Source organism: Myxococcus sp. RHSTA-1-4 (assembly GCF_020037125.1).
GTDB lineage: Bacteria > Myxococcota > Myxococcia > Myxococcales > Myxococcaceae > Myxococcus.
Genome location: NZ_JAIQDG010000032.1, coordinates 57,672 through 115,342, shown reverse-complemented (window position 1 = coordinate 115,342; position 57,671 = coordinate 57,672). Strand labels below are relative to the sequence as shown.

Here is a 57,671-nt window from a genome sequence, read left to right as displayed (position 1 = left end):
CACGCGTGGTGAGCACCCCGTGCCCCTCCGCGCGCAGGAGGGCCGCCAGCCGCTCCACCTGTGTGGTGGTGCCGGCACCGTCGAGTCCCTCCAGGACGATGAACCGCCCCTTCCGGGCGGCCTTGCGCGCGGCGCTCACCGGGGCAGCAGCGCGGCGGGGTCGTCCAGCCGGAGCTGGCGGCGCAGCTCCAGCATCGACTCGTAGCCCTTCAGTTCCTCCGTCAGCACCTTGCGGCCCGAGCGGTATCGGCTGAACGCGTACACCAGCAGCCCCAGCGACAGCAGGGCCGCGCCCCACGCCAGCAGCGGCGTGCGGAGGGAGTCGTAGAAGAGCTTCCCCGCGGCCCCGCCAATCAGCAGGGCGGCGATGGTGGACACGCCCGCGTGGGCGAAGTGCGTCGTGCTCTGACGGACGGACAGGCTCTCCTGGAGCTGGTCGAGCTGGGTCCGCAAATCCTGGGTATCGGCGCTCATCACGGGGCGCGGACCCTACCTCAGCCCGCCCCCTCCGTCGAGTCGCCCCCCTGGCCTGCGGCCGACCGTCGGCGCTCCAACGACTCCCACCCGGCCGCCCGCTCTCCCACCGGGAAGCCACGCCCGCCTCATCCCCTCCATCACCGGGACGCAGGGCTCCCAACAGGTTGCCTTGCGAGCCCGGGCCGCGCACGCTACAGCGTCCCCGACATGCAGCCCTCCCGGCGAACCGACACGTCCATGAGTCACGACTCCCAGCTCTCCTCCATCGAGGACGCCATCCGCGACATCCGCGACGGCAAGTTCGTCATCGTCGCCGACGACGAGGACCGCGAGAACGAGGGTGACCTCATCATGGCGGCGGAGATGGTGACGCCGGAGCACCTGGCCTTCATGGTCCGCCACACCAGCGGCATCGTCTGCCAGCCCATGCTGGCCGAGCGCCTGGACGCGCTCCGCCTGCCGCAGATGGTGGCGGACAACACCGAGTCCCACCGCACCGCCTTCACCGTCTCCGTGGACTACCGGCACGGCACCTCCACCGGCGTGTCCGCGGCGGACCGCGCGAAGACCATCCGCGCGCTGGTGGACCCGAACAGCAAGGCGGACGACTTCCTGCGCCCCGGCCACATCTTCCCGCTCCGCTACCGCGAGGGCGGCGTGCTGCGCCGGGCCGGCCACACCGAGGCCACGGTGGACCTGTCCCGCCTCGCGGGCCTGGAGCCCTCCGGCATCCTCTGCGAGTTGGTGAAGGACGACGGCACCATGATGCGGATGCCGGACCTGCTGGCCTTCTCCCGGCAGCACAACCTCAAGGTCATCACCATCGCCGACCTCATCGAGTACCGCCGCCGCAAGGACCGGCTGGTGCGCCGCGAGCCCGGCCAGCACACCGTCACCACCCGCTACGGCGAGTTCACCGCCCTCACCTACTCGTGGCTGCCGGACAACGCGAAGTCGCTGGTCCTCGTGAAGGGCGACCCCGCGTCCAAGCCCAGCGCGCTGGTGCGGCTGCATGCCGCGTGCGCCATGGGTGACGTGTTCGGCTCCCCGTCCTGCAACTGCAACGTGCTGCTGGACCAGGCGCTCGCGCGCATCGCCCGCGAGGGCACCGGCGTCCTCGTGTACCTGCCCGGCATGCACGGCGACGACTTCGGCATCCACCACAAGCGCCACAGCGATGGCAGCAGCGGCCCCTCGCGCGGTCCGCAGGAGTCGAGAGACCTGGGCATGGGCTGCCAGATCCTCAACGACCTGGGCGTGCGCTCGCTCCAGGTGATGACCAACACGGACATCACCTACCGCGGCCTCGCGGGCTTCGGCCTCACCATCGAGAAGCGCGTGCCGCTGCTCGCGGACTGAGGCACGGAGGGCCCCGGCTCCACGGGGCCCCCTCGGTGGACCTGCTCAGCCCAGGTCCGCCAGCGCGCCGCGCACCGCGTCCAGGTTCGCGGGCAGCTCCACCGGTGGATTCGCGTAGCGGCTCGTCACGTCCGCCAGCGTGCCGCGGTGGTAGCCCACCTTGAAGTCCGCGAACTTCAGCCCGTGCGCGGTGGAAATCACCGCCACGCGCGAGCCCCGCGCAATCACGCCCTGGGCCACCAGCTTCTCCAGCGCCGCCAGCGCCACGCCCGTCTGCGGACAGGTGAAGGTGCCCTCGCGGTCCGCTCGCGCCGCCGCGTTGGACAGCTCGGACTCGGTGGCTTCCTCCACCACGCCATCGAAGGCCTTGAGGATGCGCACCGCGCGCTTGAAGGACACCGGGTTGCCAATCTGGATGGCGGACGCCAGCGTCTTCTCCGCCTGCATCGGCAGCAGCTCGCGGAAGCCGCCCCGGAAGGCGCGGGCCAGCGGATTCGCGCGCTGGGCCTGCGCCACGGCGATGCGCGGCCGGCGGGTGATGAGTCCCAGCTCCAGCATCAGCTCGAAGCCCTTGCCCAGGGCGCTGGCGTTGCCGAGGTTGCCTCCCGGAATCACCACCCAGTCGGGAGGCTCCCAGCCCAGGTCCTGGCACAGCTCCACGGCCACCATCTTCTGGCCCTCGATGCGCAGCGAGTTCATCGAGTTGGCCAGGTACAGCCCCGTGTCCGCCGTCACCGCCTGCACCAGCTTCATGCAGCCGTCGAAGTCCGTGTCCAGCGACAGCACCCGCGCGCCGTTGGCGATGGGCTGCACGAGCTGCGCGAGCGACACCTTGTCGCGCGGCAGGAACACCACCGCGGGAATGCCCGCCGCCGCGCAGTAGGCGGAGAGCGCCGCGGACGTGTCCCCCGTGGACGCGCACGCCACCGCGCGCAGCGGCACACCCTTCGCGCGCATGTGCTTCACGGCGGAGACCAGGACCGTCATCCCCCAGTCCTTGAAGCTCCCCGTCGGCGAGACGCCGCACTCCTTCAAATCCAACGCCGCCAGCCCCAGCTCCGCGGCCATGCGCGGGAGCGGCTTGAGCGGCACGCGCCCCTCGCCCAGGGACACGATGTCCTCGGTGGGGAGCTGCGGGTACGCCCACTCGCGCTTCCCCCAGACGCCCGAGCCATCCGGCAGCCGCGCCGAGCCGAAGCGCGTCTCGAAGCGGCGCTTCCACTCCGCCGCGGGCACGGAGCGGAGGGCCGCCACGTCGTGCGACACCTCCAGCAACCCACCGCAACGCGGGCACCGGTATACGACCTCCAGCAGCGAGGCACGGAAGTCACAACCCTCGCTGCACGCGTACTCCGCACGAAAGTCCGGCATGGGTCCTCAAGCCTCCGCCTGGGAACGTGTCCCGCACTCCGCGCAGGCCTTCCCGGGCCGCACCGGCGTATGGCACGTGGGGCAGGCCGTCCACTGCTCATCGTCCCCGCCGGGGCGCTTCGCACCGGCCACCGCGTTCGCCGCCGGGCGCGCCCGGGGCAGCCGCATGCCACAGCGGTCGCAGAGCAACCCATCCGCCTGCACGTTGCGGCAGTACCGGCAGACGACGGCGCCCGTGGGGGCGGCGGTGCGCACGCCATCGTCCTGCGCGCGGCCGGTGTCCAGCTCCAGCAGGGGCGCCACCGGCACGGCACCGGTGTCCCCCGCGCGCGTCAGCTCCAGGTCGGGCACCACCTGGGCCGGAAGGTCCGGGCCCGCCTTCTGGCGTGTCTGGTCCAGCTCGGGCAGCGCGGCGACCTGCACCGGCGCGCGGCCGCCCGCGTGGGGCGTCAGCTCCAGCTCCGCCAGCGGCGCCACGGGAGCCGCGTCGGGCGCGGGCGCGGGGAAGACCCGGCCACAGACGTCGCACTCGGTCCCCTCGGGCTGAACGTGGTCACACAGCGGGCAGATGATCATGGTGCGCGAACGTTAGCGGGCCGCCGCTCTCGGGAGCAACGCGACTTCCGACCCTCCATGGGCGTGCGGGCAGGCTGGCGGCGGGTCAGCCCCCACCCAAGCCGCTCTCACCCGGTGGGATGGGCCTGCCCCGTCATGGGGACGAAGCGCACCGACAGCAGGCGCTCGACGGTGGGCAGCTCCCCCTCCTTCCGGGAGCGCTGGATTCGAAGCAATTCCTGGGCGCCCCCCAGGGGCCCCACGGGGAGGACCATGCGCCCGCCCCGCCGGAGCTGGGCCAGCAGCGCCAGGGGCACCTCGCTGGGGGCGGCGGCGGCGAGGATGTCATCGAAGGGCGCCTGCTCGGGCCAGCCCAGCGAGCCGTCCCCGCACCGGAAGTACACGTTCTCGAAGCCCAGCCGCCGCAGCAGCCTGCGTGCCGAGAGGGCGAGCTGCGGGACGATTTCCACCGTGTACACCTCGCGGCAGAGCAGCGCGAGCACCGCCGTCTGGTAGCCGGACCCCGTCCCTATCTCCAGCACGCGCTCATGTCCCTTGAGCTGGAGTGCCTCGGTCATCAGCGCCACGACGTAGGGCTGGCTGATGGTCTGCCCGTGGCCGATGGGCAGGGGCACGTCCGCGATGGCCTCGCCGCGCGCAGGCTCCGGGACGAAGTCGGAGCGCTCCAGCCGGGCAATCGCCTCCAGCACGCGCCGGTCGCGGATGCCCCGGTCGGCCAGGAATCGAGCACGTCCCCAATCGCCCATGGGATGACAGTAGTCATCCCACCCGGGCCAGGGCGAGGCGGCCTTCCCACCGCTCCTCCAGCGCCTTCACCAGTCCCTGGTGCTCCCGGGCCTCGAGGTCGGGGTCCTGCGCGAGGATGCGCCGGGCCTCCGACTGGGCCATGGACAGCAGGTCGCCGTCCCTCGCCAGGTTGGCCACGGCCAGCTCGGGCAGGCCGCTCTGGCGCGTGCCCAGGAACTCACCGGGCCCTCGAATCTCCAGGTCCTTCTCGGCGATGACGAAGCCGTCGCTGCTGCGCTCCATGACGCCCAGGCGCTCGGTGGACTCCCACGAGCGCGCGGCGCCGGCCACCAGGAAGCAGTAGCTCGCGGCCGCGCCACGGCCCACGCGGCCCCGGAGCTGGTGGAGCTGCGACAGGCCGAAGCGCTCGGCATGCTCCACCACCATCACCGAGGCATTGGGCACGTCCACGCCCACCTCCACCACGGTGGTGCAGACGAGGAGGTCCAGCCGCTTCTCGCGGAAGTCCTCCATGACGGCGTCCTTCTCCTCGCCCTTCATCCGGCCGTGCAGCAGCCCCACCCGGGCCTGGGGGAACACCTGCCGCAGCTTCTCCACGCCCTGCGTCGCGTCCTGCAGGTCGAGCTTCTCGGACTCCTCCACCAGCGGATACACGACGTAGGCCTGGTGGCCCCTGGCCAGCTCGGAGGCCACCGACTCGTACACGCGGGAGCGCTGCTTGTCGGTGAAGACCCGCGTGCTGATGGGCGTGCGCCCCGGCGGGAGCTGGTCGATGACGGACAGGTCCAGGTCCCCGTACAGCGTCATGGCCAGCGTGCGGGGAATGGGCGTGGCCGTCATCACCAGCACGTCAGGCTTCGGCCCCTTGCTCATCAGCGTGTGGCGCTGGATGACGCCGAAGCGGTGCTGCTCGTCGATGACCACGAGCCCCAGGCGCTTGAAGGCGACGTCGTCCTGGATGAGCGCATGGGTGCCCACGGCCAGGTGGATGTCCCCGCGGGCCACGGCGTCGCGGCGCTCGCGCTTGGACTTCGCCGTGCCCGCCGCGCTCACCAGTCCCACGCGGTAGCCCAGCGGCTCCAGCACCTTGCGGAAGTTGCGCTCGTGCTGCTCGGCGAGAATCTCCGTGGGTGCCATGACGGCGACCTGGTAGCCGTCCTGCAAGGCGACGAGCGCGGAGATCATCGCCACCGCCGTCTTGCCGCTGCCCACGTCGCCCTGCACCAGCCGGTTCATGGGCTCCGGGCGCGCCATGTCCCGGGCAATCTCCTGCACCACGCGCGCCTGGGCGTCCGTGAGCTGGAACGGAAGCGCGGCGCGGGCGGTGTCCAGCCGGGACGGGGACACGTCGAAGGAGATGCCCTCCTCCGCCTTCACGCCCTGGCGCTTGAGGGCCATGCCGAGCTGGAGGAAGAACAGCTCGTCGAACGCGAGGCGCCGGTGCGCGGGGCTCTGGTGCGTGTCGAGCGCGTCCAGGTCCGCGTCGCCGGGCGGGAAGTGGATGAAGCGCAGCGCGTCCGGCAGGCCCATCAGGTCCAGGCGGCGGCGCAGGTCCATGGGCAGCGGGTCCTCCAGCGCCTGCGCGTACTTCTCCCCCACGAGGGCGGCCAGGTCGCGGAAGGAGCGCTGCTCGGCGCGCTCGAAGCCCGGGTAGATGGGGACGATGCGGTTGAAGTGGACGGAGGAGGACTCCAGGTCCTCGGCGGGCTCTATCTCCGGGTGGGCCATCTCCCGGCCGCTCATGGTGGCGCGCACCTCGCCGGAGAGGACGATGCGCTTGCCCACCGTGAAGCGGCTCTTCAGCCACGGGCCCGCGTTGAAGTACGTGGCGGCGATGCTGCCCGAGCGGTCTCCCACGACGGCGCGGAACATGCGCCGGCCCTGGCGGCTCGGCACGAAGTCCGCGAGCTTCACGATGCCCACGGTGACGCCGCGCTGGCCGGGCTCCAGCTCGGCGATGGTGCTCAACCGCCGGCGGTCCTCGTAGCAGCGCGGAAGCAGGAAGAGGATGTCCCCGAGGCGGCGCAGCCCCTTCTTGTTGAGGGTGGACACCAGCCGGGGCCCGAGCCGCTTGTCCAGCGACTTCAGCGGCATGGACAGCGGCCCCGTGCGGGGGGCGATGGACAGCAGCTTCGCCTCGGAGCGGGACGCCTCGGCCGCCGCCTCGCGCTTCTTCTTCCGCTCCGCCTTCTCCTTCCGCGTCTTCGCGCCGGGCGTGGCCTCCACGCCGGTGTCGACGAGCGAGGCCTGCCTGGGCGCCCGGGCCGGGCCCTTCGCGGGAGCACCGGGCGTTGAAGGGGCGGCGCCAGGGCCGCGCGCGCTGGTAACGGGCGCGGACTTCCCCCGGGGCGCCGGAGGCAGGGGCTCGACGGACTTCCACGGAGGCACATAGCCCGGCGGCGTCGTGCCGGAGTCACCGTCTTGCACCAGCGGCCTGGGGATGCCCTGGGCCGGTGTGGCGCGCGGCCGGGGCTTCGCTTCCGGCTCCAGCACACCTTCCCGCAGGAGCGTCGGCGCGGCCGTTTCCGCCTCGGATGGGGCTCCGGCGCGAGCTCCACCCCCACCACCCGTCACGCCCTCCAGCTCCACGGGAAGCACCACGCCGCTGAGCTTCAGTCCGGCCACCACGCGCCGCAGCGCGGCCTTGCGGCGCTCGGGGGCGGGGTCGTCCACATAGGGCAGCGCGGCGCGCAGGTGTGCCAGGGCCTGGGCATCCACGCCACTTGCCCCGGCAAGGGCGCGCTCCAGCACCGGGCGCAGCCCTTTCACGGTGGCGAGCATCGCGAAGTCGCGCTGGCACGCATACCGGAGAGGTCCAACGAGGCTGGCGAGCGGATGGTTCACGCGCGGGTCTCGTCGCTCATCCTACGGAACAGGGGTGACGTCTCCCAGAAAACGAGACCGGGGGAGCGAGCCCGTGCCCGCTCCCCCGGCAGCTCCCCGAAGGGAAATCGGCTCAGCTCTCTCCGGCCGGCGTGCCGTCGTCCGGGTCCTCGAAGCGGATCTTCGTGACCTCCAGCTCGCGCGTGCCGCCCGGGCTCTGCACGGTGGCGATGTCGCCCACCTTCTTGCCAATCAGCGCGCGGGCCACCGGCGAGGTGACGGCGATCCACCGCTTCTTCAGGTCGGCCTCCAGCTCGCCCACGATGCGGTACGTCACGGGCTTGTCCGTCTCCGTGTCCACGAGGTCCACGGTCGCACCGAAGACGACCTTGTCGCCACCCAGTTTGGCGGGGTCAATGACCTCCGCGCGCGCAATCCAGTCATTGAGGTCCAGGATGCGGCCCTCGATGTGCGACTGCTTCTCCTTCGCCGCGTGGTACTCGGCGTTCTCGCGCAGGTCGCCATGGGCGCGGGCGACCTCGATCTCGCGCGAGATCTTCCCCCGCTCCACGGACTGGAGGTGCTTCAGCTCCTCCTTCAGCTTGCGCAGTCCGGACGGGGTCATCGGGATGTTGTCGCTCCCGCTTGCCATCGACAGCTCCTTGGTTCCACCACTCCCAGGTTCAATAAATCGAGGGCCGGCGCTCCTCCCGGAGCCCGGCCCCCACCACGAAAGCCCCAATGTAGGGAACGACTGACAAGTTGGTCAATGAAACCCGTACAGGGAATCGTCGGCCGCACTGTGCGCACGCCTCGCGACCCGGTAGGCTGCCCGCGTGCTGTCCGTCCAGGAACTGCGCGCGCTCGCCGCCACCCTGCCTACCTCCACCTTCAAGCAGCAACTCGGGCCCTTCGCGCTTATCCAGCGCCCACCGTCCGAGGCCGCCACGGCCGTGCTCGCTCCCACGCACATGGCCTCGCCCGAAGTCATCGAGCAGGGAATGCTGTCATTGCTGTTCGAATTCGAACACCTGCGGGTGGCCACGCTGCCTCCGCTGGCGGCCACGGACCGGCTGCGCATCGGCCGGCGCATGGACTGCGACCTGGTCATCGACGACCCGTCCGTCTCCAAGATGCACGCGGAGCTGCGCTGGAACGAAGCCCAGCAGCGCTGCACCGTGCAGGACCTGGGCTCCACCAACGGCACCTTCCTCAACGCGCGGACGCTGGGCGGACGCGAGGCGGTGCTGCGCGACGGCGACATCCTGAGCTTCGGCAACGTGCAGTTCTGGTACCTGCTGACGGAGACGCTGCACGAGCGGCTGCGCTCGGGCGAGGCCACCGGGCTGGGCTCCCGGAGCGGCTGACGTCCGGACACTCCATTGGACGCGGGACGTCCAGGAGACCCCACCCGCCCGGTTGTGCCCTTGACGCCCAACCCATTACACGGCATTCCGCCGGGGAGACCTTCACGGGCCAGGAGGGCGCCATGTCCACGCCACCGCGCGACGAGCGCGAGCTCTACGAGCGCATCTACACCGTCGCCGAGCAGGTGCCGCACGGCCAGGTGGCCACGTATGGCGACATCGCCACCATCGTCGGAGACGGCTGCGATGCCCGCATCGTGGGCCATGCGCTGGGCGCGCTCGGCGCACGCGCCCGGACGGTGCCGTGGCAGCGCATCATCAACCGCACTGGAGGCATCAGCACGTCGGGCCACGGCCAGCGTGAGTTGCTGGAAGCGGAGGGTGTCGCGTTCGACGAGCGCGGCCACGTGCGGATGGACGCGCACCACTGGGCGGGGCCCAGCGAGGAGTGGGCCCGCGCCCATGGCTTCCAGACGCTCCCGCGGCGTCCCGGGAGCGCGCCGGACGCGCAGCTCCGACTGTTCTGAAGGCAATCGCCCGCCTCCCCGCCTGCTTGCCTCCGGGAATGGACGAGAGAGAGTCATGTCCTGGCCAACCGGCCGGAATCCAACATGCCGCTCGCGTTTCTCCGCTGGGGTGTCCTCATCCTCGTGTGTCTGATCGCGCCCGCCGCCCTCGCCGGAGAAGCGAAGAAGCTTCGAAGGCCGAAGGCGAAGAGCACGAAGTTCGTCCGCCTCAAGGGCGGCGAGCTGCTCCATCATGCCGCCGCCGCCGCGTTCCAGCGCATGAGCGCGCGGGCGCGCGAGGAGGGCGTGTTCCTGCGTGTCACCAGCGGCTACCGCTCGCGGAGGGAGCAGCGCTGGCTGTACGAGCGCTATCGCAAGGGACTGGGGCCGAAGGCGGCGCGGCCCGGCCGCTCCAACCACCAGCGAGGCCTCGCGGTGGACCTCGTCGTGGGAGGCGTCACCTCGTTCACATATGAGTGGCTCACCTCCCACGCGTGCCGCTTCGGCTTCCGGCGCACCGTGGCCTCGGAGCCGTGGCACTGGGAGTACCGCCCGCACACCACGCGAGGCCCCGCCGAGGGCCAGGACTGCCTGGGCCGGGACATGGCACCGGAGCCCGCGCCCACGGCCACGCCCGTTGCCAGGCAGGACGCGAGCTGATCGGCGCGCCACCGGCGCCGGCTGGGTGGCCCTGGACGAAGAGTCCGGAGGGAATGATTTCCACCGCCCATCTCGACTAGGGTGTGCCCCTCTTCTTCGGGTGAGGGGGGCTCATGCTCGTCGTGCCGTCCATCCTGGATGCGGTCACCGTCCACGCGGAGGGTGCGCTCTGTACTCGCGTGGCCACCGTGCTGACGGAAGGTGGCCGCCTTCCCACGCAGGTGCGCATCAACGGCCTGCCGCTGTCGCTGCGCACCGGCTCGCTGCGAGCGTCCGTGCTGCAAGGCCCCCCGGGGCTCGTGGTGCGAGACCTCCGGCCCGCCTTCGACGTCCAGCTTCCACCCGAGGTGGACGTCCCCGCCGAGCAGCGCGCGCTGGAAGAGGCTCAGGCCCGGCTCGACGAGGTGTCGGCGGCCCTGCTCAGGGTGAATCGCGACCTGGGCGCGGTGACGAAGCTCTCGTTCGCGTTCCCACCGCGAAAGAAGGACGACTTCCAGCCGCGAGGCGCCCCGCTGGCCGCGATGCTGTCGCTCACGTCCCTGGTCGACTCGGAGACGGGACTCCTCAACGAGCGGAGGCTGGACCTGGAGCGCCAGAAGCGCGACGCCGAGGCCGAGGTGGAGCTTCGCCGGCAGCGCCTGAACGAGGCCTCCACGGCGCTGCGAGGCCAGCGTGCCCGCGTCTACCGCGCCGCCATCCTCACCCTGTCCGAGGCCATGCCCGTGGAGCAGGGCGCGAAGCTCGCGCTCGAGTACGCCGTGCCGGGCGCGCGGTGGGTCCCCACCTATGACCTGAAGCTGCCGCGCACGCTGGAGGAAGGCACGCTGCGGATGCGCGCCTCCGTCCTCCAGCGCACCGGCGAGGACTGGACGGGAGTGCGGCTGTCCGTCTCCACCGCGGACCTGGACCGGCGCGCGGAGGTGCCGGAGCTGAAGGCGCTGCGCATCGGCCGCCGCCAGCCACCTCCGGCCCGCTCCGGCTGGCGCGAGCCCCCGCCCGGACTGGACGAGCTGTTCTCCGGCTACGACGCCACCCGCCTCCCTCCGAAGCCCGAGCCGCCCGCGCCCGTTCCCGCGCCGCAGGCCGTCGCCGAGAAGCCGGCGGCGGAGCCGCTCATGGACACGTACGCCGAGCGTCGCCCCGTCGACCGGGACGAGCTGATGTCGCCCACCGGCTCGTTCCAGAACGTTCCCCCGCCGCCGTCCATGGCGCCGCCACCGCCCATGGCCCCGGCTTCCGCGGCCCGGCCTGCCCGGTCGGCCGGCGCCCTCCCGGCCCGTTCCCGTTCCGAGGCGCCCAAGATGAAGAAGCGGGGCGGGGCCCCTTCGAGGTCGATGGACCTGGGCGGAATGGACCTCATGGAAGCGCCCGAGGAGGAGGCGGAGGCCGCCGCTTTCGCCCCCGGTGGCGGAGGGGCGGGCGCCGACGGTGGGGCCCTCGAGGAGCGTCAGGCCGCGCGGCTGGAGCCCTCCGACGCGCTGCTGGACTATGACCGGCTGGAGCTGGCGCCCGCGGACGACCCTGGTGCCCGTGGCCGTCTGCGCCCCCGCCCCGCCTTCGTCACCCGCGAATTGCTGGCGCTGGCGGCGGTTCACGTCCACATCGACATCGCCGCGCTCGTCGCCGTGAGCGAGCAGGAGGTGTCCACCATCTGGCAGGCACCGCCGCCCGCCTGGTCCGTGCCCCCGCGCAAGTCCTCGCCGCACTTCGACGCGCGCTTCGACGTGGAGGCGCGCGCGGACGTTCCCTCGGACGGGGTGTGGCACACGATACCGGTGCTGTCGGTGCCGGTGGGCCTGTCCGCCGAGTACGTCTGCGTGCCGTCGGTGGAGGCCCGCGCCTTCCGGACGGTGCGCGTGGAGAACCGGACGCCCTACCCGCTGCTGGCCGGGCCGGTGGACGTCACGCTCGGCGACGAGTTCCTGATGACGTCCCCCCTGCCCACCATGGCGCCCGGGTCGACCCAGCGTCTGGGCCTGGGCGTGGAGGAGTCCATCAAGGTGGCGCGCAACACGCGCTTCGATGAGGCCACCGGCGGCATCTTCGGTGGCGCGACGATGCTGACGCACCACGTGTCGGTGGAGCTGGCCAACCGGCTGTCCAACCGCGTGCTGGTGGAGGTCTGCGAGCGCGTGCCCGCGGTGCCCTCCGGCTCGGAGAAGGACATCAAGGTGGAGGAGATGGAGGTGGCGCCGGTGTGGCAGAAGCGCACGCCGCTTCCCGGCGAGGACCCGGTGGAGGGAGAGCGTGCATGGCGCGTGGTGCTCCAGCCCGGTGAGGCCCAGACGCTGAAGGCGACGTGGACCGTGAAGATCCCCGCGAGCAAGATGCTCGGGGGCGGAAACCGGAGGACATGATGGGCGCCCCCCTTACCCTGCCCGTGGTCAAGGTCACCGTCCTCGAGGACCGGGCGCTCATCGAGCGGCGCGGCGAGGTGCCGCTCGCCACCGGAGCGCAGCGGCTGGTCATCGAGGGGCTGTCACCGCTGGCGGTGGACCGCTCCCTGCAGGCGAAGCTGGCCGGCGGCACCGTATCGCAGGCGCGCATCCGCCGCGCATTGAAGCCCTACCGCCCCGAGGCCCAGCGCGAGCACCGCACGGAGCTGGGCCGGCGCGTGGCGGAGCTGGAGCAGGAGCAGCGGCGCGCCGAGGCGGAGGAGGAGCGGCGGCGGCACCGGTACACCCTGCTCTCCCACGCCCATGACGACGTGCTGCGCGCCATTGCCGAGGATGCGGGGAGCGGCCAGGACCGCCCGGACGTATGGCGGGAGCAGCTGGCCACCATCCGGCGCGAGCTGGACGCGGCGGGCACGGCGCTCCGCGCGTCGAACCGCGAGGTCATCCGGGGCCGGGAGCGTCTCCAGGAAGCGCGGAGCGCGCTGGCGGCCACCGAGCAGGAGGAGCCGCGGCTCGACGTGCACGCCGAGCTGGAGGTGGGCCATCCCGCGGGCGGCTCGGCCACGCTGTCCCTCACCTACCTGGTGCCCTGCGCGGCCTGGCGCCCGGCCTACCGCGCCACGCTGGAGCGCGGGGAGCGGGGCGAGACGGTGACGCTGGAGTGCGAGGCCGTGGTGTGGCAGCGCACGGAGGAGGAGTGGAAGGACGCGGAGCTGGCCTTCTCCACGGCGCGGCCCACGCTGGGCGCCTCGCCGCCGCGGCTGGTGGAGGACTGGCTGTCGCTGCGCGACAAGACGGAGCGCGAGAAGCAGGTGGTGGAGGTGGCCATCCGCGAGGAGGTCATCCAGACCACGGGCGAGGGCGGCGCGGCCCGGCGCGAGGAGGCCCTGCCCGGCATGGACGACGGCGGCGAGGCACTGACGCTTGCGGCGCAGCACCGCGCCACCGTGCCGCCCGACGGTGAGCCGCACCGCGTGCCGCTGTTCCGCTTCACCGCGTCCGCGGCCTCCGAGCTGCTGGCCTGCCCGGAGCAGTCGCCGCTGGTGCACCGGGTGGCGCGCTTCGACAACACGGGCCCGTCCGTGCTGCTGGCGGGGCCGGTGGACCTGGTGCGCTCCGGCGGCTACGTGGGCCGCGCGCAGCTCCGCTTCACCGGCAGGAGCGAGCGGGTGAAGCTGGGCTTCGGCAGCGAGGACGCGCTGCGAGTGGCGCGCAGGGACGAAGAAGAGATGGAGACGAGCCGCCTCACTGGACGCCGCGTGCGCACGCAGCGGGTGCGGCTGTACCTCTCCAACATGGGCGCCCGTCCGGAGACGGTGGCCCTGGAGGAGCGGATGCCCGTCTCCGAGGTGGAGTCCGTGGAGGTGATGCTGTTGAGGGAGGGCACGAAGCCGGCCCCGGCCCGCGTCAGCGAGGACGGCATCATCCGCTTCGAGCTGACCGCGCCCCCCCGCTCGCAGCAGGAGCTTTCACTGGCCTACACAGTGACGAGCGCGTCGAAGGTGGCCGGCCTCTGAGGGAGCCCCATCCTTCCACCGCGCAACAGCCGTTTGGGCATGGCCCTTCCACCGTGATACGGGCCGTGAGCATTCCCTCGGGAGGAGGAACCCCATGAGACTCGTTCCCGCGCTGCGCGCCCTCGGACTGCTGGTGTCGCTCGGCCTGCCTTGGTCCGCCCTGGCCCTGGAGGCGCCGCTGGAGGATGAGGCCCCGCGCCGGTTGCCGCAGCTCGCGGTGGAGGTGGGCGGCTTCATGTCCCGGATGCAGCATCCGTCCACGCTCATCCCCACGTCGCGGCAGCAGACGCGCACGGTGGAGTCCCGGAACAACGCGGTGCGGCTGACGGGCGGGATTCACTTCAACATCCTCCGGGGCTCCGGCCGGGACGACGTCTGGTGGATCAACGGCATCGACTGGTACTTCGCCAATGCCGTCGACGTCCTCGCGTTCCGCCCGGGGTTGGAGAAGCGGCTCTCGCTGTCGCGGCGGCTGACGCTCGGGGTGGCGGCGTTCGGCGGCGCGGCCGAGGTCTCCGTGCCCACCGGGCAGATCAACCAGAACCAGCCGACCGACCCGGGCGGCGGGCTCTCGCCGGGGGACAACTTCTACGAGGGCCGCGCCCGGAAGTGGATCTTCGGCGCGGGCGGCATGGCCTCGCTCCAGTACTCCTTCGGGCGCATCGTCTACACGCGCGTCCAGGCGGGCTACACGCAGTACTTCCAGAAGGCGGACGACTTCCGGGTGGGCTCGGAGGGCTTCTCCGTCTCGCTCAGCGGGCCGTTCGCGGGGGCCCTGCTGGGGGCGAGCTTCTGACGCTCCGCGCTCCGCTCACGAGACGGAGCGCACCAGGTCCCGCACGCCACGGGCGGCGAGCGACTCGGGCATGAGCCGGAAGAGCGTGTCGCGCAGAAAGCGGCCGATGGGGCTCTCCAGCTGCGCCATGCGCCCCAGCCGCCAGGATTGGGACACGATCTGGTTGGCGCGCTCGCGGCGGCGTTGCTCGTAGGTGGTGAGGGCGGCCTCCACGGCATCGCCACTGGCCAGACACTCCGACAGCACCACGGCATCCTCGATGGCCTGACAGCCCCCCTGCCCCAGGTTGGGCGTCATGGGGTGCGCGGCGTCGCCCAACAGCGTCACCCGGCCCCGGCTCCACCGCGTCACCGGTGGCCGGTCGTGGATGTCCGTGCGGACGATGGCGTCCTCCGGCGTGGCGGCGAGCAGGTCCGCGATGGGGGCGTGCCAGCCCGCGAAGAGCGCTTGCAGCCGGGCACGGGCACCACCGGGACCGTCCTGCCCACCGGGCGGTGCGTTGAGCGTGGCGAACCAGTACACTTGCCCCGAGCCGATGGGGACGACGCCGAAACGGGCGCCGCGGCCCCAGGTCTCCGAGACCAGGCCCGGGCGTACGCTGGGGACCTCCGGAGCGATGCCGCGCCAGCTCGTGTAGCCGGAGTACCGGAGCGGCGCGTCACCGAGCAGCCCGCTCCGCACCGCCGAGCGCAAACCATCCGCGCCCACCAGCACGTCTCCCGTGGTGGTGCTCCCGTCGGACAGCGTCACCGTCACGCGGTGGCCGTCATCCTGGAAGCCCGTGACGGCGCGTCCGAGCCGGACGTGCTCGGGGCCGGCGTGCTCCAGCAGCACGGACTGGAGCCGGGCCCGGTGTAGGCACACCAGGGGGGCGCCCAGTTCCTGTTGCAGGCGCTGAACCGGAAGCCGGGTGATGGGCGCTCCTGAGGGATGGAGGATGGCGCTGTCGCTGGGACTGGCGCCTGCCGCGGCCACGGCGTCGCACAGGCCGATGCGGCGCAGGGCCACGGCCGCGTTCATCTGGACGACGATGCCGGCGCCGACCCACCGCAGTGCATCCGCCCGCTCGAAGACGGTGAAGGAGATGCCCGCGCGACGGAGCGCGCAGGCCAGGGTCAATCCACCGATTCCGGCACCGGCGATGAGGACGTGTCTGGAGGGCTGGGTGTTCACCAGCCGTTGTTGTACCAGGAGTTCAGCGCTGCACGATGGCGGTGTAGTTGCCGTAGCGCGTCTGGATTTCCGACACGTACTTCACCGGCTCCGAGCCCCGGCAGTACCCGTGGCGCGCGCGCCGGTAGAACTTCGGCTTCTCCAGCAGGAGCATGGTCTTCTCCACGTTGCCGAACCACCGGTTGGGGTCCAGCCCCTGCTCCTGCGCCAGGCGGCGTGCGTCGAGCACATGCCCCAGCCCCGCGTTGTAGGCGGCGAGCGCGAAACGCAGACGCTGCTTGAAGGGAATCTCCGGAGCGATGCGCCCGATGAGCTGGTGCATGTACTTCACGCCCGCGTGGATGCCCTGGTCCGGGTCCTCCAGCTTCTTGAAGCCCATCTCCTTGCCCGTGGCCGGCATCACCTGGAAGAGGCCCTGCGCCCCCACCCAGCTCCGTGCTTTCGGGTCGAAGCGGCTCTCCTGGAACATCTGCGCCACCATCAGCCGCCAGTCCAGGCCGTAGCGCGCCGAGTACGTCTGCACCAGCGGGTCATACGGGGAGATGGCTCCCGAGCCTGCCGCGGCCTCCACCGTGGCGGGCGCCTCGCTCCGGCGGCCCTCGAAGTAGCGGCGGCGCGCGATGTTGTAGTCGATGCCGCGATAGGTCTTCTGCACGAAGCCGTCGAGGAAGGCGCGCAGCTTCGGGTTCTCCTGGCGCACGGCGAAGGCGATGCCGTAGTGGCCGTCCTTCCCCGCCGGCGTGCCCTGCCCCGGCACCGTGAGGGCGGCCTCCACGTCGTCGCGGTACACCCGCTCCGCGGCGAGGATGTGGCTGTCCGTCACGGTGTAGGGAATCTCTCCGCGCGCCACCCGGTCGATGAGCGTCTCGGTGTCCATGTCCTCCGGCTCCTCGACGAGCGTGAAGCCGTGCTCCGCCGCCAGCGCGCTCAGCGCGGCGAAGTGGCTGGACGACCTGCGCAGGTGGATGGCCTTGCCCTTCAGGTCCGCCAGCGACGCGGGCTTCGGCGCCCCGGCGCGCTGCACGAGGACCTCGTCCACGTAGAGGTAGGGCTTGCTGAAGGCCACCTGCTTCGCGCGCTCCTCGGTGGCGGTGAGCGCGGCGGCGATGAAGTCCCCGCGTCCCTCCTTCAGCCAGGGAATGAGCTGCTCGTACGTGGGCGGCACCACCACCTCCAGCCGCACCTTGAGCGCCTCCGCCGCCAGCTTCGCCATCTGGTAGTCGAAGCCGGCCTGCTCGCCGCGGTGGAGGAAGTACGTGACGGGGCTGTTGCGCGTGAGGACGCGGAGCACGCCGCGCTTCTTGATGCCGTCCAGGTCCGCCGTGACGAGCCGCTCGCGGTGCTCGGTGAGGGCGCGCTCCACGAGGAACGCATCCAGCGCGGCGCGCAGCGCGGGGTTCTCCAGGCGCACGGCCCAGGCGAGCTGGCGCCCCTCGGCGGTGGGGAACAGCCCCTCCACGTCGGGGTTGTACGCCTCGATGGCCGCGAGCAGGTGGCTGTCCACCACCGTCAGCGGGCGCTCACCGCGAGACACCTGCCACGCGAGCTCCTCCGGATCGCTCGTCTCGGGCGCGGGCTCGATGACGAGGCCGGGAGCCTTGTCCTTCGCCAGCGCCTGAAGCGACGCGGCGAAGGTGGAGCTGGCGCGCACGTGGACGGTGCGGCCGGCCAGCTCCTCCGGCTTGCGAGGCAGACCCGGGGTGCCGCGCTTGCCCACGACGACCTCATTCACCCGGGCCAGCGGACGGGTGAAGGCAATCTCCTTCGCGCGCTCCGGCGTCACCGTCAGGTCCGCGGCGATGACGTCCCCGCGCCCCTCGCGCAGCAGGGGCATGAGCTGGTCGAAGCTCTGCACGGCGATGAACTCCACCGCCATCCCGTGCTTCTCCGCGAAGCGCTCCAGGAGCGCCCGGTCCTGCGCCTTGGGCATGCCCTGGCGCGGGAGGGAGTCCTCCTCGGTGCCGTCGATCAGCACGCGCAGCGTGCCCCGCTTGCTCAGCGCGGCGAGGTCTCCGGTGAAGGGAGGCTCGGGAGGACGCGCGGGCTCGGCCTGGGCGGCCCCGGCCGTCTCGGGTGCCGGCAGCACCTCCTCGGGAAACGGAGGGTCCTCCTGCTCCACGGCCGCGCTCGGAGGCGCGGGCGGCGGAGCGGGCTTCTCGGCGGGCTCCCGCTTGCAAGCGGCGGCGGTCACGAGCAGCGCGGCGGCAAGCAGCCACCGCGAGGACGACAGATTCCAGCGAAACGAATGCACCACGATGACTCCCCCTCCCGTGGCCCGCGGGGCGCCCGTCCTGGGACGGAAGCGCGAGGCCACCCTCGGCCCCACATCTATCCGATTTCGTGGGGCGGAATCATCCTCACCTGGAGTACGGATGACGCATGAAGACCAAGGCCGCGCCGCCCATTGCCCTGCTCCAGGGGCGGAAGACGCTCCCGCTCATCGAGACCTATTTCGAGCTGAACCACCTGAAGCAGCTCTTCCGCCAGGGCTGGCTGCGGGTAGGAATCACCCCGGAGCGGTGCGAGAGCGTGGCAGAGCACTCGCTCTTCGTCGCGCTGCTGGGCCTGTTCGTCGCCGAGGGCTACTTCCCGCAAGCGGATGCCTCCAAGGTCGTCCGCATCGCGTTGCTGCACGACCTGGGCGAGGCGTACGCCGGCGACATCACCCCGCATGACGGCGTGGAGCGCGAGGCCAAGCACGCGCTGGAGCGGCGCGCGGTGGAGACGATTCTCGGCAAGCTGCCCCGTGGCGCGGAGTACCTGGCGCTCTGGGATGAGTACGAGCACGGCACCTCCTTCGAGGCGCGGCTGGTGCGCCAGCTCGACCGGCTGGAGATGGGCCTGCAGGCGTGCGTGTACGAGCACCAGGGCGCGGGCGACCTCTCCCAGTTCTTCGCCTCCGTGGAGAAGGCGCTGGAGTCTCCCGAGCTGCGCGCCGTGCTCGCGGAGCTGGAGGCCCTGCGGCCCGCTTGAGCCCGCCCTGCCCCGCCTCAGCCGAACCAGCGGCCGGAGGCCGGAGCGAAGACGCGGACGCGCTCCTGGAGGGACGGCGGGAGACGGGCGCGGATGGTGGCCTGTACCTCCTCCGGGCCATGGGACTGGCTGAAGTGCATGAGCACCAGGGCCTCGCCCGTGAAGCGCTCGGCGCGCGCGATGACCTCGTCCAGGTGGAGGTGCCACCGCTCCTGCGCATCCTGCACGGTGTGGCGCGCATCGACGAAGGTGCACTCGAGGATGAGGACGCGCGAGTCGAGGAGGGACGGCTCCGTGTCCAGCACACGCGCGAGCGTGTCGGTGGCGTAGGCCAGCTCCAGCCGCTCCACCTCGTCGAAGAGGGCCTCCCCCGCCTGCCGTCGCCGGGCGATCTCCTGGGGTGGCAGGCCGTGGTGCTCCGGCCGCAGCTTGGAGATGCGGCGGAGGAACTGGTAGCCGAGCGACGGCACCGGGTGGTGCGTGCGGAAGGCGCGCACGAACAAGCCATGCCCGAGCGCGTGGACGTCTCCCGGACGCAGGGGGACGGTCCGCACCTCCATGGAGGTGTGGTGCAGGCGGGTCAGCACCGCGAGGGCTTCCTGGACGGGCGCCTCGATTTCCGCGGGCAGGAAGACCTGCGGCGGGCCCTTGCCGATGAGCCGGCGGATACCGAGCAACGAGCCGAGGCCGCTGGCGTGGTCCGGATGGGCGTGGCTCAGGAAGATACGGTCCGTGCCCGCGAACGAGCGGATGGGCACACCCACGTCGAGCACCGAGTCCAGCTCCGGTACCTGGAGCGAGGTGTACACGCCGCCGACGGAGATGCCTCGGACGGTATAGGGACCGGCCTGAACCTCGGTGAGCATCCGCGGGCTTATTGCGCGACTGGCTGGCAGCCGCAACCGCGGTCGTTGAAGAACGGCTCCTGACCGGCCTCGCAGTAGAAGCGGATCGCCGCGCACTGGTCCGGGTCCTTCGAGACGTATTGGCGGCCTCGCTGGGGCGCGTCCAGTCCGGACTCGGCGGTACAGATGCCGGAACAGTCGGCGCCGCTGTTCTTCGGGTCGCAGTCGTCCCTGGGGTCGTCTACGCAGGAATAGCCTTCGGGACAGGTGATGCCAGCGATGCCGCCACAGAAGGAGCCCTCGGGAGAGGTGGGCTCGGACTCCTGGGCGAAGGTGATGCCCATGGGCACGGCGAGCCAGGCGGCGGTCAGGAGGGCGAGCTTCTTCGCGTGGGGGGACATGCGGGGCTCCTTGGGGGTGGCCCGTGGGTGGGCATCAAAGGAGTGATGTCCCCGCACGCGGTCGGGGAGTGGCCCCGGCGCGGGAGTGCCTCCCCGCCTGCTGCCCTGACACCCGTGCCTCCGCGCATTTCGGGCGCGGGGGAATCAACGATTGCCCCCTACCCCTTCCGCTCGGGCAGCCCCAGCGCCGCGCGCACCTCGGCGGTGGTGCGGCCCGCGTGGAAGCGGCGGTGGTTCTCCGCCGTGGTGAAGCTCCGCGTCTCCATCCGGTCCACGTAGAGCGTGCCGTCCAGGTGGTCCAGCTCGTGCTGGAGGATTCGCGCGTACCAGCCCCGTGCGCTCACCGTCACCGGCTCGCCGTGCTCGTCCAGCGCCTCCACCCGCACGCCGCGCGCCCGTGGCACCAGGGCCGCGAAGCCGGCCACGCTCAGGCAGCCCTCGTGGAACTCCACGGGCGTCGGATCCTCCACCACCAGCCTCGGGTTGATGAGCACGTGGAAGGCCACCGGCACCCGCTCGCGCGAGGCCAGGTCCGCGGGGGACAGGCCCGCCTGGTACTCGGCCCGGTCTTCCACCACCACCAGCCGCAACCCCACGCCCACCTGCGGCGCCGCCAGCCCCACGCCGGGCGCGTCGCGCATCGTGTCGCGCATCAGCTCGATGAGCCGCTTCACCTCGGGACTGGCGATTTCCTCCGGAGTGAGGTCACGCGCCTTCTGCCGAAGCACCGGCTCCCCTGTCTGGACGATCTTGAGCACCATGCCCGCTACCGTAGCAGGGACACCGGCCATGCGAGCTACGCTCCCATCGCGCCGCGGCGCTCCAGCCACTCCCGCCCGGGCGCCGTGTCCACGCCGAAGCGCTCCAGGCCCGGGAACACCACGTCTCGCAACGCGCGCACGAAGGTCTCCCGCTTGCGCGTATGCGGCAGCACGCCGTGCTTCAGCAGCGCGGCGCTCTCCTCCTCCGGCGTCCCCGGTGCGAAGAGCCGGGGCGACACGCTTCCCTCCAGCATCGCGGACACATGACGCGCAAGGAACCCCGCCGCGCCTTCCGCGTGCTCGCGTGACAGCCAGGCCCAGCCGAGCCGGCTGTGCGCCACCTCGTCGCGAAGGATGTCGCGCAGCACCGCACGCACCCGGGGCGTCGCGTCCGGCACCAGCAGCGTCGTCAGCACCGCGGTGCTCTCCGTCTCGGTGATGCAGCAGGCCGCGACCAGCTCGTAGAGCACCCGCTCGCGCAGGGCCATGCCCGCGGGAGCCACCTCCTCCACCGCCAGCGGGGCCGGTGGCAACTCCACCTGACCGTAGGCCCGGGCGAGCAGCTCGCACATCCCGGCGTGCCGCCGCTCGTCCTCCGCCGCGCGCCGGGCGAGTGCCACAATCGGCTCGGGCGCGCGCAGCTGTGCGAGCTGCTCCGCCAGCCGCGTGAAGCGCAGCTCCGCGTCCAGCTCCACCTGCCGGCGAAAGGTCCAGGCCTCGGCGACGAGCCGCCGGACCGGGGTCTCCAGCAGCTCCGGTTGAGCGTCGCTCACCATCCTGGCACTCCACCGCCGCCTGGCTCCCCAAAGCCCGCGTCGCTTCCCGAGGGGCCCCGCTGCCCCGCGCCTCCCACAGTCGGGTTGCGGGTCATGTCTTGGAGCAGCTTCCGGTAGTCCATCGCGGCCCTGAACCTTTCCGGGCGAGAGACGCCCCATGCACAGGGTGCAGCTCCGGAAACGATACTCCAGGCGCATCCAGACGCGCCGACGGCGGGCTCGATTCGATGCAATGCCCCCGACACTCCGGCCGTACCGCTCCGTGGCAGGGCCCCATGAGACGTATGATGGTGCGGAGCGCGGGGCCGGCGCGAATCCCGCCAGCAGCCGGGGCGAGGTGCCTCAGGGAGTATGGGAGTATCGATGCGGCGGTTTCGACGCCTCGGGTGGGCCGCCCTGGTCTCACTCGCCATCCACGTGGCGCTCCTGCTCCTCCTCCTCTGGGGGGAGGTGCCCCCGAGAGACCGCACCGCACCGAGGGCCTCGCAGGCGCCGCTCCAGGTGGAGATCATCTCCCGCCCGCCAGCCGCACCACCGCTGCCTGAAGCCCCGCCATCGCCGCCCCGCGTCGAGCGGCCCGCGAAGCCACCGCCCCGCCTCCGTCGCCAGCCGCCTCGCCCCGTGGAGCCACCCACGCAGGTCGCTGAGTCGCCGACCGTGGCGCCGCCCATCCCACCCGCGACAGAGCCACCTCCTTCATCACCCACGCCCGGCGAGGGCGCACCGGCGGTGGCCTCGGCCCCTCCAGCTCCACCCGAGGAACACCCGCCAGCGGACACGGGGGCACCCGCGGTGGCCTCGGCCCCTCCGTCTCCGGCAGGAGAAGAACCGTCAGCGCGGGCGCCGTCCCCGAGCGGCCCATCTCCGGAATCCCCCGCCGCGCCGGAAGCGCCACCCACCTCCCCCTCCGAGGCACCCGCCGCCGTCGCCTCGGGGCCCGTCTCGGACGCGCCTGCCCGCCCCCGGCAGCCGGCCGGCACCCTCTACCCACTGCCTCCGTCGCTGATGCCGGGAGGCCCACCCCTCACCGGCCCGAAGAGCCAGAGTGGCCACACCCTGCGCCCCGGAGACCCCAGCCTCTCGCCCGAGGTGCTCGCCGCGAAGGAGCGGGCCCGCGTCGGTGGACGCGTGCAGGGCTTCATCAATGACCAGCAGGCGAGCCTCCGAGTGGCCAACGGGCAGATCGACCCGTACTTCAGCCGGCTCCGCGAGGCCCTCGAGAAGGCGCTCGAGGATGCCCCCGTGTTCCCGGGCACCAGCCTCCTGAATCAAGCCACGACGTCCTGGGCCGGACAGGCCAGCGAGTTCGGCGCGACCGGCAGTCCCGGCACTGGGCCCGCGGTCGCCGCGCCCACGCCGTCCGAGCAGCTGCGGGACCTTCAGCGAAGCCGAGGGAACATGCCCGGAGCCAGGGAGAAGACCGGGGTCAAGTCCGTCGACTATTTGCGGAGTCGCGTCCAGACCGTGGAGGAGATGCAGAAGCTGGCGGGCGGCGGCGGCGCGAAGCTCGTCGTCACCCTCGAATTGCACCAGGGGCCCGACGGCTCACTGCGCGACGTGAAGCTCGTCTCCCAGAGTGGCAACCCGTCCTACGACGCATTCGTGATGAGCGCCGTGCCACCCGCGCTGGCGAAGCTCGCGCCCCCTCCCGACCAGGCCCGGGGCGTACGGCCCGAGGGCATCCACACGCTGTGGGCCGTCGAGGGCCGCGTCGTCTACCTCCGCAAGCTCAAGGAGCTGAAGGGCCAGGACACCGCGTACATGGCCGCGGCGGTCGCCGCAGGGGTGCTCGCGGGACGGTTCGAGGAGACCACCGGTGAGGTCGAGGTCATCGACTTCCGCAACCCACGCTTCGTGTGCCAGTCGCGCCTGCTGCGCGTCTACTGAGGTTGGTGCCGGCCACGGGGCGGAGGTAGGCTCGCGCCCCATGGCTCGTCGCAAGAAGGCCGAGGAGATGGCCACTCGCGTCCGCAACCTGCTCGCGATGGACGCCGCCGGCATCATGCGCCGGCTGGAGGCACGCCGCGACGAGATGTTCGCCCTCTTCTCGCGCCTGCGCAGCCGCGAGCCCCTGCTGGGCACCATCTCCTCGCGCTACGCGACGGGCGCCTTCGAGCACCTCATCCACCTCTCCGAGCAGGAACAGGCGGTGGTGGACCACTTCTACGAGCGCCTGGACGAGCTGCGCTGGTACTTCACGTACACCGAGGACATGCCCGGCACCGCGCAGCAGATCTTCTCCAAGCTGCACAAGCGGCTGGAGGAGTCCTACCGGGTGCTGGTGGTGACACTCGGGCCACCCGTGCCGCCCGACGGTGCACGGGTGGTGGACGTACAGGCGGTCCGTCACGAGGGCGCCTCCTCGGAGACGGCGCTGGACCGGCCCGCGGCGCCCACGCGCCGTCGGCGGGCCTGATTCAGGACGCGGATGAGTCCTGCCATGGCGCCGCCTCGGCCACGCGGTAGCCGCAACGGCAACTCGGACATGTTCGGAGTGCCGGGAGACCGAGGACCCACGAAGCCCCAGGCCCAGTCTCCCATGCCATGACTTCTCGCCGTGTCAGCCCCCGGGCCGCCATGCGCGGAATGGAGCCTCCATTCCGCGGGACCCGCCAGGTCCTCGCCGGTGGCGGGCCCCAGCCTCCCCGCCATGTCAGCTCCCTGGGGGTAGACACCATGCCGCGGGATGAGTGCTCCTTTCAGCGGAGCGTCACCCCAGGGCGGGAAGGAGGTGATGGGGTATGTGGACGGCGGAGCAGCTGTACCTCATGAGCATGCGGGGCTCGGCGGAGGTGCTGGCGCTGAGGGGCTCCGGCACGCTCGCGCCTGGAGCGGAGCACGTCGAGACCGACATCGAGAGCCGCCCCGTTCGCGCCTTCTCCGATGCGCCGCCATGGCCCAGACACCGCCAGGCGGCGACCTGCCTCGTGCGAACCCCTACCGCGCCACGAATGAGTCCGGCCTCAGGCCGCGGGGGCCGGAGCCGCCACGGGCTCGAGGTCCTCCGTCCGGGCCTTGCCCGGCGCGAGCCTTCGCATGGAGCTCTTGCCCACCACCACGTCCACCATCTTCCGGGCGCGGGTCCAGACGCTCTCCTGTACGTAGGGGATGCCGTACTTCTCGCAGAGGGCGCGCACCTTGGGCTGCACCTCGCGGTACTTGAGCATCGGCAGGTCCGGCCAGATGTGGTGCTCGATTTGATAGTTGAGCCACAGGTGGGCGAAGTCGTTGAGGTCCCCGCCGGTCCGGTAGTTGGCGCTGCCAATCACCTGCTGCACGAAGCGCGCGCCACGGCTCTCGGGAGACGAATCGAAGCGGTAGAGGTCCTCGCCGGTGTGGTTGGGCCCCACCACCAGGAACGTGTGCAGGCTGGTGAGCACGTCCGCCATCACCGAGTTGCACAGCGCGCTGAAGGCCGCCCAGGTCCCCAGCACGAGGAACAGCGACGGGAAGAGGCCGAACCAGACGGCGGCGTATGGCAGGTAGCAGTGGAGCAGCAGCTCCTTCAACTCCGCGCCCGTGAGCGCGCCGCCCTGGCGCCGGCCCTTGCGGCGCAGCGAGCTCAGCGTCTCCGGCGCGTAGTAGCTGGCGCGCCACGTGAGCGCGAGCAGGGAGAGCTGGAGGTAACGGAGCGCGAGCGGCCGGCTCGGGTTGCGCAGTGTTCCCTCGGCGTTGCGCTCCAGGAGATCCGGGTCCGCGTCCTCGCCGGTGTGCGAGTGGTGGAGCACGTTGTGCTCGAAGACCCACGCCTCGGGGAGCATCCAGTCGAGCCAGTCGAGGAAGCGGCGACCTCCCTTCGCGAAGCCCTTGCCCGTGCGGGACGCGGGCAGGCCCGGCACGCGGTCATACCCGCGGTGTCCCACGTGGTGCATGAGCAGCCAGCGCGTGCTGCGGCCCACGCTGAGCGCGGCGGCGCTGAGCGGGTTCGGCGCCAGCCAGCAGGTCGCCACGCCGAGCAGCGTGGCCGCGCGGCCCCAGCGTTCAATCTTCCGGAGGTGCGCCGCATCCGCTTCGCCGAGCGACGCGTCCACCTCCGCGCGCAGGGCCTTCAGCTCGCGGTGGAAGCCCTCCACGTCCACGGAGGCAAGGTCGAAGTCGGGGGCGGCTCGGGACGGCATGCGGGCTCTCCTGGTCGGAGCTGTGGACGCGGGATGTGAAGAGGCGCCGAGACGGTAACCTCCACCGTCAGGCACGCAAAGGACCGCGTCGCGGACATACCCGCCAGGGTTCCGGGCGTCCAGCCACGCACCGCTCAATCGTGAGGAGGCCTTGCTCCAGGACCTTCAACATCCAGGAGGCGCGCGGTCATATGGATGATGAAGCATCCCAGGGAGGTTCAGGCGATTCAGACCTGGATCTTCCGGCGCACCACCCAGACGTCCTCCACCTCGGATCGGCCGGCCCGGCGAATCCCCAGCCGGACGCGGCTCCCCTCGGGGCCGCGGATGCGCTGCACCGAGGCGGCAAAACCCAGCTCCACCACGGGGGTGCCGTCGATGCTCACGATGGCATCCCCAGGCTGGAGTCCCGCCTCGTGCGCGCCGCCGCCGGGGATGACCGTCCCCATGACGAGCATGTCGTCACGCGGGCCCAGTATCGAACCAATCCCCACCATCTCCACCCGCGCCGTCTCGCCTTCGGCCACCGCGTTCAGCTCGATGGGTGGCATGGGCGGCGCCCCTGGCCCCACCCTCACCCTGTCCACGATGCGCGCATCATGGCCCTTCGCGCTGACCGACAGGCTCAGCGTCCCCGGAGCCAGCCCGTCCACCGCGAAGTGGCCGGACGCGTCGGTGATGGCGTCGTACACCGTGTCGAGCATCGCGCCGTACATACCGCCCTCCACCAGCACCCGGGCTCCGGTGATGGGCCCCCCGCCTCCGGCCTTCACCACCTGCCCCTCCAGCCGAACCCCGGCTGACAACATCACCTCCACGGGCCCCGCCTCCGTCGCATCCGGAGCCACGCTCACCTCCGAGGCCGAAGGCGCGAGCCCGTGTGCCGCCACGCGCAACGTATAGGTGCCGGGCGCCAGGCCCTCCACGGCGAAGCGGCCCTCCGGATCCACCACCGTCAGCGCCGCACCGGGCTCGCGCTCCAGGGGCCCCCGGTGGAGCTGCAGCTCCAGCCGGAAGGACGCGACAGGCGAACCGCGCTCGTCGCGCACCCGGCCCGTGAGGCGTGCCCCACGAGCCAGGGTCAGCACCACATCGCGCCGCCCGGTCTCAACACTCGAAGCCGTGGTGCCCACGCGGCCCAGGACTCCCGCGGACACGTCGTAGCGGCCAGGAGGCAGCCGCTCCAGCAGGAAGCGGCCGTCCGCGTCCGTCAAGGCCTCGGCCACCGCCGCGATTCCGCCCTGGGCCCCCGGCAGGCGCTTGTCCCGAGGCTGATCGGCGCGGACTCCAGCACCCGCGATGGCATCGCCCGCTTCGTCCACCACGCGGCCCGCGAGCACTTCGCTGGCCCCCGTGGTCTGGGCATCGAGGCGCAACACCAGACGACCGTCCGGGACACGCGCGGTCAGCTCTCCTCTCTCGGGCGCATACCCGGGGTGGCGAGCCTCCACCGTGGAGGGCTCGGGCGCGCGGAGCTGGACCTCGCCGTCCGTCCCCGTCACGAACTGGTCGTCCGTGGGGAAGAGCACCGTCTGCCCGGAGCGCCCCGTGAGCAGCCGCACCTGCGCGCCCGCGAGGGGCTTGCCGGCCGGGTCCTCGACACGGACGGTCCAGGACTCCTCATGCGTGAGGGCCAGGAGCAGCCCCTCCACGCCACTGCCCGCCCGCGCTACGAGACGAACGGGACTCTGCCCCCAGTCCGGACCGAAGGGCAGGAAGCCCTCCGCGCGAACACTGGCGAGCTGCCAGAGACCCTCCTGGTCCGGCATGAAGCGGAAGGCTCCGGACTCGTCCGTGCGCGTGCTGGCGGCGCCCGAAGGACCGGCGAACGTCAGCTCCGCGCCCGGCACGCCCTGCCCGCTGATGGCCGAAATCACGCGACCGGAGAAGGCCCCCGGAACACCTTCGGGCGCCTCCGTGCGCCGGGCCGAGGGGAGGCGCAGCACCGGGCTCGGGGCCTCCTTCGAGGAAGCCGCCCGTGCGGGCTCGGGTGTGGCGGCTGCCGTGCCGGAAGCCGCGGGGTGGCTTGGGGCCGGTGCCGTCCCGGACGTCTCCGTGACCATCACAGGGGTGGCGTCGGGCTTGTGCGCGAGCCACCACCACAGCCCCAGGCCCAGCAACAGCACTCCCAGCGCGGCCCAACGTCCATATCGGCGCTTCGTGTCTGCCATGTCCCCCATCCTCCGAGGAGCGGCAGTCCATCACAAACGTGGAGCGCATGTGTAGAAGTCCGTCCTGACGCGATCCGCGTGTGTCTCCAGCGGCAACACCTGGAGGTGCGTCGTTGCCCGCGGGTCCACACGGGAGGCCGGCGACGCGGACAGCTCCCCTCTGGAGTCGCTCGGGGCAGGCGTTGGTATTCGCGGTGCAATGGGGCCGGCGCACGTGAGCACCGAGTTGCTCGCGTCTGTCCGAAGTCTCGGCACGAACCCAGGGGGAATGAAGATGAAGTCACTGAAGTGGAGTGCGCTGGCTCTGCTCGCGGGCACCGTGGGGTGCGGTGTACCGGAGGGCGAAGAGGTCGAGCCCGTGGAGCTGGGGGAGCAACAGGGGGAGATCGCCAGGGGAACCGCGGTGCCCGACGGCACGTATCCGTGGGCCGTCTCCCTGCACATGTCGTCGGCCACGTCGACCGCGAACACGCTGTGTAGCGGGTCGCATGTCGCGCCGGGCTGGGTGCTCACGGCCCAGCACTGCTTCGACCACAACCTCGACGGCGTCATCGCGGCCTCGGAGCTGTCGGCGACCGAGGTCTGGGCGTCCATGGACCGCACGCGGATCAGCGACACGAGCCGCGGCCAGGTGATTCAGGGGGCCCAGGTCTTCCTGAACAACACCAATGACCTCGCGCTGCTGCGGCTGGCGACTCCGTCGTACGCGCCCATCGTGCAGCTCGCCACCGCGATTCCGGCCGTGAACGCCGCCGTCACCCCGGCCGGCTGGGGTTACGTCGACAACAGCGGGACCCTCCCCGACAACATGCAGCAGGGCCAGTTCCGGGTCACCGGCTCGAACGCGCTCGACCTGCTCTACACCAACGTCAACACCGAGGAGATGTGCGGTGGCGACAGTGGCGGCCCCGTGTTCACGCAGGTGGGTGGCGTCGTGCAGGTGGTCGCCGCGCACACGAACTCGCCGGGGGGCTGCGGCGTCAGCACCGGCAACGCGATCGGCTCGCGTGTCGACGTTGCCCTTCCGTGGATCCGGAGCATCATTCCGGCCGCGTTCGGCTTCGTCTGGGCGGACCAGCCGTCGGCGGCCACGAGCTACACGCCGAGCACCAGCTACTCGTTCAACTCGACGGGCGGGGCGAACACCATCACCCGCCTGGGCGTCGGCTACTACCGCGTCGACATGGCGGGGCTGGGGGAGTCCAGCGGCAACGTCCAGGTGACCGCGTACGGTGGCACCTCCAACCGGTGCAAGTCGGCGGGCTGGGGGCCCTCTGGAACGACCCAGAGCGTCTACGTCCGCTGCTTCACCCAGGCGGGGGCGGCGGTGGACTCGTACTTCGTCGCCCAGTACTACCGGGCCGGGGCGGGCAACCCGCAGCAGGGCGCCTACCTCTGGGCGAACCAGCCGACGACCGCGAGCTACACGCCTTCCCGGTACTACTCCTACAACTCGAAGGGTGGCACGAACACCGTCACGCGCAGCGCGGTCGGCGTCTACCAGGCCAGCCTGCCGGGCTTCACCGCCATCGGTGGCAACGTCCAGGTGACCGCGTACGGCTCCACGGCCGACCACTGCAAGGTGGCGGGCTGGGGGACGAGCACCGTCAGCGTGAGGTGCTTCGACACGGCGGGCAACCCGGTCGATACGTACTGGAACCTGCGGTACACGGACAAGCACGTGGCGAACAGCGGGCAGGCCGGCGCGTACGCGTGGCTCTCCGACGCCGTGTCCGCGTCCAGCACGCCGAGCACCTGGTACCAGTGGCACTCGCTGGGCAGCACGGTGACGGCGACCCGCTCGGGTACGGGCACGTATGCCCTCACCATCCCCGGCATCGCGTCGTACAACAAGACGAGCGCGCTGGTGACCGCCTACGGCTCCACCAACGCGTTCTGCAACGTCACGAGCTGGCACACGGCCTCCTCCGGTGGGACGCAGGTCAACGTGCAGTGCCGTGACGCCGCGGGTGCACTCACGGATTCGCTCTTCACCATGAGCTACATCACGAACCTCTGAGCGGTCCGGTTTCACTGTGCGGGGGCCGGAGCGACCACTCCGGCCCCCACGCGCCCGTGTTGTCCCGCGCGGCCCCGCGGGCGACACGGGCGTGGTTGTTTTTGCCCGGTGTGCTCGCTCGCCCAGGGAGCGACTGACACACTTTGGGCTTCAGCACGCTGACGCAACCGTGTTCCTCTTCGCGCATCCGAGCCGCCACCGCGCCCATACGATGTCCCGCGCAAGAGGAACCGACGACATGACCGGCCTGTTCACCCCCCTCGAACTCCGGAAGAACATCACCGCACGCAACCGCATCTGGCTCGCGCCGCTGACGAACATGCAGAGCCACGCCGACGGCACCCTGTCCGACGACGAGCTCCACTTCCTCTCCAGGCGCGCCGACGGTGGCTTCGGCCTCATCGAGACCTGCGCCGCGCATGTCTCCCAGGACGGCAAGGCCTGGCCCGGTGAGCTGGGTGTCCATGACGACGCCATGCTCCCCGGACTCACCCGCCTCGCGGCGCGAATCCACCAGGGTGGCGCGCTCGTCTCCGCCCAGCTCTTCCACGGTGGCCTGCGCGCCGACCCCGCTGTCAGCGGACTGGAGAAGTGGAGCGCCAGCGAGCACTCGGAGGACGGAGTCCACTGCCGCGCCGGCACCGAGGCCGACATCCAGGGCGCCATCGACGCCTTCGCGAACGCCGCCCGCCGGTGCGCCCAGGCGGGCTTCGACTCCGTGGAGCTCCACGGCGCCCACGGCTACCTGCTCTCCCAGTTCCTGAGCACCGTCTACAACCGCCGAGAGGACCGCTGGGGCGGCTCGCTCGAGAACCGCTCCCGCCTCATCCGCGAAACCGTCCGCGCCGTCCGCCGCGCCGCCCCCTCCCTGGTCCTCGCCGTCCGCCTGTCCCCCGAGGACTTCGGTCAGGCCAAGGGGCTCGACCTCGATGAAACCATCGAGGTCGCGAAGTGGCTCGCCGAGGACGGAATGGAGATCCTCCACCTGTCCCTCTGGCGCTCCGCCCTCAACACGACGAAGCGCCCCCAGGAGCACGCCACTCCCCTCTTCCGCGCCGCCCTCCCCTCCCACGTCCGCATCGTCGTCGCCGGAGCCATCTGGACGCGCGAGGAGGCCGAGGCCCAGCTCGCCCTCGGTGCCGATGCCGTCGCCCTCGGGCGCGCGGCCATCGCCAACCACGACTGGCCCGAGCGCATCCGCCGCGACGCCGACATCCACCGCGCCCCCGTCGCCCCCGAGACGCTGCTCGGAGAGGGCCTCACGCCCACCTTCGTCGAGTACATGCGCAGGTGGAAGAACTTCGTCGCCGCCTGACGCCGGCCCCCCAAACGCATGCGGCCCCACTCCCAGGAGGAGCGGGGCCGCGCGCGTCACTTCACGGGGAATGAATCGCTACCGCCCGCCCGCCGAGGCAGCACCCGGCACCTGACCGCCGATGATGCCCAGGTGGTCCTGCAGCGGCTTCACGGACAGGTCCGTGCGCTTGAGCGCCTCCAGCGCCCCCACCGCCATGCGCGCCGCCTGCACCGTCGTGTAGTACGGCACCGAGTGCATCAGCGCCTCGCGGCGGATGGAGAAGCTGTCGGCGATCTCCTGCTTGCCGAAGGTGGTGTTGATGACCAGGACGATCTCCCCGTCGACAATCTTGTCGACGATGTTCGGCCGGCCCTCCTTCACCTTCTGCACCATCTGCGCCTCGATGCCCTTCGTCCCGAGGTACGTGTGGGTGCCCGCGGTGGCAATCATCGTGAAGCCCATGGCCCGCAGCCGCCGCGCCAGGTCCACCACCGCCGGCTTGTCCTCGTCCTTCACGGAGATGAACACCTTGCCGCTCTTCGGGAGCTTCACGCCCGCGGCGAGCTGGCTCTTGGCGAAGGCCGACGCGTAGTCGTTCGCCAGGCCCATCACCTCGCCCGTGGACTTCATCTCCGGTCCGAGGATGACGTCCACGCCCGCGAAGCGCGCGAAGGGGAAGACGCTCTCCTTCACCGCCACGTGCTTGAACTCGGGCTCATGCGTGGCGCCCAGCTCCTTCAGCGTCTTGCCCACCATGCACAGCGCGGCGATCTTCGCCATCGCCACGCCCGTGGCCTTCGAGATGAACGGCACCGTGCGGCTGGCGCGCGGGTTCACCTCCAGGATGTAGATGGTCTTCCCCTGGATGGCGAACTGCACGTTCATCAGCCCCACCACGCCCAGCTCGCGCGCCAGGGCGATGGCCTGGTCCTTCATCCGCTCCACCAGGTCCGGCGACAGCGAGTGCGGCGGCAGCGTGGCCGCCGCGTCACCCGAGTGCACCCCCGCCTCCTGGATGTGCTCCAGCACGCCGCCAATCATCACCGCGCCCGTCCGGTCCGCCACCAGGTCCAGGTCCACCTCGATGGCGTCCTTCAGGAAGCGGTCGATGAGCACCGGGTGCTCCGGCGACGCACTCACCGCCTCGCGCATGTACCGCTCCAGGCTCGCCTGGTCGTACACCGCCTCCATCGCCCGGCCGCCCAGCACGTACGACGGACGCACCATCACCGGGTAGCCGATGCGCTCGGCGACCTTGAAGGCCTCGGCGTGGCTGCGCGCCACGCCGTTCTCCGGCTGCGTCAGCCCCAGCTTCTCGATGAGCTTCGCGAACCGCTCGCGGTCCTCCGCGCGGTCGATGGCGTCCGGCGGCGTCCCCAGAATCGGCAGGCCCGCCTTCTCCAGCGGCACGGACAGCCGCAGCGGCGTCTGCCCACCGAACTGGACGATGGCGCCCACCGGCTTCTCGCGCTGCGACACCTCCAGCACGTCTTCAATCGTCAGCGGCTCGAAGTAGAGGCGGTCCGACGTGTCGTAGTCCGTGGACACCGTCTCCGGGTTGCAGTTGACCATCACCGTCTCGTACCCGGCCTCGCGCAGCGCGAAGGCCGCGTGCACGCACGCGTAGTCGAACTCGATGCCCTGGCCGATGCGGATGGGGCCGCTGCCGAGGATGAGCACCTTCTGCCGGTCCGTGGGCGGCGCCTCGTCCTCCTCCTCGTAGGTGGAGTACAGGTAGGGCGTGTACGCCTCGAACTCCGCGGCGCAGGTGTCCACCCGCTTGAAGACGGGCCGGATGTTGCGCGAGTGCCGGTGCGCCCGCACCTCCTCCTCCGGGTAGCCCAGCAGCTTGCCCAGGTACTTGTCGGAGAAGCCGTGCGCCTTCGCCTGCCGGAGGACGTCGTCCGGGAGCTGATCCAACCGGCCGAACTCCTGGAGGGTCTGCGCCTCACGCACCAGCATCTCGATGTAGCGCAGGAACCACGGGTCGATGGCGGACAGCGCGTGCACCGCCTCCACCGTCATGCCCTCGCGGAAGGCCTGAGCCACGAACCAGGGCCGCTCCGGGCGCGGAATCCGCAGCGCCTCGCGCAGCACCTTCTCGCGCTCCTCCTTCTCCGTGGGCAGCTCGGGCGGCTCCAGGCCCACGCGGCCCAGCTCCATGGAGCGCAGCGCCTTCATGTACGCCTCGGGGAAGGTGCGGCCAATGGCCATCACCTCGCCCACCGAGCGCATGCTCGTGGTCAGCGTCCGGTCCGCGTGCGGGAACTTCTCGAAGTTGAAGCGCGGCACCTTCACCACCACGTAGTCCAGCGTCGGCTCGAAGGAGGCCGGCGTGTCCCGGGTGATGTCGTTGCGCAGCTCGTCCAGCGTGTAGCCCAGCGCCAGCTTCGCGGCGACCTTGGCGATGGGGTAGCCCGTCGCCTTCGACGCCAGCGCGCTGGAGCGCGACACGCGCGGGTTCATCTCGATGACGACCATGCGGCCGTCACGCGGGTTGATGCCGAACTGGATGTTGGAGCCACCCGTGTCGACGCCAATCTCCCGGATGATGGCCAGCGACGCCTGCCGCATCCGCTGGTACTCGCGGTCCGTCAGCGTCTGCGCGGGCGCCACGGTGATGGAGTCACCGGTGTGCACGCCCATGGGGTCCAGGTTCTCGATGGAGCAGACGATGATGACGTTGTCCGCCGAGTCCCGGACCACCTCCAGCTCGTACTCCTTCCAGCCCAGCACGCTCTCCTCCACCAGGATGGTGGACGTGGGGCTGGCCTTCAGGCCGGAGCGGCAGATGGTCTCGTACTCGTCCCGGTTGTAGGCGATGCCGCCGCCGGTGCCGCCCAGGGTGAAGGAGGGGCGGATGATGGCCGGGAAGCCAATCTCCTCCACCAGCGCCATGGCCTGGTCCAGCGTCGTCGCGTAGCCGCTCTTGGGCAGCGACACGCCAATCTTCTGCATGGCCGCCTTGAAGAGCTGCCGGTCCTCGGCCTTGTTGATGGCCTCCAGCGAGGCGCCAATCAGGCGCACCCCGTACTTCTCAAGGATTCCCTGCTCCGCCAGCGCCTTGGCCAGGTTGAGCGCCGTCTGGCCGCCCATCGTTGGCAGGAGGGAGTCCGGCCGCTCGGCGGCGATGATGCGCTCCGCCGCATCCACGGTGATGGGTTCGATGTACGTTCTGTGGGCGAACTCGGGGTCGGTCATCACCGTGGCGGGGTTGCTGTTGAGCAGCACCACCTCCACGCCTTCATCCCGGAGAGCCTTGATGGCTTGAGTCCCGGAGTAGTCGAACTCGACGGCCTGCCCGATGACAATCGGGCCCGAGCCAATCACCAGAACTTTGCGGATATCGGTACGCTTGGGCATCGGGAGGCCCCCATACCAACGTCCGACCCCACATGCACGGAATGTATGCGGGGCCGCCCGCTCGCAAGGAGCCCGGGCCCCATCCACCGTCCTCTGCTACGCTCCGGCGCTTTCGGAGGTTCCATGCGCCGCCGGTTCCTGGCCCTGCTCGTCTCACTCGCGCCCACGTCCTTCGCCCAGGCCCCCGCCACCGACGCTCCGGAGGCCGCCGCTCCCGCCCCCACGCCCACTCCGGAAGCCGCGGCCCCGGCGCCCACGCCCGCCGCTGAGTCGCCGGCACCCACGCCCACTGCCCCGGCGCCCACTCCCCGGGCACGCAAGCCGGCCACGGCTCCAGCGCCGGCCAGTCCCGCCGCTCCGGTGGCGAAGCCTGTCCCGCCCGCCGAGCCGCCGGGCATGCCCTCGCTTCCTCCCGAGGCCCACCCGGCGAACCAGCCCGAGGTCCCCGCCGAGGAGCGGGCACGGCAGGACATCCAGGCCAGCGCCCGCTTCCTCTTCCAGAGCCTGCTCACCGGGGATGTCCGCAGCGCCGCCGGCGAGCTGATGTACCCCTTCCAGCTCGAGGACAAGCGGTACGCCACGCCCGAGGAGCTGGTGGTGGCGTGGCTGAAGCAGCTCCGGCTCAAGCGCACGGACCTCATCACCCTCTATGACATCGAGGTGCTGAGGCTGGAGGACATGGAGAAGAAGTACGGCAAGGCGCCGGCCCGGCTGGGGCTGGACCTGCGCAACCAGAAGGACATCTGGGCCGCCGTGGGCAACCTCTCCGGCCGCCCCGGCGTCTTCCTCTTCCGTCCGTACCGCGACGAGTTCCGCGCCTTCGCCTACACGGACTGAGGTCAGCGCAGGGCCTGGACCAGCTCACCCAGGCGCACCAGCCCCTTGCGCAGCACCTCGCGCGAGGTGGCGAAGCTCATGCGGATGTAGCCCTCCGCGCCGAACGGGTCTCCCGGCACGGCGGCGACGCGGAACTCGTCCAGGAGGATTTCCGACAGCTGCATGGAGCCCGTCACCGGCTTGCCCTTGAAGCTGCGGCCGTAGAGGCCCCGCACGTCCGCGAACGCGTAGAAGGCCCCCTCCGGCATCCGGCAGCGGATGCCGTCCAGCGCGTTGAGTCCCTCCACGAAGAAGTCCCGGCGCACGCGGTACTCCGCCACCATGGTGGTGATGGTGTCCGGCGGCCCGTTGAGCGCGGCGAGCGCGGCCTTCTGGCCGATGGAGGAGGCGTTGGAGGTGGACTGGTCCTGCACGAGCTGCATGGCGGACACCAGCGGCTTCGGCCCCGCCACGTAGCCCATGCGCCAGCCCGTCATCGCGTGCGACTTGCTGAGGGCGTTGGTGACGACCAGCCGGGGCACCAGGTCCGGCGCCACGTCGCTGATGCCCAGCCGCTCGCTGGTGTAGAGGAGCTTCTCGTAGATGTCGTCCGTGATGATGAAGCAGTCGTGCGGGCGCAGCACCTCGGCGATGCCCTCCAGCGCGGCGCGCGAGTAGACGGCGCCGGTGGGGTTGCCCGGGCTGTTGATGATGACGGCGCGCGTGCGCGGGGTGAGCGCGCGGCGCAGGGCGTCCGGGTCCGGCGCGAAGCCGTCCTCCTCGCGCGTGGGGACGATGACGGGGGTGGCGCCCGCAAGGTGCACCATGTCCGGGTAGCTGACCCAGTAGGGGGCGAAGATGATGACCTCGTCCCCCTCGTCCAGCACGGCCTGGCAGAAGTTGTAGAGGGCCTGCTTGCCGCCGGCGGTGATGAGCACCTGGTCCGGCATGTACTTCAGCCCGTTCTCCCGCTCCAGCTTGCGGCAGACGGCCTCACGCAGCTCGAGGATGCCGTTGGTGGGCGTGTACTTGGTGAAGCCCGAGCGAATCGCCTCCACCGCGGCCTGCTTCACGTAGTCCGGGGTGTCGAAGTCCGGCTCCCCGGCGGCCAGCACCACCACGTCCACACCCTGGGCGGCGAGCGCCTTGGCGCGCGAGTTGAGAGCGAGCGTCGGGGACGGCTTGATGGCCTGAAGCCTGCGGGCGAGTTTCATGGCTGCTTGCGTAGCCCGGGAGCGCCCGCGCGGACAAGAGGAGAGCGCGCTACTTCCGGCCAGCGAACTTCGCCTTCAGCTTCTGGTGCACGTTGTCGGGTACCAGCCCCGTGACGTCGCCGCCGAAGGAGGCCACCTCCCGGACGAGCTGGGAGGAGATGTAGAAGTAGTCCTCACCCGTCATCATGAAGACGGTCTCGATGTCGGGCGCCAGCTTCCGGTTCATGTTGGCGAGCTGGAACTCGTATTCGAAGTCGGACACCGCGCGCAGCCCGCGGACGATGACGCCCGCGTTGCGCCGCTTCACGTAGTCCACCAGCAGCCCGTGGAAGGCGTCCACCTCCACCCTCGGGTCGTTGCCACACGCGTCCCGGATGAGCTGGCGCCGCTCGTCCTCGGTGAAGAGGGGCGTCTTCTTCGGGTTCACCGCGATGGCCACGATGAGCCGATCGAACATCTTCAGGCTGCGCTGGATGAGGCTCAGATGCCCGTTGGTGAGCGGATCGAAGGAACCAGGATAGATGGCGACCGGCATGCACCCGTGAGCATCGGACGCCCCCGGATGTGGGTCAAGGAATGTCAGGGTGCCCGGTAGAAGCTCACCAGGGTGTCCCCGAACCGGCGCTGGTCCTCGCGGGTGAGGCCGGCATGGGTGTCCGGTGCCGCCTCGCGCTTGTCGTGCTCCACCACCACCATGCCGGAGGGGGCCAGCAGCCCCGCCCCCACCACCCCGTCCAGCACCGACTCCACCACCCGCGCCGCGTAGGGCGGGTCCGCGAAGATGAGCTCGAAGCGCTCCCCCCGCCGCCCCAGCGCCTCCAGCGCCCGGGCCACCGGCTGGGCGAGGAGTTCCACCTGGGACGTGAAGCCCAGGAATTCCGTGTTCTGCCGGCAGAGCGCCTGGGCCTCGCGGTCCTGGTCCACCAGCACCGCCCGCCCGGCGCCGCGGGACACGGCCTCCAGCCCCAGGGCCCCGGTGCCGGCGTACAGGTCCAGCACGCTCTGGCCGTCCAGGAACTGCCCCAGGACGTTGAAGAGCGTCTCCCGGACACGGTCCGCCGTGGGACGGATGTGCCGGGACGTCGGCTTCGGGCCTGCCAGCGCGCGGCCCTTCGCGGTGCCTGCGACGATTCGCATGGGGAGCCTTCTACACCGGCTGGCGGCTACTCGCCCCGGTTCTGCGCGAGGAAGCGCATGGCGGGCATTCCCGTGCGGGTGGCGCCCAGGCCGGAGACCACCTCCACGGCCTCCGCGAAGGACAGCGCCTCCAGGCGCTCGCTCGCGGCCGGCTCCAGCGGGGGCAGTTGCTCCTCCAGGACGCTGAGCAGCTCTCCCGGGGGCAGCCCCGCGGCGGCCGCCTTCTCCTCCACGCTCGCGCGGACCTCCGCGGGCCAGGCCCCCAGCGAGAGCCGCTCGAAGCCGCCCACGCAGTCCACCTTGCGCACCCCGGCCGCCACATAGGTGGGCAGCACCTGGGGAAGCCCCGGGCCCACCTCCCCCACCGTCACCACCGCGTCATAGTCAGCGGCCACCTCCACCAGTTGCCGCAGCAGGGCCACGTCCGGCTCCCCCGGGCCCAGCGCCGCCGCCGATATCCGGACGAAGCGCACCGGCACCTTCCACTGCTTCAGCCCCTCCAGCAGCGTCCGGTACGCGTCCAGCGGCTCCCCACCGGAGGGGGCCGGGGCCGTCAGCTCCAGCGACAGCTCGCGCTCGGACACCGGGCCCGCCAGCACGTTCAGCGCCTCCACCGCCGCGTACGAGTCCAGCCGGGACAGGTCCAGCGACACCAGCGTGAAGCCCGCGTCCACCACCCGGAAGAGGCCCTCCTGGACGGGGCCCAGCGCGTCGCCGTCCACCCGGGTGACGCGCACCGGCCCGGCCTGGAGGAACAGGGGGCGCGAGTGCCCGGCCTCCACCGCCGCCTCATGCACCGCCGTCACGAAGCGCTCCGCCGCGCCCCGGTCCGCCAGCGGGTGCGGGCACGCCAGCCCCAGCGCCGCGTCCTCCGCCCGGGCCGCGCGCAGCAGCCCCGGCAGCGCCGCCTTCGCCTGGACCGGCAGGCACGGCAGGGCCACCGGCGCGCGCCCCAGGGCGCGCAGCAGCTCCTTCGGGTCGAGGATGGGGATGCGCGAACCGGCGCCCACCCTCGCCACGGTGTTCCCCGGCCGCAACGTCAGCACCTTGTCCAGCACGCTCATGGACCGCCGAGGATTGTCCGCCCGCCCCAGCGGTGCAAGGTGAACCCGCCGCGAGCGTCCGCTGCGTCACGGGCACCGGGGATGCGCGAGCCAGGGACCGGCCCACGCGCCCCCATGGCTCCGCCTTCCGGCGCCGCGCCCCCCGGGAAGCCACCGCGGGCCCCGGGCGTGGAGTCACGCGACGCCTCAGTGCACCTCGCCCAGGTGGGCGTAGGTCTCGCTCTCTATCTGGATGGTGGTGTGGTCGATGCCGAAGCGGTCGAACAGGTCGTGCTTCACCGCCGAGAGGATCTCGTCGTTGTTGCAGACCATGGGGTCCTGCACCACCAGGTGCGCGGACAGCGCGTAGACGCCGCTGGAGATGGTCCACACGTGCAGGTCGTGCACGGCCGTCACGCCCTGCACGCGCAGCATCAACTCGCGGATCTGCGCCATGTCCACGTGCGCCGGCACCGCCTCCATCAGCACGTCCACCGCGTCGCGCACCAGGCGCACCGCGCCCACCACGATGACGCCGGAGATGACCACCGAGATGAGGGGGTCCACCACGAACCAGCCGGTCAGCGCCATGATGCCCGCGCCAATCAGCACGCCCACCGACGACAGCGTGTCCCCCAGCACGTGGAGGAACGCGCCGCGCACGTTCATGGAATGCGTGCGGTGCAGGAAACCCAGGGCCCCCAGGTTGGCCAGCAGGCCCACCGTGGCCACCAGGGCCATGGGCTTCAGGTCCACCGGGGCCGGGGCGCGGAAGCGCTCCCAGGCCTCGAAGAGGATGTAGCCGGTGATGCCCAGCAGCAGCACGCCGTTGAGCAGCGCGCTGAGGATCTCCATCCGGTAGTAGCCGTACGTCTTCTTCACGTCCGCCGGCCTGCCCGCGAACCAGAGCGCCAGCAGGCTCAGCGCCAGCGCGGACACGTCCGTCAGCATGTGGCCCGCGTCCGACATGAGGGCCAGCGAGTTCGTCATCCAGCCCCCCACCGCCTCCGCCAGGGCGATGGTGGCCGTCAGGACCAGGGCGAATACGAGCCGGCTCCGGTCCTTCCGGCGCTCCTCCGCCAGGCCCCCCTTCCGGGGGCCGTGCCCATGCCCGTGCCCATGCCCGTGATGGTGGTGATGAGGGTGGTCATGCCCCTCGCCGTGCTCGTGCTCGTGGTCATGCCCTGCCCCGCCGCGCATGTGAGTGGAAGTAGTCACGGGAGAGAGAGGTGCGGATAAAGCCCGGTCATGGGGTATGAGTGGCGAGGAATCGATTTCCGGCGAGCCGGTGTCCCCAGCCCCGAGCGAGGGGGCGCACGGAGGTGGGGATGGACTTCGAGAAGCACCTGAACCTGCACACCATCATCATGCTGAGAGATGTCATCCGCAAGTGGTGGCAGGTCGAGCTCTCGTACGCGGACAGGCATGGCATGGTGCACGACTGGCAGCGCGGGGACATCGTCCCGCCGCCCAACGACTTCTGCCGCATGTCGCTCTTCTCCAAGGAGGGGCTGCGACGCTGCGGACAGTCGGTGCGAGTGCTGCACGAGAAATTCAAGGCGAGCAAGAAACTTCGGCGCGCGCTCTTCCACGACTGCCACCTCAACTTCTCCATCGTCGGCGCGCCCATCTACATCGCCAACGAGTACGAGGGCTTCCTCTTCGTCGAGGGGTTCGCCCGCCAGCCGCTCACCGCGCGCGACGCGGAGCTGCTCAAGGGGAAGATGGGGCCGTTCGCACCGCCGCACTCGGACCTGGAGCGCGCGGAGGAGCGCGTGCCCGTGCTGGACGCGGCCGAGCTGGGCAAGCTCACCGACCTGCTCGAGTTCGCGGTGACGGAGATCGCCAACTACGAGATGGAGCAGTCCCGCAAGGACGACCCCCTCCCGTCGCTCTCCTCCGGCATGAGCGACCGCTACCGCTTCGAGAAGATCATCGGGCGGTCCGGGCCGATGATGGAGGTCTTCCGGCTGATGGAGAAGGTGGCCAACTCCGACTCCACCGTCCTCATCAACGGCGAGTCGGGCACCGGCAAGGAGCTGGTGGCCCGCGCCATCCACCACAACGGTCCTCGCAAGGACCAGCCCTTCGTGGTGCAGAACTGCTCCGCCTTCAACGACAACCTGCTGGAGAGCGCCCTCTTCGGCCACACGCGCGGCGCCTTCACCGGCGCGCTTCGGGACAAGAAGGGCCTCTTCGAGGTGGCCGACGGCGGCACCTTCTTCCTGGACGAGGTGGGTGACATGTCCCCCGCCCTCCAGGTGAAGCTCCTGCGCGTCCTCCAGGAGGGCACCTTCCTGCCCGTGGGCGGCACCCAGCTCAAGGAGGTCAACGTCCGCGTCATCGCCGCCACGCACAAGGACCTGGGCGAGCTGGTGAAACGCGGCGAGTTCCGCGAGGACCTCTTCTACCGCATCAACGTCATCCGCGTGCAGCTGCCGCCCCTGCGCGAGCGCCGGGACGACATGCCCATCCTCATCGACCACTTCCTGCGCAAGCACCACCGCGACGGGCAGCGCGCGCGGGGGCTGGCGCCGGAGGCCCTGGCCATCCTCGGGGCCTACTCGTGGCCGGGCAACATCCGCGAGCTGGAGAATGAAATCGAGCGGCTGCTCGTGCTCGGAGGGGACCTGGAGCTGCTGCCCGCGGAGCTCCTCTCCAGCCGCATCCGCGACGCGGTGGTGCCCGGCGGCGGGCCCTTCATCCCCCCGCGCACCAACGGCAAGCTGCACGAGGCGGTGGAGGCGCTGGAGCGGGAGATGATTCAGCAGGGCCTGCTGCGCACCCGCTACAACAAGAGCCGGCTGGCGCGCGAGCTGGGCATCAGCCGCTCCAACCTCATCCTGAAGATTGCCCGCTACGGCCTGGACAAGGGCCTGCCCGACGACGAGGCCGAGATGGGGGAGGCATGAGCCCCGAGGCCCTCTACTTCCGCCAGGACCGCCTGCGCGTCCCCGACGGGGCGGAGCTGTACTACCAGGTCACCGGTGACGGCCTGCCGGGCATGGTGCTCTGCGACGGCCTGGGCTGCGACGGCTTCGCCTGGAAGTACCTGTCCCCGTACCTCGCCCGCCGCCACCGCGTGCTGCGCTGGCACTACCGGGGCCATGGCCGCTCGGGCAACCCGGCCAACCGCTCACGCGTGGGCATGCTCTACACGTGCGACGACCTGCAGCGCATCATGGACGCCGCGGGGCTGGAGCGCGCCGTCCTCTTCGGCCACTCCATGGGCGTCCAGGTGGCGCTGGAGTTCCACCGCCGCTACGCCAGCCGCGTCTGCGGGCTCGTCCTCATCTGTGGCAGCTACGGCAACCCGCTGGACACCTTCCACGACTCCACCGTCCTCAAGCGCCTCTTCCCCCTCATCCGCCGCGTGGTGGAGCGCTACCCCCAGCAGTCCGCCCGCATCATCCACGCCGCGCTCCGCACGGAGCTGACCGTGCAGCTCGCGATTACGCTGGAGATGAACCGCGAGCGCATCGCCCGGAACGACCTGGCCCCCTACTTCGACCACCTGGCCCGGATGGACCCCGGGGTCTTCGTACGCACCCTGGAGTCGCTGTCCGAGCACACCGCGTGGGACCACCTGCCCCACGTGGACGTGCCCACGCTCGTCATCTCCGGGGAGCGCGACAACTTCACCCCCGGGTGGATTTCCCGGAAGATGGCCGCCCGGATTCCCGGCGCGGAGCTGCTGTCCATCCCCGAGGGCACCCACACCGCCCCCCTGGAGGCCCCCGGGCTGGTGGAGCTGCGGGTGGAGCGCTTCCTCCGCGAGCGGCTGGGCGTGCGCACCTCCGCTGGCCCCCACCCACCCTTCGTCGTGGACGCGAGGGGGACGGCCCCCGGCTCCTGAGCCGGGTGACGGCCGGGTGAACGCCGGGTGACGGGCCCGGAGCGGGGTGAAAACGGCCTCCTCGCGGGTTGAAGGCCGGAGTACGGCGAGGGCATCCTACCCGGAGGTAGGACCCGCCTGCCTGGTGGGCGGCCTTCCACGCTCATTGCAGGGGGCGCACTCGCGGCATATAAGCGCCCGCCTTCCGGGTTCCAGTGGGGTTCGGAAGCCCCGGGCGCTTCGGGCGCTCCCCCACCTTCATCACAGTTCGGTCCGTATGATTCCTCGCGAAAACATCCGAAACATCGCCATCGTCGCCCACGTTGACCATGGCAAGACCACGCTCGTCGACCACCTGCTGCGCCAGGCGGGCACCTTCCGTAGCAACGAGCACGTCGCCGAACGGGTGATGGACTCGAACGACCTCGAGCGCGAGAAGGGCATCACCATTCTCGCGAAGAACACCGCGGTCAACTACAAGGGCATGCAGATCAACATCATCGACACCCCGGGTCACGCCGACTTCGGTGGTGAGGTGGAGCGCGGTCTGCGCCTCGTGGACGGCGTCGTGCTGCTGGTGGACGCCGCCGAGGGTCCCCTGCCCCAGACGCGCTTCGTGCTCAGCAAGGCGCTGGGCATGGGCCTGAAGACGGTGCTGGTCATCAACAAGATCGACCGCCAGGACGCCCGCGCGCCCGAGGTGCTCGATCAGGTCTACTCGCTCTACATCGACCTGGGCGCGGACGATAAGCAGCTCGAGATGCCCGTCCTCTACACCGTGGCTCGCCACGGCCAGGCCTCCACGAAGCTGGACGTGCCGGGCAAGACGCTGGAGCCGCTGTTCGACGCCATCATCAGCCACATCCCGCCTCCGCCCGCCTCGGACGAGAAGACGCCGCAGCTGCTCGTGGCCAACCTGGACTATGACGACTACGTGGGCCGTCTGGCCGTGGGCCGCGTGCAGGCCGGCCGGCTGACGCCCAACATGCCCGTCTCCGTCGTCCGCGAGGGCGGCAAGGTGCAGCCGGGCAAGATCGTCAAGCTGTACGGCTTCTCCGGCCTGAAGCGCGTGGAGATCGCGGACGCGGGCCCCGGGGAGATCGTCTCCATCGCCGGCATCGAGGACGTGTCCATCGGTGACACCATCGGCGACGCAGAGAAGCCGGTGGCCCTGCCCCGCATCACCGTGGACGAGCCCACGATGATGATGATCTTCAAGGTCAACGACGGGCCGCTCGCGGGCAAGGAGGGCAAGTTCGTCACCTCCCGCAACCTGCGCGAGCGCCTGTACCGCGAGGCCTACCGCAACGTGGCCGTCCGCGTGGAGGACACAGAGACGCCCGACGCGTTCCGCGTGGTGGGCCGTGGCGAGCTCGCCCTGGCCGTCATCATCGAGAACATGCGCCGCGAGGGCTACGAGCTGACGGCCTCCAACCCGGAGCCCATCACCAAGACCATCGACGGCGTCGTCCACGAGCCCATGGAGCTGCTCTTCTGCGACGTGCCGGAGACCAGCGTGGGCGTGGTGACTGAGCGCCTGGGGCCCCGCAAGGGCCGCATGACGGACATGGCGAGCCTGGGCTCGGGGCGCACCCGCCTCCAGTTCCGCATCCCCGCCCGCGGCCTCATCGGCTTCCGGTCGGAGTTCCTCACCATCACCCGCGGTGAGGGCATCATGAGCAGCCAGTTCGACGGCTACGAGCCGTGGTTCGGCTACATCCCGAAGCGCCAGAACGGGGCCATGGTCTCCGACCGCCTGGGCGACACCGTGCCCTACGCGCTCTTCAGCATCCAGGAGCGCGGCCAGCTCTTCGTGGGCGCTGGCGTCACCGTGTACGAGGGGATGATCATCGGCGAGCACTCCCACCCGTCCGAGCTGAACGTCAACTGCTGCCGCGAGAAGAAGCTCACCAACATCCGCGCCGCCGGCCGCGACGAGAACGTCATCCTCACCCCGCCCCGCGAGATGGGGCTGGAGAAGGCGCTGGAGTGGATCGCCGACGACGAGCTGGTCGAGGTGACGCCCAAGTCCGTGCGCATGCGCAAGAAGGCGCTGGCCGTGGGCGAGCGCTACCGCGCCGAGCGCGACCGCAAGCGCGAGGAGCGCGCCGCGGGCGAGTAGTCACGCTCCCGTGAGCTGATGCCGTTACGGAGGGCCCGTTCCCGATTGGGGGCGGGCCCTTCGTGCATCTGGAGGCGTCAGAACGTGTACTTCACCTTCGGGAAGATGGAGAAGGCGGTGATGTTGGGCCCGATGACGTAGCGGCCCAGGACGTCCGCGCCCACGGAGAAGTGGTCCATGCCCGTGGCGTACTCCACGCCGAAGCCCAGGCCCGCGTTCGGCGCGCTGATGGCGCGGCCCGGGTCTCCCGCATCCGGGTCCACCGGCGCGGGGTCCAACCGCGTGTAGCCCGCCACCACCTTCGGCGTCAGGTACACCCGGTCCATGACCTTCACGTGGTACGCCGCCGTGAGGTCCAGGAAGGACATGGTGAAGTTGTCGGACAGGGCGCACGTCTCCGTGCCCGGCAGGTAGCCCGCGAAGCAGTTCTGCGCGGACGAGCCAATCCCGAAGTGCGCCCCCAGCGACAGCTTCTCCGTCAGGTCGTACCCCAGCCCGAGCTGCAGGTACGTCTGCGCGTTCGAATAGACGTTCTCCCCGCCGAGGGTGAAGAACACGCCGATGTCCGTCTCGGTGAAGAAGCCGCGGCGCGGCTGGAACTCCACCCCCTCCGGCGGCGTGGCCGCCAGGGCCGGAGACGACAGCAGCGCGAGCGCGGCGAGCAGCATGGACTTCTTCACGGGGCCTCCCGACACAAACGTGCCCTCCCGGCTCGAATCCGGGAGCGGCACTGGACCTTGGTGCTTCGAACAACCGCGCGTGCGGCGGCGTCTACCCCTCGCCGCCCTCACCACCCGCCGGCGAGAAGAGCCACGGGTAGGTCACCGCCACCACGCCGCCCCCCTTGGGCTCCGGGAACTTCCAGCGGCGGATGCGGGACAGCATGCACTGCTCGGCCTTGGCGTTGTTCAGCGTCGACTCGGAGACGGTGGCGTCCGACACCGCGCCCGTGGGGTCGATGGTGAAGGCCACCGCCACCTTGCCGGCCAGGCTCGGGTTCTTGTTCAGCTCGGACTCGTAGCAGTACTTGATCTCCCCCTGGTGGCGCCGGATGACCTTGGCGATGACGTCCTTGTCGAGGCCGCCCACCACCGTCGTCTTGCCGGGGATGACCTTGGTGATGGACTTGCCACGGCCGCCCAGGTCGATGCCACCCGAGCCTCCCGCGCCACGCCCCGTGCCCTGCGTCCCGAGGCCGCCGATGCCCAGCGCCGTACCACCACCGCCGGTGCCCGTGCCGCGCGAGCCCAGGCCGCCCACGCCCTGCGCGTCACCCATGGCCGCGCCGCCCTTGAGGCCGCCCAGCGCGTTGTTGAGGCCGGTGCCGAAGCCACCGGGGCCGAACACGTCCGAGGCCCCGCCCTTCAGGCCCTTGAACGCACCCAGCAGGCCGACCTTGCCCACCACCTGGCGGTCCTTCTCCTTCTTGTTCTTGTCCACCACGGGAGTGCCCGGCTTGGAAGGCGCCGCCTCCTGCTGCTTCGCCTCCTCCTTGCCGAACTTGCCCTCCTCGTCCTTCGCCTTCGCGCCCTCCTCCACGCCGGTGAGCTGGAGCTTCTTCTGCTCCAGCTTCTTCTCCGGGGTGATGAGGAACTTCGCCACGCGCTGCTGGTCCTCGAAGATGTCCGCGGACTCGGGCAGCTCCGCGCGAGGCGTCAGCACCATGGCCAGAATCACGGCCAGGCCCGCCATCAGGCAGATGCTGGCGATCTTGAAGAACGTGTAGTCCGCGTCCACCAGCGCGTTGGCGGCGATGGCCGGCGAGGGCCGCACGTAGCGCACCACGAAGGACACCGTGCCGAGTGTCACCTCCACCCGGTCATGCAGGCCCAGCGTGAGGACCTGCTCCTTGTCCTGTGCCCCCAGCGCACCCGCCGCGCGCAGTGCGTCCTTGGAGCGCACGTCGCCCTGGTTGGTGACGATGAGGCCCGCGCCCGCCGGGGCCCGCACCTCCAGCTTGTCGCGGTGGCTCACCGCCAGCACGTACCGCTCGCCCACCGACGGCGTGTAGACGTGGAAGAAGTTCTTCTTCCCCTCGCCGATGGTGACGGGCACGCCGTCCTTGAAGTGCTGGACCTCCAGCAGCTGGTCGCCCCAGTGCATCGCCACCTGGAGCAGCTTCGCCTCGGGGGTGGGCATCGCCTCCGGGGGCAGCGGCTCCTGGAGGTGCGCGGGCCTCGACGGCGTCACCGCCCGGGGGCGCGGCACCTTGTTCATCCCGGGAGGCTCCACGGGAGGCATCACCGGCGCCGCCGGCCGCTCCGTCCGCACGGAGACGCCGGAGACCGACGCCTCCACGCGGTTGCCGGACACGGGAGCCATGGGCACCGGCACGCGCGGGGGGGGCAGCGCCGACGGAGGCGTCACCACCTCCGTCACCGGCGCCCGCTGCGTCACCGAGCCTTGAAAGGCCGGTCCCGCCACCTTCGCGCCCGCGGGCGCGTGGCGCGCGGGCTCAGTGGCTCCGAAGAGCACCTCCACCTTCGTGCCACCCACCTTGAGCACGTCCCCGGGCTTCAGGGCCGTGGGGATGAGCATCCGCTGACCGTGCACCTCCGTGCCGCTCTCGCTGCCCAGGTCGATGGCCGTGACCGAGCCATCCTTGTCCACCTTGAGCATCACATGAAGGTTGGAGACCCGCGGATCCTGAATCTTCACCGCCGCCTGGGCGCCCGACCCCACAATGACGCTCTCCGCCTCCGACACGGCTTCCACCGTGGAGCCGTCCGGCCCAGTGATTCGAAGCGTCAAGCCGTTGTTCTTCGCCGCCGCCATGAGGATTCTTCCTTCGCCGCCGCCGCTAGAGGTTGTCGACTGACTTCTGCAACTCCGGGTCGAAGTCCTCCCGCACCTTGATGAGGCTCTGGAAGTCCGTCTTCTTGCGGTGGAGCACGTACGAGCCCTCCGGCTTCGTGAGCTCGCCTTCCACCGCGACGTCGGTGAAGTCGATGACCGTCTTCTTCCGGAAGACCGTGCGGTCCTCCTCCTGGATGACCTTCACCGTGTCCTTCGACTGCTCCTGCGCCAGCGCCGCAGCCGGCGCCACCCACAGCCCCATCACCACCGCCACCGATGCCAGTCGCCTCATACCGAGCCTCCAATCGCTTTCATCGGGTGAGACAGCGGGTCTTCCTGCAGGTTCCCGCGGGTCCAATGCACAGCGCGATCCAAACCCAAGTCCCTGAATCCTAAGGAACTTGCCTGCTGCCTGCCACGTGGCGGCCCGGTAGGTGGAAAAAACTTCCACCTCCCGACCGTCACAACTGCCGTCCCCCTACCGAGAGGGCGTTGCCGGAGCCGCGCCCCGAGGGGCGGGCACGGGCGCGGGAGCCGCCGCCTCCGTGGCCGTGGAAGCAGTTGTGCCACCCGGAGCCGCGGAAGCAGCGGTGTTTCCCGACGGTGACGCGGGAGCCGCGGTGTCGCCGGGCGGTGACACGGCGGGAGCCGCGGAAACCTCTGCTCCTCCGGTGTCACCGGACGGCGCTGCCCCCTCGGCGGGAGCCTCGCCCTGCTCCTGCGGGAGCTGCTGAAGCATGGAGCCCCCTCCGCCCGTGGCTTCGGTCTTCTTCTCGCCCGCGCCCCCGTCGGCGGCGGGCGCGGGTGGCGGAGCCTCGAGCATGTTCCGCAGGCCATTCACCTTGGCGGTGAGCAGCTGTTTATCCTGCTCGGTGGTGGTGCCCAGGCCCTTGCAGCGCTCGAGGAAGGCAATGGCCTTCTCCCAGCCGGAGCGGTCCGCGGCATAGGCCCACCCGGCGCCGCACACGGCCTCCGGCAGGTCCGCGCGCGCGGCGAGCACCTTCTCGAAGGCCTCGCCCGCGGCCACGCCCTTCTTCGGGTCCGTCCCCTTCTGGCCGTCCAGCGCCCACGCCAGGGAGAGCCGCGCGTCCACCGAGCCGGGCTCCAGCTCCGTCGCCCGGGTGAACGAGCGCTCCGCGCCCGCGTAATCGCGGTAGCTCAGCGCCATGGCGCCGAGGTTGAGGAAGCCCGGTGCGAACCTGTCGTCGAGCGACACCGCCTTCTGGAACTGGGCGAGCGCGCGCGGCCGGTCCTCCAGCTTCAGGTAGACCAGGCCCAGCAGGTTGTAGATGGCCGGGTCCTTCTCCGCGTGCTTGCGCGCGGTGCCGGCCAGCAGCTCCGCCAGCCGGTACTGCCCGCGCGCATACGCCACCTGCGCCAGGCTCTTGTACGCCTCCGGGTTGTCCTTGTGACGCGCGAGCACGCGCCGGGCGGCGGCCTCGGACTCGTTCAGCTTCCCCGCCACCCTGTATGTGATTGACAGGCTGTTGAGCAGCGACGCGTCGTGCTCGCGGCCCGGCACCTTCAGCGCCTTCTCGAGGAGGGCGATGGCCTCCTCCGCCCGGCCCTGCTCCCGGTGCAGCACCGCCAGGTTGACCGCGGACGGCACGTGGCCCGGCTCCAGGAGGAGCACCTTCTCGTAGGCCACCCGCGCGTCGTCCATGCGTCCCTGGCGCTCGGCGATGACGCCCAGGTTGAACTGCGCGTTGAGGAGCTGCGGCGACTTCGCCAGCGTCTTCTCGAAGCCCTGGCGCGCACCGTCCAGGTCCCCGGCCTCGTAGGCCTGGAGCGCCGCGGCGAACAACTCCGTGGCGCTGCCATCCTTCGGCGCGGAGGACTGCGGCTGCGCGGGCACGGCCCGCGGCTGGGCCGGGGGGGCCGGCTTCTCCGGCATGACCGAGGGCTTCGTCTGGGGCCCCGAAGCACACGCGGCCGTGAAGGCCAGCGAGCCGGCGAGGAACGAGCGGAACCAGTTCATCCGAGTCTTCCCTGTCCCCGCATGCGGGATGTTGAAGCGAGCGCGTCTCACGGCCGCACCTCCTCGAGAGAGGCGGTGGGAGGCGGCTGGCGGGCCGGGTCCGAGGGCGCGGCCGGGTTGGCGGGCTGCGCCGGAGCGCCGGGCTCCGGCACCGACGAAGCGGGAGGAACGGTGGTCGCGGCGGTCGCGTCCGGCTCACGCACGAGGTCCACGCGGGCCATGGAGTCGCTGGCGCGGTAGCCCACCTGCCGGACCTGGGCGTAGGCGCCGGGCCGGAAGCGGTTCACCTGGTCCTGCGCGGCCAGCGTCCACTCGCTGTACACGCCCAGCTCGTAGGCCTTCTCCAGCGCCTTCTCGAGCGCCTCGGTGGCCTTGTCCTCCAGCGGCAGCGCCAGGTTCTCCAGCTCCCCGCGGTACATGGCGAGCTGGTCCTCGTCGAGCCCCTGCGGGTCCGGCGACTCCATGATGTTGCGCGCGAAGTCCGCGTACGCCAGGCCGATGCGCGTCAGGGCCGCGATGCCCCAGTCACCCGAGCCGGTGGCGAGCACCGCGAGGTACTCCTTCTCCAGCCGCTGGATTTCACGCTGCTTGGCGGCGAGGTCCCGGCGGATGGTGTTCACCCGCGAGAAGCGGATGTCCGTGTAGCGCTTCCACGCCGGCTCCAGCGCCAGGAAGCGCGCGTGGCCGTAGGCATTGAGCACCGCCACGTCCTTCCGGGCGGCCTCGGGCAGCCGGCTCCAGCCGCGCACCAGCTCCGTCTGCGCCCGCTCCTGCTCGCGGGTGTTCTTGAGCTGCAGGTACGCGAGCAGCTCGTTGTAGCGCGCCAGGTACACCTGCTGCGCCGGCGCCCGCGAGTCGCGCCCGTACGTGTCCGCGAAGGAGCCGAAGGCCTTCGCCGCCTCGCTCCACTTCTTCTCCTTCTGCCAGACCATGGCGGTGGCGAAGGCCACCCGCGGCACGTCCTTGCGGTCCCTGAAGCGCGTCACGTAGGCGGTGTACGCGGCCACGGCCTTCTGCGGCTCGCCCGCGCCCTCCCACCAGACGCCGGCGTTGAACTGCGCGTCCGCCACCCAGGCGCCCGACTCCTCCACCAGCGCCTCGCGCTCGGCGGCCCGCTGCGCGCGCTTGGAGTCCGCGCTCTCCGCGGCGCCCGGCGTGTCGCTCTGCTTCTTCGCCGTGGCCTTGCGCTCCCGGGCCTTCTTCGACTCGGCCTCCCCGGCCTTCACCGCGGCGTCGTACGCGGCGATGAAGGACTCGGCCATGGTGGCGGCCTTGCGGTACTCGGCCACCTTCTCGTAGAGGCCCGCCAGCGAGTAGCGCGCCTTCAGCTCGAAGTTGCTGCGCGGGTACTCCTTGAGGAAGCGCTCGCCCGCCTCGATGCCGCGGTCGATCTCCCCCGCCTCCTGCGCAATCACCATCACGTAGGTGAGCGCGCGGTCCGCGTTCTCCGACCTGGGGAACTCGGCGACGAACTCGAGGAACTCCTCGGCGGCCTTCCTCGGGTTCCTCTCCTTCTTGTAGACGATCTCGTCCACCCACTTGTAGTGGCTGCCCTCCACCACGCGGGCCACGCGGGCGGCGAAGTCAGTACCGGGCTTGGACAGCTTCTTGTTGGCGAGGAACTTCCGCGACAGCGTGCTCAGCTCCAGCCACTCCTCGCGGCTCTCCAGCACGTACATGGTGAGGTCGGCCGCGTCACGCGAGCGCCGCTCCTCGGGGAACTTCTCGATGATTTCCCCGAAGCGCCGCGCCGCGTCCACGAAGTGGCTGCGGTCGTAGAGGATGACGGCCGCCTGGTAGCGCAGGTCGATTTCGTCCTGCGTGTCCGGGTACAGCTTCACGTAGGTGTCGCACGCGGAGACCAGCCGCTCCTCGAACTTCGTGAGCGGCTCCTCCTCGCGCTCCTTCGCGTCGCGCTTGACGATCTTCTGCCTCGCGACGTCGCCCTTGTCCTTCTTCTCGTCGACCTTCTGCCCGTCCTTGAGGTCGCTCTTCGCGAGCTGGCCGCGTTCAATCTTCACCAGCTTGTCGTAGGCGAGGATGGCGTTGTACGCGGCGCTCTTGCGGTAGCTCTCGTTGGAGACCTCCCGGGCCGAGTCGCGGTCCGGAATCTTGAAGGCCACCACCGCGTCGTACTCGGCCGCGGCGGCCTGCCACTCCTCCAGGGCCCAGAGGATTTCGGCGTAGAAGAAGCGCAGGTTGAAGGCCGAGTCCGCGACGAAGTCCGGGTTGCCGCTGGAGGCGAACGCGTCCACGTACTGCTTGTAGATGTCGCGCGCGAGCCGGTAGGTCTCCACCTGACGCGTCTTCTGCGCTTCCTGGTGGTACTCCGTCACCATCACCCGCATCGCCTCTTCGGTGACGTTGAAGGCATTGCGCAGGACGGGGGCCTGGCCCTCGTTGGCCTTCCACCACTCGCCGCCGGGGCTATACAGGTCCACCATCCGCTTCATCTCCTTGCGGACCTGCTGGCGCTGGCGGAGCCCCTCGTAGGCGCGGACGATGGCCTGCTGGTACTCGGGCGCGTTGTCGCCCAGGGGCTCGTCGTCCACGAGCGTGCGGTACGTGAGGATGGCGCTGTCGAAGTGGCCCGCGTCCACCAGGCCCGCGGCCGTCTTGGCGATCAGCCGGCCCACGCGCTTCGCGGGCGCCTTCTCCTTGAAGTAGGCGATGGCCTGCTTCGGCTGGTCGAGCTGCACGTAGAAGACGGTCAGGTCATTGAGCGCCTCGGTGCGCAGGTCGCCCAGCTCCTGCTGCTTCGCGGCGTAGTCCACCACCTCGTGGAGCTTCTCGAGGCCCTCCTCGTAGTCACCGGTGTTGTAGTCGCACCAGGACAGCTTGTAGACGGCGTACGCGTAGATCTTCGGCACGCCGGTGGCGCGCGCCTTCTCGTAGTTCTCCTTGGCGGGGACGAGCTTGTTGTTCTCGAAGTAGTGGTTGCCGAGCTGGATGTACGCGTCCGGCACGAACTCGGACTTCGGGAAGTCGCGGATCAGCTCCTCGTAGCGGGCCACGGCGGCGTCACGGCGCCCCAGCTCGTAGAGGTTGTACCCCACGGAGAAGAGAATCTCGTCGCGCCGCGGGTACTTCGGGTAGGCGCGGAGGAGGTCCTCGTAGATGGCCATCGTCTCCGCGCGGTAGCGCTCGCTCTCGCGGTGGTCCTGCTTCGGCTCCTCCGCCTTCTCGCCTCGCGCCACGGCGGCGTCGTACTGCTTCTCCGCGGCGAGGAAGCGGCCCATCTCCAGCTGGTAGAGGTACTTGGACTTCTCCCAGTACAGCTCCGACAGGCGGCTGAGCATCTCCGCCTTCTGGGGGTTGTCGTCATGCAGCTTGGAGACGAGCCGCTTGAGGGCCTCGATGGCCTCGTCGCGCTTCTTGTCCGCCAGCGCGTCCTTCTTCGAGTCCGCGATGCGGGGGATGTCCGCGAACTTCGCCGTGGCGGGCTTCACCCGCGCGGGCCCGCTGCGCACGTCCTCCGGAGCCACACCGGGAGGGGGCGCCTTTGCCTCCTCCTTCTTCTTCGAGGCCCTGCCCTTCTCCGCCGCCCCGGAGGTCTTCGACGCCGACGCCGCGGCGGGCTTCTTCACCGCCTTGCGGGCCGGCGGTTCCGCCGCCTCTCCCACCCCACCGGCCGCGAGCGCGACGCCCACCGCCAGTGCACCGAAACGAAGCACCACCTTCATGCGAGCTCCTGCCGTGAAGCCGACCCGGCACGCGGGCGCCCCGGGTGGCCCGTGTGACTACGGTTGTCGTTGCTCGGACGTCTTCGCCGGGCAGCCGCGCTTCAGCGTGTACTGGTAGTAACCAATCTCGTCGATCCAGAACTCGCCCTGGAACTTCCAGTAGTTGTAGTTCGCGCCCGGCATCTTCGGGCGGTAGAGCGACTGGCGCGTCAGCAGTGTCTTCTGGTCCACGCCGGCCTGGAGCAGGTCCTTCTCGTCCAGCGCCGTCTGCACGCGGATGATTTCCGCCTGGTCGGAGAAGGTGCGCAGGTTGTCCGCCGCCTCGCGGATGCGGCTCTTGGCGAGCGTGCCGCCCACCTGCAGCAGCGTGCCGCGAACCTCCTCGAGCAAGGCCACCGTCTGCGCCGTCATGGGCGAGCCGCGCCACGCGCCGCTGCTCAGCTCGCGCTTCTCCGCATCCACGCGGTCCAGCATCCGCATCACCTCGCGGATGCGCTCGTTGTTGCGCAGCCACAGGTACACCGGGCGCGGCAGCCGGCGGTTCTCCGCCGCCACCAGGTTGTAGGCCTGCACGAGCTGCACGTCGTCGCCGGTGAAGGGCTCGAGCTGCTTCGCCATGGGGCCGTAGAGCTGGTCGAACGCCGCCAGCGTGGTCTTCACCTCGTCGTAGAGGCACGAGTAGTAGTAGACGGTCGCCTTGAGGATCCACGACTCGGGCTGGAAGGCGCCCTCGAACTGCGGCGCGTGGAGCGCCTGGAGGCTGCCGAGCGCGCCGCCGAAGTCCTCGTTCTGGAAGCGCGCGAAGCCGTTCTCGAAGAGGGCCTGGTCCCAGTAGCGCGCGTAGCGCGGCACCCGCTCGTAGGTGGTGGTGGCCTCCGCGTACTCGCCCCGGCGGTAGTGCAGGCGGCCCAGGCTGAGCATCGCCAGGTGCTGCGTGGGCTTCAGCTCCACCTGCGGCTCCTTCGCGGACAGCACGTCCTTGAAGGCGGCAAGGGCCTCCTTGTCCAGCGCGTCACCCTCGCCGGGGCGGCCGGGGAAGCGCGGGTCCGACAGCACCACGCCCAGCAGGTAGCGCGCCTTCGCGTAGACGCGGCTGTCCTTCGGCACCGCCTCCAGCAGCGCGCGCGCCTCCTCGAAACGGCCGCGGCGCTGGCTCACCGTGCCCACGAGGTAGTTGATGCGGGCCAGTACCTCCTTGGGCAGCGTCACCCACCTGTCGCGCACCTCGTCGGTGTACGCCTGGTTGAGGATGCTGGGGATGAGGTTCTGCTCGTCGAGCTGCTGCTGCATGTCCACCAGCCCCTCCACCGCCTTGAGGTACGAGGGGTGCGAGGGCCCGGCGTTGACGATGTCCGCGTAGGAGATGAAGGCGGCGACGGGCAGCCCCTTCTTCGCGAGCGACTGCGCGAGGAAGTACTCCGCCTTGCCCCTCACGTCGGCGTCGGAGGCGCCCTCGGAGAGCTGGAAGAAGAGCGGCGCGGCGGTGTCGAAGTCACCGGCGTTGAAGGCGGCCAGCGCGCGGTTGTAGCCACCCACGTCCTGCTGGGCGGGCACCACGAGCGGCGCCAGGACGACGAGGAGGCTGAGCAGTCGTTTCATGGCGGTGGGAGCCTTCATGTTCGTCAGAAGAGGATGGAGAAGCCGGCGTAGAAGCTGATGTTGTTGAGGACGTCCGAGGACGGCTCGGCCACCAGGTCGCGCCCGAGGATGATGTCCTCGCGGTAGTTCTTCTTCGTCTTCGGATCCACGCCGTCGAACTTCTGGTAGTTGCAGCTGCCGCTGAGCTGCAACGAGGCGAAGTCCTGGTTGCCCGCGCGCGCCGCCTCCATTGCCTCGAAGTCCGCCAGGCTGCAGCCGTCCACCTTGTCCACGCGGGCGGTGTAGATGAGGTCCCTCACCTCCATGCGCAGCGCGTACGACTCGCCGAACTGGAGGCGGAAGCCGCCGCCCACCGAGCCGAGGAACTTGGTGCCGGTGTCACCGAAGCGGGCCGGGACGGTGAAGCGCTCCCCGTCCACCTCGTTCGTCACCTCCGGGCGGATGAGGTGCCGCGTGGAGCCCACGCCCGCGCCGCCGCTGAGCACCACGCTGAACTGCGCCAGCGAGTCGTTCAGGAAGGCGAACTTGCCGTACAGGGGCGTCACCTCCACGCCCGCCTGCGCGCCCCACACCAGCAGCAGCGACGAGGCCGCCTGCGCCTGCTCGCGGACCTTGTCGATGAGCTCCAGGTTGAAGTCGCTCTCGTCGGTGTACCAGTTGTACTGGCCCGACACCTGGAACGCGAAGTTCTCCTGCAGGTGGTAGATGTACTGGAGCGCCGAGCCCGCGTGGTGGGTGTACTTGCCGTTCACCTGCACCGTCGCCGGGAAGAAGGCGAACTCGTGCTTGCCCTCGTCCGCGAAGCGCTTCTTCTGGACGATGTGCACCGACACGTTGGGGTTGTAGAGCGGCGCGCCGTTCACCAGCCGCTGCTGCTGCGCGTCCGTGGTGCGCGGGGCGTCCGACGCCAGCACCGGCGTGTCGTCCGGCGTCGCGGGCGGCTCCGGCCAGGCCAGCGCCGGGGCCTGCGCGTCCTCCGTGGCGGGCGCGGGCGCGGGGGCCTTTACCGCCTCGGGTGCCGGCTCCAGTGCCTCCTCGGGCACGGCGGGCTCCGGGCGCGGCGCGGGCGGCTCGGGGGCCTCCGGCTTCGGCTGGGACTGGCCCGGCGGAGGCGGGACGGACGTCTCCGCACCGGGCGCGGGTACGGACTGCCCACCGGACGCCTGTGCGAGCGCGAGGGCCGGAGCGGCGACGAGGAGCGCGAGGGAGAAGAGCGGTCTCATGGTCAGGAGGGCCTAGAAGGAGAAGGTGTAGCCAAGGTCGAACTGCACCAGGTGCGTGAGGCCGGGGCTGGACGCGGGCTCACCCGTCTCGCGCCCGGCCTCCCAGTCGTCCCGCAGCAGGTTGACGCGGTAGGCATCACGGAACACCCAGTCGCGCAGCTCCAGCCGCAGGCCGTGCTTGCCCATGACGAAGAAGCGGAAGCCCACCGCGCCGGACACCACCGGGGCCACCCGCGTCTCCTTCACCCAGTAGTCCTGGGAGGCCGAGCCGCGGTCCTCCGGCACCGAGCGGTCGTCACAGATGCCCAGCTCCCGGTCCACCACCTGCGTGCACTGGATGACGGAGTTGCGCTGGAACGAGCCGAGCCCGCCGCCCGCCCAGACGTACGCCTGGAAGTGGGCGGGCAGGTCCGACACGAGGCTGAGCTTCCCGTAGATGGGCGCCCACCGCACGCCGGCCACCCCGTGGAGGTTCATCTCCCAGAGGTCCTCCAGCTCGTCCGTGACGCGCTTGTCCTCGCGGTTGAGGAAGCTCTCGGAGATGGAGCGCGCCAGGCCCGTGTGCCGGCTGGCCGCGTAGCCGGCGCGCGCCTCCACCGCGAAGGTGTTGAAGAGGTTGTAGGCGACGCCGGCGTTGAAGAAGTAGTGCGCCGTCAGGTGCGTCTGCACCGGCAGGCCCACGCCCAGGGACAGCTCGAGCTGCCCTCCTGGCTCGAACAGCCGGTTGCGGACGACGACGTTGTCGAGGACCTGCTCGTCCTCCTCCTGCGCCGCGGCGACTGGCGCCGCCAGCGAGATGGCCAACGAAGCGATGACGCTGAGCGTGCGTGCGTTCATGGTTCCTGCCCGGCCCGTGGGAGGGGCCGCCGTGTGCGGGAGCGCAGAGCCTCCCCCATCCAGGGCGCCTGCGTCACCCGCCGTGCAGGCCCCTTCGTGGCGCATCCATGTGCACACGGCTTCCACGAGCGACAAGCCGCGTCGGCCCGGAGTCGGAATTGTTTTCACGCATGCCTGCCGCCGGGCGCCCACCGGTCAACGTTTCCCGCCGCGCCGTGACACGCGCGTGGCGAAGAGGGGCCCCGGAGCCGCAGCCCGGGCACACCTGGACCCACCCGCGACCTGCCGGGGCGGGGGCGCGCCTGGCCCGCAAAGCGAACGCCCCGCCCGGATGCCCGAGGAGTCGGGCCCGGAAGCGGGGCGTCAGGAGCGTCGAGGCTTCAGAACGCTCGGAGGCGAATCAGCCGCGGGCGGCCTTGTGCTGCGCGCGCATGGCGACCTTGATGCTCGGGCGGACGTAGACGACGGCGTCGTTGTGGCCCGGGACGGCACCCTTCACCAGGAGGAGGCCCTTCTCCACGTCCACGTCGACGACGGTCAGGTTCTGCGTGGTGACCTGCTCCACGCCGTAGTGACCCGGCATCTTCTTGTTCGGGTAGGTACGGCCAGGCGTCTTACGCTGACCGATGGCGCCCGGGTGACGCTGGTACTCGTGCGTACCGTGCGTCTTCGTCTGGGAGCCCTTGAAGCTCCAGCGGCGCATGACGCCGGAGAAGCCGCGGCCCTTGGTGACGCCGGTGACGTCCACCAGCTCGCCCTTGGCGAACATGTCCGCCTTGACGGCGTCGCCCACGTTGAAGGAGGAGGCCTCCTCCGGCGTGACGCGGAACTCCTTCAGGTGGCGGCGGAAGGGCGCGTTGGCCTTCTTGAAGAAGCCAATCTCGGCCTTGTTCAG

46 protein-coding genes (2 of these 46 cut by a window edge) are annotated in these 57,671 nt (G+C 70.8%); 16 read left to right on the top strand and 30 right to left on the bottom strand.

The genetic code is table 11. The features are described from left to right. Together tmk and K8638_RS34350 are read right to left on the bottom strand one after the other, a co-directional pair. On the bottom strand, positions 1-139 hold the start of the coding sequence (gene tmk / locus K8638_RS34355) for a dTMP kinase (RefSeq protein WP_223758920.1). It extends 518 nt beyond the left edge of the window; the window shows 139 of its 657 coding nt (coding positions 1-139); the start codon lies at positions 137-139; its stop codon lies beyond the left edge, outside the window. Next, a complete protein-coding gene (locus K8638_RS34350) occupies positions 136-474 on the bottom strand; it encodes a hypothetical protein (protein ID WP_223758919.1) in 339 nt (112 codons plus the stop codon). Before K8638_RS34350 ends, tmk begins: the two co-directional genes overlap by 4 nt. 210 nt (positions 475-684) lie before the next feature. Between K8638_RS34350 and ribB the strand changes: the two genes are divergently transcribed. Beyond that, a complete protein-coding gene (gene ribB, locus K8638_RS34345) occupies positions 685-1,836 on the top strand; it encodes a 3,4-dihydroxy-2-butanone-4-phosphate synthase (protein ID WP_370644198.1) in 1,152 nt (383 codons plus the stop codon). Positions 1,837-1,881: 45 nt separating this feature from the next. Here ribB and thrC read toward each other — a convergent pair whose 3' ends face one another. The 5 genes from thrC to greA form a co-directional block, all read right to left on the bottom strand. Continuing rightward, a complete protein-coding gene (thrC, locus tag K8638_RS34340; protein WP_223758917.1) occupies positions 1,882-3,207 on the bottom strand; it encodes a threonine synthase in 1,326 nt (441 codons plus the stop codon). A gap of 6 nt (positions 3,208-3,213) precedes the next feature. Beyond that, complete coding sequence (locus K8638_RS34335; RefSeq protein ID WP_223758916.1) at positions 3,214-3,783, bottom strand: hypothetical protein; 570 nt, start codon at positions 3,781-3,783, stop codon at positions 3,214-3,216. Positions 3,784-3,890: 107 nt separating this feature from the next. Then, complete coding sequence (locus tag K8638_RS34330) at positions 3,891-4,529, bottom strand: protein-L-isoaspartate(D-aspartate) O-methyltransferase (RefSeq protein ID WP_223758915.1); 639 nt, start codon at positions 4,527-4,529, stop codon at positions 3,891-3,893. A 13-nt stretch (positions 4,530-4,542) separates the two neighbouring features. Next, a complete protein-coding gene (recG, locus tag K8638_RS34325; protein WP_223758914.1) occupies positions 4,543-7,374 on the bottom strand; it encodes an ATP-dependent DNA helicase RecG in 2,832 nt (943 codons plus the stop codon). Positions 7,375-7,486: 112 nt separating this feature from the next. Then, positions 7,487-8,005, bottom strand: a complete 519-nt coding sequence (greA, locus tag K8638_RS34320) for a transcription elongation factor GreA (protein WP_223758913.1) — start codon at positions 8,003-8,005, stop codon at positions 7,487-7,489. A gap of 184 nt (positions 8,006-8,189) precedes the next feature. On the opposite strand from greA, the gene K8638_RS34315 reads away from it, so the two are divergent. From K8638_RS34315 to K8638_RS34290, 6 genes are all read left to right on the top strand, one after another. Continuing rightward, a complete protein-coding gene (locus tag K8638_RS34315; protein WP_223758912.1) occupies positions 8,190-8,720 on the top strand; it encodes an FHA domain-containing protein in 531 nt (176 codons plus the stop codon). Positions 8,721-8,842: 122 nt separating this feature from the next. Continuing rightward, the gene (locus K8638_RS34310; RefSeq protein ID WP_223758911.1) at positions 8,843-9,247 is read left to right on the top strand and encodes an MGMT family protein; all 405 of its coding nucleotides are present in this window, start codon (positions 8,843-8,845) and stop codon (positions 9,245-9,247) included. A gap of 84 nt (positions 9,248-9,331) precedes the next feature. Next, positions 9,332-9,886, top strand: coding sequence for a D-alanyl-D-alanine carboxypeptidase family protein (locus K8638_RS34305; RefSeq protein WP_223758910.1), 555 nt, complete (start codon positions 9,332-9,334; stop codon positions 9,884-9,886). A gap of 113 nt (positions 9,887-9,999) precedes the next feature. After that, positions 10,000-12,243: a DUF4139 domain-containing protein gene (locus K8638_RS34300; RefSeq protein ID WP_223758909.1), complete on the top strand. Its 2,244-nt coding sequence runs from the start codon at positions 10,000-10,002 to the stop codon at positions 12,241-12,243. Continuing rightward, complete coding sequence (locus K8638_RS34295) at positions 12,243-13,799, top strand: mucoidy inhibitor MuiA family protein (protein WP_223758929.1); 1,557 nt, start codon at positions 12,243-12,245, stop codon at positions 13,797-13,799. The genes K8638_RS34300 and K8638_RS34295 overlap by 1 nt, the downstream gene beginning before the upstream one ends. 94 nt (positions 13,800-13,893) lie before the next feature. Continuing rightward, on the top strand, positions 13,894-14,595 hold the full coding sequence (locus K8638_RS34290) for a hypothetical protein (RefSeq protein ID WP_223758908.1): 702 nt from the start codon (positions 13,894-13,896) through the stop codon (positions 14,593-14,595). Between the two features lie 15 nt (positions 14,596-14,610). On the opposite strand, the gene K8638_RS34285 is transcribed toward K8638_RS34290, so the two are convergent. Together K8638_RS34285 and K8638_RS34280 are read right to left on the bottom strand one after the other, a co-directional pair. After that, positions 14,611-15,768, bottom strand: coding sequence for an FAD-dependent monooxygenase (locus tag K8638_RS34285; protein ID WP_223758907.1), 1,158 nt, complete (start codon positions 15,766-15,768; stop codon positions 14,611-14,613). Between the two features lie 22 nt (positions 15,769-15,790). Beyond that, a complete protein-coding gene (locus K8638_RS34280) occupies positions 15,791-18,022 on the bottom strand; it encodes a transporter substrate-binding domain-containing protein (RefSeq protein ID WP_370644197.1) in 2,232 nt (743 codons plus the stop codon). A gap of 125 nt (positions 18,023-18,147) precedes the next feature. Between K8638_RS34280 and K8638_RS34275 the strand changes: the two genes are divergently transcribed. Beyond that, positions 18,148-18,741: an HD family hydrolase gene (locus K8638_RS34275; protein WP_223758906.1), complete on the top strand. Its 594-nt coding sequence runs from the start codon at positions 18,148-18,150 to the stop codon at positions 18,739-18,741. 17 nt (positions 18,742-18,758) lie between these two features. On the opposite strand, the gene K8638_RS34270 is transcribed toward K8638_RS34275, so the two are convergent. The 4 genes from K8638_RS34270 to K8638_RS34255 all read right to left on the bottom strand — a co-directional run bounded on the left by K8638_RS34270 (position 18,759) and on the right by K8638_RS34255 (position 21,524). Continuing rightward, entirely contained in the window at positions 18,759-19,607 is an 849-nt protein-coding gene (locus tag K8638_RS34270; protein WP_223758905.1) for an MBL fold metallo-hydrolase, read from the bottom strand. Positions 19,608-19,615: 8 nt separating this feature from the next. Then, positions 19,616-19,987, bottom strand: coding sequence for a hypothetical protein (locus K8638_RS34265; protein ID WP_223758904.1), 372 nt, complete (start codon positions 19,985-19,987; stop codon positions 19,616-19,618). Positions 19,988-20,145: 158 nt separating this feature from the next. Further along, on the bottom strand, positions 20,146-20,748 hold the full coding sequence (gene def, locus K8638_RS34260) for a peptide deformylase (RefSeq protein ID WP_223758903.1): 603 nt from the start codon (positions 20,746-20,748) through the stop codon (positions 20,146-20,148). 35 nt (positions 20,749-20,783) lie between these two features. Next, positions 20,784-21,524, bottom strand: coding sequence for a ferritin-like domain-containing protein (locus tag K8638_RS34255; protein ID WP_223758902.1), 741 nt, complete (start codon positions 21,522-21,524; stop codon positions 20,784-20,786). Positions 21,525-22,529: 1,005 nt separating this feature from the next. On the opposite strand from K8638_RS34255, the gene K8638_RS34250 reads away from it, so the two are divergent. Beyond that, the gene (locus K8638_RS34250; protein ID WP_223758901.1) at positions 22,530-23,411 is read left to right on the top strand and encodes a TonB C-terminal domain-containing protein; all 882 of its coding nucleotides are present in this window, start codon (positions 22,530-22,532) and stop codon (positions 23,409-23,411) included. 40 nt (positions 23,412-23,451) lie between these two features. Then, complete coding sequence (locus K8638_RS34245; RefSeq protein ID WP_223758900.1) at positions 23,452-23,940, top strand: hypothetical protein; 489 nt, start codon at positions 23,452-23,454, stop codon at positions 23,938-23,940. Positions 23,941-24,487: 547 nt separating this feature from the next. Here K8638_RS34245 and K8638_RS34240 read toward each other — a convergent pair. Both K8638_RS34240 and K8638_RS34235 read right to left on the bottom strand, forming a co-directional pair. Continuing rightward, positions 24,488-25,642: a fatty acid desaturase gene (locus K8638_RS34240; RefSeq protein ID WP_223758899.1), complete on the bottom strand. Its 1,155-nt coding sequence runs from the start codon at positions 25,640-25,642 to the stop codon at positions 24,488-24,490. Between the two features lie 227 nt (positions 25,643-25,869). Then, on the bottom strand, positions 25,870-27,813 hold the full coding sequence (locus K8638_RS34235) for a carboxypeptidase regulatory-like domain-containing protein (protein ID WP_223758898.1): 1,944 nt from the start codon (positions 27,811-27,813) through the stop codon (positions 25,870-25,872). 268 nt (positions 27,814-28,081) lie between these two features. On the opposite strand from K8638_RS34235, the gene K8638_RS34230 reads away from it, so the two are divergent. Then, complete coding sequence (locus K8638_RS34230) at positions 28,082-29,833, top strand: trypsin-like serine protease (protein ID WP_223758897.1); 1,752 nt, start codon at positions 28,082-28,084, stop codon at positions 29,831-29,833. 238 nt (positions 29,834-30,071) lie between these two features. Further along, positions 30,072-31,148, top strand: a complete 1,077-nt coding sequence (locus tag K8638_RS34225) for an NADH:flavin oxidoreductase (protein WP_223758896.1) — start codon at positions 30,072-30,074, stop codon at positions 31,146-31,148. Positions 31,149-31,226: 78 nt separating this feature from the next. On the opposite strand, the gene carB is transcribed toward K8638_RS34225, so the two are convergent. Continuing rightward, positions 31,227-34,493, bottom strand: a complete 3,267-nt coding sequence (carB, locus tag K8638_RS34220) for a carbamoyl-phosphate synthase large subunit (protein WP_223758895.1) — start codon at positions 34,491-34,493, stop codon at positions 31,227-31,229. 123 nt (positions 34,494-34,616) lie between these two features. Here carB and K8638_RS34215 point away from each other — a divergent pair, with 123 nt between their 5' ends. Then, on the top strand, positions 34,617-35,330 hold the full coding sequence (locus K8638_RS34215; RefSeq protein ID WP_223758894.1) for a hypothetical protein: 714 nt from the start codon (positions 34,617-34,619) through the stop codon (positions 35,328-35,330). Positions 35,331-35,332: 2 nt separating this feature from the next. On the opposite strand, the gene K8638_RS34210 is transcribed toward K8638_RS34215, so the two are convergent. The 5 genes from K8638_RS34210 to K8638_RS34190 all read right to left on the bottom strand — a co-directional run bounded on the left by K8638_RS34210 (position 35,333) and on the right by K8638_RS34190 (position 39,921). Then, positions 35,333-36,523, bottom strand: coding sequence for a pyridoxal phosphate-dependent aminotransferase (locus tag K8638_RS34210; RefSeq protein ID WP_223758893.1), 1,191 nt, complete (start codon positions 36,521-36,523; stop codon positions 35,333-35,335). 49 nt (positions 36,524-36,572) lie between these two features. Continuing rightward, positions 36,573-37,058: a pantetheine-phosphate adenylyltransferase gene (gene coaD, locus K8638_RS34205; protein ID WP_223758892.1), complete on the bottom strand. Its 486-nt coding sequence runs from the start codon at positions 37,056-37,058 to the stop codon at positions 36,573-36,575. Between the two features lie 44 nt (positions 37,059-37,102). Beyond that, on the bottom strand, positions 37,103-37,660 hold the full coding sequence (gene rsmD, locus K8638_RS34200) for a 16S rRNA (guanine(966)-N(2))-methyltransferase RsmD (protein WP_223758891.1): 558 nt from the start codon (positions 37,658-37,660) through the stop codon (positions 37,103-37,105). A gap of 26 nt (positions 37,661-37,686) precedes the next feature. Then, positions 37,687-38,724, bottom strand: coding sequence for a hypothetical protein (locus K8638_RS34195; protein ID WP_223758890.1), 1,038 nt, complete (start codon positions 38,722-38,724; stop codon positions 37,687-37,689). A gap of 186 nt (positions 38,725-38,910) precedes the next feature. Then, positions 38,911-39,921 carry a cation diffusion facilitator family transporter gene (locus tag K8638_RS34190; protein WP_223758889.1) on the bottom strand — a complete coding sequence of 337 codons (1,011 nt, stop codon included), beginning with the start codon at positions 39,919-39,921 and terminating at the stop codon, positions 38,911-38,913. Between the two features lie 110 nt (positions 39,922-40,031). Here K8638_RS34190 and K8638_RS34185 point away from each other — a divergent pair, with 110 nt between their 5' ends. From K8638_RS34185 to typA, 3 genes are all read left to right on the top strand, one after another. Then, positions 40,032-41,615: a sigma 54-interacting transcriptional regulator gene (locus K8638_RS34185; protein WP_223758888.1), complete on the top strand. Its 1,584-nt coding sequence runs from the start codon at positions 40,032-40,034 to the stop codon at positions 41,613-41,615. Continuing rightward, on the top strand, positions 41,612-42,559 hold the full coding sequence (locus K8638_RS34180; RefSeq protein ID WP_223758887.1) for an alpha/beta fold hydrolase: 948 nt from the start codon (positions 41,612-41,614) through the stop codon (positions 42,557-42,559). The genes K8638_RS34185 and K8638_RS34180 overlap by 4 nt, the downstream gene beginning before the upstream one ends. Positions 42,560-42,815: 256 nt before the next feature. Next, on the top strand, positions 42,816-44,660 hold the full coding sequence (gene typA, locus K8638_RS34175; protein ID WP_223758886.1) for a translational GTPase TypA: 1,845 nt from the start codon (positions 42,816-42,818) through the stop codon (positions 44,658-44,660). 77 nt (positions 44,661-44,737) lie between these two features. Here the strand turns inward: typA and cglE are convergent, their stop codons facing one another. From cglE to rplC, 9 genes are all read right to left on the bottom strand, one after another. Next, a complete protein-coding gene (gene cglE, locus K8638_RS34170; protein WP_223758885.1) occupies positions 44,738-45,340 on the bottom strand; it encodes an adventurous gliding motility protein CglE in 603 nt (200 codons plus the stop codon). Positions 45,341-45,431: 91 nt separating this feature from the next. Continuing rightward, positions 45,432-47,435, bottom strand: a complete 2,004-nt coding sequence (locus K8638_RS34165; protein ID WP_223758884.1) for a TonB family protein — start codon at positions 47,433-47,435, stop codon at positions 45,432-45,434. A gap of 25 nt (positions 47,436-47,460) precedes the next feature. After that, positions 47,461-47,748 (bottom strand): hypothetical protein, encoded by a 288-nt coding sequence (locus tag K8638_RS34160; RefSeq protein WP_305071210.1) that lies wholly within the window; start codon positions 47,746-47,748, stop codon positions 47,461-47,463. A gap of 186 nt (positions 47,749-47,934) precedes the next feature. Then, a complete protein-coding gene (locus K8638_RS34155; protein WP_370644195.1) occupies positions 47,935-49,485 on the bottom strand; it encodes a tetratricopeptide repeat protein in 1,551 nt (516 codons plus the stop codon). After that, positions 49,482-53,117 carry a tetratricopeptide repeat protein gene (locus K8638_RS34150; protein ID WP_223758883.1) on the bottom strand — a complete coding sequence of 1,212 codons (3,636 nt, stop codon included), beginning with the start codon at positions 53,115-53,117 and terminating at the stop codon, positions 49,482-49,484. Before K8638_RS34150 ends, K8638_RS34155 begins: the two co-directional genes overlap by 4 nt. Before the next feature lie 57 nt (positions 53,118-53,174). Further along, entirely contained in the window at positions 53,175-54,716 is a 1,542-nt protein-coding gene (locus tag K8638_RS34145) for a tetratricopeptide repeat protein (RefSeq protein WP_223758882.1), read from the bottom strand. Between the two features lie 23 nt (positions 54,717-54,739). Further along, positions 54,740-55,939 carry an outer membrane beta-barrel domain-containing protein gene (locus K8638_RS34140; RefSeq protein ID WP_223758881.1) on the bottom strand — a complete coding sequence of 400 codons (1,200 nt, stop codon included), beginning with the start codon at positions 55,937-55,939 and terminating at the stop codon, positions 54,740-54,742. 12 nt (positions 55,940-55,951) lie between these two features. Then, positions 55,952-56,776 carry an outer membrane beta-barrel domain-containing protein gene (locus tag K8638_RS34135; protein WP_223758880.1) on the bottom strand — a complete coding sequence of 275 codons (825 nt, stop codon included), beginning with the start codon at positions 56,774-56,776 and terminating at the stop codon, positions 55,952-55,954. Positions 56,777-57,176: 400 nt separating this feature from the next. After that, positions 57,177-57,671: the 3' portion of a 50S ribosomal protein L3 gene (gene rplC, locus K8638_RS34130; RefSeq protein WP_223758879.1), read on the bottom strand. It continues 177 nt past the right edge of the window; 495 of the gene's 672 nt are visible here — the last part of the coding sequence; its start codon lies off the right edge, out of view; the stop codon is at positions 57,177-57,179.

Bases quoted from the DNA above. Each gene is read 5' to 3' on its own strand.
- carB (WP_223758895.1), bottom strand. From the start codon at position 34,493: ATGCCCAAGCGTACCGATATCCGCAAAGTTCTGGTGATTGGCTCGGGC.
- K8638_RS34160 (WP_305071210.1), bottom strand. From the start codon at position 47,748: ATGAGGCGACTGGCATCGGTGGCGGTGGTGATGGGGCTGTGGGTGGCG.
- K8638_RS34275 (WP_223758906.1), top strand. From the start codon at position 18,148: ATGAAGACCAAGGCCGCGCCGCCCATTGCCCTGCTCCAGGGGCGGAAG.
- K8638_RS34165 (WP_223758884.1), bottom strand. From the start codon at position 47,435: ATGGCGGCGGCGAAGAACAACGGCTTGACGCTTCGAATCACTGGGCCG.
- K8638_RS34265 (WP_223758904.1), bottom strand. From the start codon at position 19,987: ATGTCCCCCCACGCGAAGAAGCTCGCCCTCCTGACCGCCGCCTGGCTC.
- K8638_RS34250 (WP_223758901.1), top strand. From the start codon at position 22,530: ATGCCGGGAGGCCCACCCCTCACCGGCCCGAAGAGCCAGAGTGGCCAC.
- K8638_RS34230 (WP_223758897.1), top strand. From the start codon at position 28,082: ATGAAGATGAAGTCACTGAAGTGGAGTGCGCTGGCTCTGCTCGCGGGC.
- K8638_RS34235 (WP_223758898.1), bottom strand. From the start codon at position 27,813: ATGGCAGACACGAAGCGCCGATATGGACGTTGGGCCGCGCTGGGAGTG.
- K8638_RS34210 (WP_223758893.1), bottom strand. From the start codon at position 36,523: ATGAAACTCGCCCGCAGGCTTCAGGCCATCAAGCCGTCCCCGACGCTC.
- K8638_RS34330 (WP_223758915.1), bottom strand. From the start codon at position 4,529: ATGGGCGATTGGGGACGTGCTCGATTCCTGGCCGACCGGGGCATCCGC.
- typA (WP_223758886.1), top strand. From the start codon at position 42,816: ATGATTCCTCGCGAAAACATCCGAAACATCGCCATCGTCGCCCACGTT.
- K8638_RS34310 (WP_223758911.1), top strand. From the start codon at position 8,843: ATGTCCACGCCACCGCGCGACGAGCGCGAGCTCTACGAGCGCATCTAC.
- K8638_RS34305 (WP_223758910.1), top strand. From the start codon at position 9,332: ATGCCGCTCGCGTTTCTCCGCTGGGGTGTCCTCATCCTCGTGTGTCTG.
- K8638_RS34135 (WP_223758880.1), bottom strand. From the start codon at position 56,776: ATGAACGCACGCACGCTCAGCGTCATCGCTTCGTTGGCCATCTCGCTG.
- K8638_RS34140 (WP_223758881.1), bottom strand. From the start codon at position 55,939: ATGAGACCGCTCTTCTCCCTCGCGCTCCTCGTCGCCGCTCCGGCCCTC.
- K8638_RS34185 (WP_223758888.1), top strand. From the start codon at position 40,032: ATGGACTTCGAGAAGCACCTGAACCTGCACACCATCATCATGCTGAGA.
- K8638_RS34195 (WP_223758890.1), bottom strand. From the start codon at position 38,724: ATGAGCGTGCTGGACAAGGTGCTGACGTTGCGGCCGGGGAACACCGTG.
- K8638_RS34290 (WP_223758908.1), top strand. From the start codon at position 13,894: ATGAGACTCGTTCCCGCGCTGCGCGCCCTCGGACTGCTGGTGTCGCTC.
- K8638_RS34180 (WP_223758887.1), top strand. From the start codon at position 41,612: ATGAGCCCCGAGGCCCTCTACTTCCGCCAGGACCGCCTGCGCGTCCCC.
- K8638_RS34255 (WP_223758902.1), bottom strand. From the start codon at position 21,524: ATGGTGAGCGACGCTCAACCGGAGCTGCTGGAGACCCCGGTCCGGCGG.
- def (WP_223758903.1), bottom strand. From the start codon at position 20,748: ATGGTGCTCAAGATCGTCCAGACAGGGGAGCCGGTGCTTCGGCAGAAG.
- K8638_RS34150 (WP_223758883.1), bottom strand. From the start codon at position 53,117: ATGAAGGTGGTGCTTCGTTTCGGTGCACTGGCGGTGGGCGTCGCGCTC.
- K8638_RS34215 (WP_223758894.1), top strand. From the start codon at position 34,617: ATGCGCCGCCGGTTCCTGGCCCTGCTCGTCTCACTCGCGCCCACGTCC.
- K8638_RS34145 (WP_223758882.1), bottom strand. From the start codon at position 54,716: ATGAAACGACTGCTCAGCCTCCTCGTCGTCCTGGCGCCGCTCGTGGTG.
- K8638_RS34350 (WP_223758919.1), bottom strand. From the start codon at position 474: ATGAGCGCCGATACCCAGGATTTGCGGACCCAGCTCGACCAGCTCCAG.
- rsmD (WP_223758891.1), bottom strand. From the start codon at position 37,660: ATGCGAATCGTCGCAGGCACCGCGAAGGGCCGCGCGCTGGCAGGCCCG.
- K8638_RS34300 (WP_223758909.1), top strand. From the start codon at position 10,000: ATGCTCGTCGTGCCGTCCATCCTGGATGCGGTCACCGTCCACGCGGAG.
- K8638_RS34240 (WP_223758899.1), bottom strand. From the start codon at position 25,642: ATGCCGTCCCGAGCCGCCCCCGACTTCGACCTTGCCTCCGTGGACGTG.
- K8638_RS34225 (WP_223758896.1), top strand. From the start codon at position 30,072: ATGACCGGCCTGTTCACCCCCCTCGAACTCCGGAAGAACATCACCGCA.
- ribB (WP_370644198.1), top strand. From the start codon at position 685: ATGCAGCCCTCCCGGCGAACCGACACGTCCATGAGTCACGACTCCCAG.
- thrC (WP_223758917.1), bottom strand. From the start codon at position 3,207: ATGCCGGACTTTCGTGCGGAGTACGCGTGCAGCGAGGGTTGTGACTTC.
- K8638_RS34245 (WP_223758900.1), top strand. From the start codon at position 23,452: ATGGCTCGTCGCAAGAAGGCCGAGGAGATGGCCACTCGCGTCCGCAAC.
- K8638_RS34295 (WP_223758929.1), top strand. From the start codon at position 12,243: ATGGGCGCCCCCCTTACCCTGCCCGTGGTCAAGGTCACCGTCCTCGAG.
- K8638_RS34270 (WP_223758905.1), bottom strand. From the start codon at position 19,607: ATGCTCACCGAGGTTCAGGCCGGTCCCTATACCGTCCGAGGCATCTCC.
- greA (WP_223758913.1), bottom strand. From the start codon at position 8,005: ATGGCAAGCGGGAGCGACAACATCCCGATGACCCCGTCCGGACTGCGC.
- K8638_RS34335 (WP_223758916.1), bottom strand. From the start codon at position 3,783: ATGATCATCTGCCCGCTGTGTGACCACGTTCAGCCCGAGGGGACCGAG.
- coaD (WP_223758892.1), bottom strand. From the start codon at position 37,058: ATGCCGGTCGCCATCTATCCTGGTTCCTTCGATCCGCTCACCAACGGG.